The sequence below is a fragment of the Reyranella massiliensis 521 genome (assembly GCF_000312425.1).
In the GTDB taxonomy this organism is placed as follows: domain Bacteria; phylum Pseudomonadota; class Alphaproteobacteria; order Reyranellales; family Reyranellaceae; genus Reyranella; species Reyranella massiliensis.
Genome location: NZ_HE997181.1, coordinates 2,146,260 through 2,203,178, shown reverse-complemented (window position 1 = coordinate 2,203,178; position 56,919 = coordinate 2,146,260). Strand labels below are relative to the sequence as shown.

Below are 56,919 nucleotides of genomic sequence, written 5' to 3'. Positions count from 1 at the left end.
TGGGCCGTACTGGCCGTTGCTGCAATTCTCATGTTCAGTACGACGGCGCACGCCCAGCGGGGTGCGGCCGGCGGGACGATTCAGGCCATTCAGATCGATGGCAATGTTCGTTCGGAAGCGGCGACGATTCGCTCCTACTTGCAATTGAAGCCCGGCGAGCCTTACGACGCTGCTGCGGCCGACCGCTCGCTGAAGGCGCTGTTCGCGACCGGGCTTTTCTCCGACGTCGTGATCCAGATGCAGGGCTCGACCCTCGTCGTGAAGGTCACCGAGAACCCGATCATCAATCGTGTCGCGTTCGAGGGAAACAGCAAAATCGAGGACGACAAACTGCGCGACGAAGTGCAGTCCAAACCTCGACAGGTGTTCACGCGCGCGCGCGTACAGTCCGACGTCGAGCGCATTCTGACCATCTACCGCCGCAGCGGCCGCTACAATGCATCGGTCGAGCCGAAGGTCATCAACCTGGAGCAGGGTCGTGTCGACCTCGTCTTCGAAATCAACGAGGGCGACGTTACGGGCGTCAAGCGGATCAGCTTCGTCGGCAACGAGGCGTTCGGCGACGGCACGCTGCGCGGCAAGATCCGGACGAGCGAAAGCGCCTGGTGGCGTTTCCTGTCGTCGGACGATCGTTTCGACCCGGACCGTCTGAATCTCGACCGAGAGCTTCTGCGCAAGTTCTATCTCTCGGAAGGCTACGCCGATTTCCGCGTCGTTTCCGCGGTCGCCGAGCTTGCGCCCAATCGTGAAGGCTTCTTCATCACCTTCACGATCAACGAGGGCGAGCGCTATCGCTTCGGGAAGGTCGACGTCACCAGCCGTTTCCAGGGCCTCGACGTCGATGTGATCAAGGGCTTCCTGACCATGAGCGAAGGCGAATGGTACGACGCCGACGAGGTCGAGAAGTCCGTTTCCAACATTTCGGAGGCGGTCGGCACGCTGGGCTACGCGTTCGTCGACGTTCGTCCGAACATTCGGCGCAACAGGGACAACCTGACCGTGGACGTCACATTCGACGTTCAGGAAGGGCCGCGAGTCTACGTCGAGCGCATCAACATCTCGGGCAATACGCGAACCCTCGACAAGGTGATCCGGCGCGAATTCCGCCTGGCCGAAGGCGATGCCTTCAGTACCGCGAAGGTCCGCCGCAGCCAGCAGCGCCTGCGCAACCTCGGCTTCTTCGAGAAGGTCGACGTTTCCGCGGCGCCCGGCTCCGCGCCAGACAAGACCAACCTGGAAGTCCAGGTCGTCGAGCAGAGCACAGGTGAAATCTCCTTCGGTGCGGGTTACTCGTCGACTGCAGGTATCGTCGGCGATATTTCGGTCAAGGAACGCAACCTGCTGGGCAAGGGGCAGGAACTGCGCCTCGGCCTGTCGCTGGGTACCTTGAGCACGGTCATCGACCTTGGCTTCACAGAGCCTTACTTCATGGACCGGCAGGTTTCGGCGGGCTTCGATCTCTTCAGAACATCGAACGACCGTCAGAACGTCGCGAGCTATAGCGACCGCAGCCTGGGCTTCGCGCTCCGCGCCGGCTGGGCCTACAGCGAAAACCTCCGGCAGCTCGTGCGATACACGCTGCGTCAGACCGACATCTACAACGTGCAGTTCTGGGCTTCGCCGATCATCCAGGCGCAGGCCGGCACCCAGGTCGTGTCGGAACTCTCCGAGACGATCCTCTGGGATACCCGCGACACGCGCCTGAACACGACCAAGGGCTTCCTGGTCCGCAACACGGTGGCCGTTGCCGGTGCGATCGGCACCGAGCAGTATGTCCGCACGACGGCCGATGCGGTCTATTACTACTCGCTCTTCGAGGACGTCGTAGCGTCGATCGGCGGCTCGGTCGGCCTGGTCCTGCCGTACGGTGGCTCCTACGTCCGTCTGAACAACCTGTTCTTTATCGGCGGCGATACGCTGCGCGGCTTCGCGGTCGGCGGCATCGGTCCGCGCGACGCGGGCACCACCGATTCGCTCGGCGGCCAGTACTACTACACCGGCACGGCAGAGCTTTCCTATCCGCTGCCCTTCGTGCCGAAGGAAGTTGCGCTTCTCGGCAAGGCGTTCATCGATATCGGTTCGTTGTGGGGTGTCCAGACGTCGACGACCAACACGACGTCGGTTCTGGACAGCCAGCTGATGCGCGTCGCGGCTGGCATCGGCATCCAATGGGTGTCGCCGTTCGGCCCGATCCGAATTGACTATGCCTGGCCGGTCCAATACGAGCCGTGGGACAAGCAACAGAACATACGCTTCAGCTTCGGCACGCGCTTCTGATGGGAGATGTCGCGGTCATGAACGTACAAGCTGACAAGGCCAGCGTCGCCACGGCGACTTCGGTGGACATCAGGCGGATCCTGCAGATGATCCCGCACCGCTACCCGATGCTCATGGTCGACAAGGTCGTCGACATGCAGCTCGACCAGAGCGCTGTCGGCATCAAGAACGTCACCATCAACGAGCCGTTCTTCCAGGGGCACTTTCCTTCCGATCCGGTGATGCCGGGCGTGCTGGTCGTCGAGGCCCTGGCACAGACTGCCTGTGTCCTGGTCGTTGCGACCTTCGGCGCCTCCTCGGAAGGCAAGCTGGTTTACTTCATGTCGATCGACGGCGTGCGTTTCCGTCGCCCGGTCGTGCCAGGAGACCGCCTCGAGCTGCACGTCCAGAAGGTGCAAAGCCGAGCCAACGTCTGGAAATTCTCGGGTCGGGCTATGGTCGAGGGCAAAGTCGCGGCCGAGGCCACATTCGCCGCCATGATCAGGGATAGATAGGATCAGGGCCAAAGAGGAGAGGGACATGCCTGACGCAGCCGCCAACTATCGCATGCTCCACACGATGATCCGCGTCATGGATCTCGACAAGTCGCTGGCCTTCTACACCGGACCGATGGGCATGAAGCTGCTGCGCAAGCGCGACGTGCCGGACGGCAAGTACAGCCTGGCGTTTGTCGGCTACGGCGACGAACCCGAACATGCGGTCGTCGAGCTGACCCACAATTGGGGACAGGAGAAGCCCTACGAACTCGGCACGGGTTTCGGCCATCTCGCCGTGGGCGTGCCGGACGTTGCGGGCGTCTGCGATCAGGTCACCAAGGCCGGCGGCAAGGTCACGCGCGCGCCCGGGCCCGTGAAGTTCGGCACGACGGTCATCGCTTTCGTCGAAGACCCCGACGGCTACAAGATCGAGCTGATCGAGCGCAAGTAAGCGCGCCTTGGCGGCTTCGGCCGCTATCGGTTCTGCGTGCCGTCGCCATAGCCGCCGCCGATGCGTTGACCGGGCGCCAACAGGCCTTGGCCGGGGACGTAGTTGATCTCCAGCCGCGTTCCATCGGGATCCTCGAACAGGACCGAGTAGTAACCCGGGGCGAAGGCGTCTTCGCGCGGCGGATGGACGATCGTCGCGCCGATTGATTTCAGGAAGGCATGCACCTCGTCGATGTCGCCACGCTCCCGCGCACGCCAGCAATGGTGATGGAGGCCCACGGCGCCTTGCCGGAAGCGTTGGCCGGCAACCTCGGGGGTAGGGGCATGGATGCCGAAGCCGGTGCGACCGCCTACGCCGTAGAACGTATTGTGGGTGTCGGCCACGATGGTCATGCCCAGAAACGGCAGGAGCTTGCCGTAGAACTCCCGGGCCGCTGCGAAGTTGCCCGCTGTGATGAAGGTATGGGCGACGCCGTTGATTTGCATGGTGGCTCCCCTGCAGATGCAGGCGGAGTAGGCACCAGCAATGTCAGTGGTTCAAGATGATCGGCCTCGTGATCGCATAAGGCCGGCTCACGAGTGGCGCTCAGAAGAAGCGCCACTCCGCCAGCACGAAGGTCAGGAGAAGGCCGGCAAGGCCCAGCACGACGGCTCGCGTCAACCATCCCGGTTGCCGGAAATTGTCGTTGGCTGGCCGGCCGAGCCGCACGATTCGCGGCATCGGCTTTTGGTGCTCTGAGGCCGTCCAGGTCGTTGCCCGGCGCGGCCCGAATGACGATCTCGCCATGTTCTTCTCGCTTTCCCCCCGGACAGCGAATGTTGTTATCCGCGCATATGGAGCGGCTTGTACGGCCGCTCGGTCTGGCCGTTGTACAACTGACGCGGACGGCCGATCTTCTGGTCGGGGTCTTCGATCATCTCGTTCCACTGCGAGATCCAGCCGACCGTACGAGCCACTGCGAAGAGAACGGTGAACATCGACGTCGGGATGCCGATCGCGCGGAAAATGATGCCTGAATAGAAATCGACGTTCGGATAGAGCTTCTTGGAGACGAAGTAGTCGTCCTTCAGCGCGATCTGCTCCATTTCCATGGCCAGTTCGAGCAGCGGGTCGTGCTGGATGCCCAGCGAGGTCAGGACCTCGTGGCAGGTCTGACGCATGACCTTGGCGCGCGGATCGTAGTTCTTGTAGACGCGGTGGCCGAAGCCCATCAGGCGGGTGTGATCGTTCTTGTCCTTAACGCGGGACAGGAAACCCGGGATGTTCTGCTTGCCGCCGATCTCGTTCAGCATGTTGATCACGGCTTCATTGGCGCCGCCGTGGCTCGGGCCCCAGAGCGAGGCAATGCCGGCGGCGATGCAGGCGAACGGGTTGGCACCCGAAGAGCCGGCGAGGCGCACCGTCGACGTCGACGCATTCTGTTCGTGATCGGCATGGAGCATCAGGATGCGGTCCATCGCCTTTTCGATCACCGGGTTGACTTCGTACTCCTCGGCCGGAACCGAGAACATCATGCGCAGGAAGTTCGCGGCGTAGGAGAGGTCGTTGCGCGGATAGACGAACGGCTGGCCCACCGAATACTTATAAGCCATCGCGGCGATGGTCGGCATCTTGGCGACCAGGCGATAGGAAGCGACCATCCGCTGGTGCGGATCGTTGATGTCGAGCGAGTCGTGGTAGAAGGCCGAAAGCGCACCGACGACTCCGCAGCAGATCGCCATCGGATGAGCGTCGCGACGGAACCCACGATAGAACTGGCTGAGCTGCTCGTGAATCATCGTGTGATTCGTGATGTCTTTGACGAACTTGTCCTTCTGCGCCTTGTTCGGCAGATCGCCTTTCATCAGCAGATAGGCGACGTCCATGAAGTCGCTCTGTTCGGCGAGGTCGGCGATATTGTAGCCGCGATGGAGAAGGATGCCCTCGTCGCCGTCGATGAAGGTGATCTTCGATCCGCACGAACCTGTCGACGTGAAACCCGGATCATAGGTGAACATTCCGGATTCGCCGTAGAATTTACGGATATCGACCAGGCGCGGTCCGAGGGTGCCGTGGATGATCGGCATTTCATAGGATTTGCCGGTTTCGTTGTCGGTCAGCGTCGCGGTCGATTTGGCCATTTGGTGAACTCTTTTCAGCTCGATTCAGGCAAGGCGCGAGCACCCCGCAGGTGCTGCTCGCCGGTTCGGCGGCACCCTAACAAGCCCCTCCGGAAGGCGCAATTGTGCAGCCCGGCCGCTATTTCGCGGTATGCAGGAAACTTAAAAGTCGACCGTCGATGGCCGCCAGCGAGAGCCCGATGAGGGCCATGCCGACGAAATGGCGAGGCAGCAAATGTTCGCCGAGAACCGAGGCACCGAGAAGGATCGCCGTCGCGGGAATCAGAAAGGTGACGAGCAGAAGATTGGTCGCACCGGCAGCTGCAAGGATGCGAAAATACAGGACATATGCGAGTGCCGTCGACAGCAGCGCCAGTCCGACCAACGATGCCCATACGCTGGCCGATGGAAATGCCGGCAACGTCCAGGGCTGATCGACGATCTGCATGATTGGAAGAATCAACATGGTGCTGGCCGTCACCTGGCCGGCGGCGGCATCGAGGGGTGCGACGCCCATCGCCTTGAAGCGACGGCCATAGACTCCAGCGAAGGCATAGGAGAGTGCGCCGCCGAGACAGGCAAGCTGGCCCAGAACGCCGTGACTCCCGGCCAGTGCATCCGGACCCACGAGCACGGCAACGCCGCCGATGCCGATTGTCAGAGCGCCGAGTTTGATCGCATCGATCCGTTCGTCCCGCGTCAGGAAATGAGCCACGACCATCGTGAAGAGCGGCGTCGTGGCATTCAGGATCGAGGCGAGGCCCGAAGCGATCTGCGTCTGCCCCCAGAAGATCAGTGCGAACGGCACGAGATTGTTCAGCAAACCCATGGCGAAGAAGCTTCGCCACGGCACGTTGCGCAGGAACAGGCTGCCGACGGTGAGGGCCAACACGAAATTGAGCGCGATGGCGGCAAGTGCCACACGAGCGAACACGACCGACAAGGGTGCCAGTTCGCCGAGGGCTACCTTGGCGAAGAAGAACGAACCACCCCACAGGACGGAAAGCGACAGAAGCCAGATCCAGACGCGTGCAGTCATGGCCGGAGACTGCCCGCCTTCGAGAGCGCCTTGCTATCCGGCAGCTGCCAGCAATCGCGCGCGCGTTTCGGCGGGACCCAGGATCGCTACTACCTCGAAGATGCCGGGTGACACGGTCGAGCCCGAAAGGGCCACGCGCAGCGGCTGCGCGACCTGGCCGAGTTTCACGCCCATGCTTTCGGCGAAGCGACGTACTGCGTCCTCGACCTGCTTCTCGCCCCAGTTGGCCGCGTCGGCTTCCAAAGCGGCAGCGAGCTTGCCGAGCAACGATTTGGCCTCCGGCGTCAGCACCCCACGGGCCTTGTCGTCGGCAATCGGTGGCGCGCCGGTGCGGGCATAGAAGACGAGATTGTCGGCAAGCTCGATCAGGGTGCGCGACCGCTGCTTCACGCCGTTCATGCCGCGCGTGATACGCTCCAAGCCGATCGCATCGACCTTCGCGCCCAGCGTCTCCTCGACGCGCGGCAGCACCATCGGCAGCAGCTCGTCGTCCGGCGTCTCGCGCAGATAGTGCGCGTTGAGATTGATGAGCTTCGCCATGTCGAAGCGCGAAGGCGAGCGGCCGACAGCGTCGAGGTCGAACCACTCGATGGCCTGCTGGGTCGAGATGATTTCGTCGTCGCCATGGCCCCAACCCAGGCGCAGCAGGTAATTGCGCAGCGCGGCGGGCAGGAGCCCCATGTCGCGATAGGCGTCGACGCCCAGCGCGCCGTGGCGCTTGCTGAGCTTGGCGCCGTCGGGACCATGGATCAGGGGGATATGCGCATAGGCCGGCTCCGGCCAACCCATCGCCCGGATGATCTGCAGCTGGCGGAAGGCATTGTTGAGATGATCGTCGCCGCGAATGACATGCGTCACGCCCATGTCGTGATCGTCGACCACGACGGCCAGCATGTAGGTCGGCGTGCCGTCGGCGCGCAGCAGGATCATGTCGTCGAGCTGGGCGTTTTCGACCGTGACCTCGCCCTGCACCAGGTCCTTGATGACGGTCTGGCCGGTCTGCGGCGCCTTCAGGCGAATGACCGGCGCGACGCCGGCAGGAGCGTCCTTGGGATCGCGGTCGCGCCAGCGACCGTCGTAGCGCATGGGCTTGCCGGCGGCCTTCTGCGCGGCCCGCATCTCGTCCAGCTCCTGGGGCGAGCAATAGCAATGGTAGGCGTTGCCGGCGGCGAGCATCTGGTGCGCCACCTCGGCATGACGGGCTGCGCGCGAGAACTGATAAGTGACCTCGCCGTCGTGCTGCAGGCCGAGCCAGCCAAGGCCATCGAGGATGGCGGCGATCGCCGGTTGGGTCGACCGCGCGCGATCTGTATCCTCGATGCGCAGCAGGTACTTGCCGCCATGATGCTTGGCGAACAGCCAGTTGAAGAGCGCGGTGCGGGCGCCGCCGATATGGAGGAAGCCGGTCGGCGAAGGGGCGAAGCGGGTTACGACAGTCATTTGTCCAGGGTCTTTGGGGTCGGTAAGCGCGGGTTTTGCCGCATTTAAGCCGCGAAAGCGCGCCGTAGGTAGGCGAGCGTCCCTGCACTGTCAAACGCAGGGCTGGCCGCCAGGCCAAGGGGGAAAGGGAGACGGCGTGGCGGGGGCACGCACTTGGATCCTGCAGCAACTCGATGCCGAGCGCGGCCGCTGGATGCTCTGGCTGCCCGTCGCCATGGGCCTGGGCATAGCCGTCTATTTCGAGTTGCCGAGCGAGCCGGCCTTGTGGCTGGGCCCTGCTCTGTGCGGCGCATCGCTCGTGGCTGCCTTTCTCGCGCCAGCGGGTAGTCTCGCCCGTGCGCTGGCGGTTGGGGCTGCTGCCGCATCGGCAGGTTTCGGCTTGATTGCCTGGCGCACGGCAAGCGTCGCCGCACCGACGCTCAGCCGGCCACTTTTCAGCATCAATATCGAAGGCAGGGTGGCCGACATCCAGCGACTGCCCGACGGCGTGCGCGTCGTTCTCGAGGCCGTCCGACTGAAGGGCAACAATGTGCCGCCGCCGGAAATGATGCCGCTGAAGGTGCGGGTGTCGCTGAGTAGAGGCGCGCCGCCCTTGACCGTCGGTGACCGGCTGCTCGTGCTGGCCAACCTGTCGCCGCCAGCGGGGCCTGCCGCGCCGGGCGCTTTCGATTTCCAGCGGGTTGCCTGGTATCAGCAGCTCGGTGCCGTGGGCTATGCGCTGGCGCCGGCCGCCATCATCGAGAAGGGACAGCCGGACGGCTTCGTCCGCATGCTCGACGCGCTGCGCGCCGATGTGACGGATCGCATCCTGAAGGCGCTGCCCAATCCCGAAGGTGGCGTGGTGGCGGCCATGCTGACCGGCGAGCAGACAGCGGTGAACAAGGACGTCGCGCAGGCCATGCGCGACTCGGGCCTCGCGCACATCCTCTCGATCTCCGGGCTGCATATCGTCTTCGTCGTCGGCCTGGTGATGGGCATCGTCCGTTATGGGATTGCCCTGATCCCGCCGCTGGCCCTGCGTATCGATGCCAAGAAGATCGCCGCCGTACTCGCCCTGGCGGCGGCGCTTTTCTACACGGCCCTTGCGGGCGCGCCGGTGCCCGCGCAACGGGCATGCGCCATGGCGGGGTTTGCCTTGCTCGCAATCCTGCTCGACCGCACGGCGCTGTCGCTGCGGCTCGTCGCCTGGTCGGCGATCATCGTGCTCGTGGCCACGCCGGAGTCGCTGACGGGGGCGTCCTTCCAGATGTCCTTTGCCGCCGTGGTGGCATTGATTGCGGCTTGGGAGAGCGCTGCGGGCTGGCGTCGGCGTCTGCACGAGCACGCCGATCTTTCCCAACGGCGGTGGCTATGGCGTCTCGGGGTTGCGCTGGCCGCCAGCTTGCTCACCACCTTGATAGCTTCGGTCGCGACCGGCGCTTTCGCCGCCTATCACTTCAATCGGCTGTCCCTGCTCGGTGTCGTTGCCAACTTGCTGGGGGTGCCTCTCACGGGCTTCTGGATCATGCCCTGGGGCCTCATGGCCATGTTGTTGATGCCGTTTGGACTCGAAAAGCTTGCGCTGGTGCCGATGGGCTGGGGTGTCGAAGGGTTGAATGCCATCGCCCACCACGTCGCCGCCTGGCCGGAGGCAGCGACTCTGGTCCCGTCGTTGCCCGGCGCGAGCCTGTGGCTGCTGACGGCCGGCGGCCTGTGGCTTTGCCTATGGCGGCGGCGCTGGCGCTTTGCTGGTTTGCCCATCGTCACCATCGGCCTGTTGCTGGGGCCGCCGCCAGCGCCAGATCTGCTGATGAGCGAGGATGGCCGCGTGCTTGGCCTCAGAGACGAGAGCGGCGTTGTGCATGTCGCGTCGGCGCGCACTGATCGGTTCGTGAGCGACACCTGGGCGCGGCGGCAGGGCCAGGAGGGCGCCAAGCGTTGGACCGTGAGCACCGAGGAGCAGGCGAGCGGGCTTGGCTGCAGCACCGGCCTCTGTCGCTGGCGCAAGGGGCCGTGGCGCATCGCGCTGGTAAGCGACGAGCGCCGCCTTGCCGAGGCCTGTGGAGCCGCCGATATCGTTCTGGCCACCGTCGATGCGCAAGCGCGTTGCCGTGGTCCGCGCATGGTGATCGACCGGCGGGATGCCTGGAAAGAGGGCGCGCAGGCCCTATGGCTCGACGATCTCGGTGTGCGGCGCGAGACCGCCAACGCGACGCGAGGCGACCGGCCATGGGTGCCCAACAGCCCCTGGCGACAGGCGGCGCGGGTCAGGGCACCGGGCGCTTGAGCGTCACCGGCAGGGCGGCGGAGTGCTTGCGCGCGGACTCAGTTGTAGCGGCGATAGAGCCCGGCAAGACGGCCCTGGATCTTCACGCGATCAGGCCCAAATATCCGCGTCTCGTAGGCCGGGTTCGCAGGTTCCAGGGCGATCGAGGCACCCTTCTTGCGCAGACGCTTGAGCGTCGCCTCGGTATCGTCGATCAGCGCCACGACGATCTCGCCGGTCTCGGCGGTATCGGCGCTGCGGATGATCGCGATGTCGCCGTTCTGGATGCCGGCCTCGACCATCGAGTCCCCCTGGACTTCGAGGCAGTAATGCGCGCCGGAGCCCAGCAGCGAGACGGGCACGTCGACGGTGGTGGAATTGTCGCGCAGCGCCTCGATCGGCGTACCGGCGGCGATCCGGCCATAGAGCGGCAAGCTGAGCGCCTGCGCTTCGTTGGCTGCCTGGATGGCGCCGGCGAGCGGTACGCGTTCGCCGCGCACGATTTGCGGCACGAAGCCCTCGCGCGCCTCCGCCAGGCCGGCCCGGCGGGCCTCCGCGAGCAGGGGGGTGACATTGGGGGCCGGCATGGCGGCCGTGTCCGGTAGCTTCAACACTTGCAGGGCGCGCGCACGGTGCGGCAATCGACGCAGGAAGCCGCGCTCCTCTAGTCCGGTGATGAGCCGGTGGATTCCCGACTTGGACTTGAGCCGCAGCGCCTCCTTCATCTCGTCGAACGAAGGCGATACGCCATCGTCGTTGAGGCGCTTGTTGATGAACAAGAGCAGTTCGTTCTGTTTGCGGGTTAACACCGTCTTCTCCCCAGACTGGCTACCAGATTTCGGAACAAACCCTGAAACCCGACACATGTTCTAGTTTGGTTCTTGTTCCGGGTCAAGTTATCCCGGGGAAGACGGGGATCAGTAGCCGCCGGGGAGGCTCGCGAGGTCAACAATCTGCACGGTTTCACCCTTCGTTCGGGCCGGGTCGTGCGCAGGCCTGACCAACAGTCCGCTGGCGTTGGCGAGGACGGAAAGCATCGAGCTGTCCTGTACCGGGTGGGGGGCGACAGTCAGGGCGCCGTCGGCAGCGCGAGAGAGCGTCGAGCGAACATAGTCCTCGCGCTGGTCGTTCTGTTTCAGATCGACCGCAAGGCGGGCTGGCTGCGTTGCGACCAGGTCGCCCGGCTGGGCCAGCATCCGCTCGATCGCGGGCTTCAGGAACAGAAGGGCGCAGATCATCGTGGAAACGGGATTGCCGGGCAGGCCGAGGACCCGGGCGCGGTCCTTGGCCGCGAACATCAGCGGCTTGCCGGGGCGCATGGCGATGCGCCAGAAATCCATCGAGAAGCCTTGGGCCTTGAGGGCGGCCTGCACGAGATCGTGGTCGCCGACCGAGGCGCCGCCCAGGGTGATCAGCAGATCGTGCTGTGCGCCGGCGGCAATGCGGCTTTCGATCAGCGCAGCGTCGTCGCGGGCAATGTCGAACAGGGTCGGCTCGCCGCCCCAGCCACGCACCAGAGCCGCGACCGCAATGCCCGAGGAGGAGATGATCTGATTTCGGCCGACCGGCTCGCCCGGCATCACCAGTTCGTCGCCGGTCGACAGGATCGCGACGCGCGGTTTGCGATGAACCGAGAGCCACGGCAGGTTCATCGCCGCCGCGAGGGCCACGTCGCGTGTGGAGAGTGTGCGGCCCGCCTTGAGCGCCTGATCGCCCACCTTGAAATCGAGGCCGGCCTTGCGGATGTGCCGACCTTGGCGCGGCGCATCGAGAATGGTGATCTGCGTGCCGTCGGCCTTTGTGTCTTCCTGGATCACGACCGCGTCCGCACCCTGCGGCAGCGGTCCGCCGGTGAAGATGCGTACCGTCTCGCCAGCCTTCAGGACGTGATCGTAGGAGCCACCCGCCGGCGCCTGACCGACGAGGGTGAGGGTGCCCGGCGTGGAAGGCACATCGGCAGCGCGGACCGCGTAGCCGTCCATCGCCGAGAGATCGGCCGGTGGCTGGGTGAGCCGCGCCGTCGCTGGTGCCGCCAGCACCCGGCCCGCTGCATCGGCGATTGAAACCATCTCGGCCGGCAGCGCCTCGAAGGCGGCGATCACGCGGGCATGGGCATCGCGAACGGAGAGCATCAGCCGGCGCTCCAGGTGCCGGACTTGCCGCCGGACTTGTGCAGGAGTTTAACTTCGGAAATCGTCATGCCGCGGTCGACCGATTTGCACATGTCGTAGACTGTCAGGGCGGCAACCGAGGCCGCCGTGAGTGCCTCCATCTCTACGCCGGTGCGCCCCTTGAGCTTGCAGGTCGCCTCGATGTCGACGGCCTTGCGCTTGGGATTGAGCGACAGCTTCACGTCGACCGACGACAGCGACAGCGGATGGCAGAGCGGGATCAGCTCCGGCGTGCGCTTGGCGGCCATGATGCCGGCGAGCTGCGCCACGGCAAGCACGTCGCCCTTCTTGGCCTTCTTCTCGCGGATCAGCTTCAGGGTTGCAGCCTGCATCGTGACGCTAGCACGGGCCACGGCGATGCGCTCGGTCACGTCCTTGTCGCCGACATCGACCATGCGCGCATTGCCGGTGTCGTCGAAGTGGGTGAGGGCAGCCTTGCGCCTCATGCGGCCTCTCGTACCAGGATCTCGCGCACGGCAGCCTCGACGTCGGGCTTGCGCATGAAGCTCTCGCCGATCAGGAAGGCCGACGCGCCGACCTTGGCCATGCGCGCAAGGTCGGCCGGCGAGCCGAGGCCGCTTTCGGCGACCAGCACGCGATCGCGCGGCACCCGTGGCGCGAGCTGTTCGGTCGTGGCGAGATCGACGGCGAGCGTCTTGAGGTTGCGGTTGTTGACGCCGATCAGGTCGCTGTCGATGCGCAGCGCCCGTTCGAGTTCGGCCGCGTCGTGCACTTCGACGAGAACGTCCATCTCCCAGCGATGGGCGAGCTTGGTGAGGTCGGACGCCATCTCGTCGTCGAGGCAGGCCATGATCAGCAGGATGCAATCGGCGCCCAGCGCGCGAGCCTCGGCGACCTGATAGAGGTCGATCATGAAATCCTTGCGCAGGACAGGCAAACCGCAGGCGTTGCGCGCCTGCACCAGGAATTCATCCTTACCCTGAAAGTAAGGCTCGTCGGTCAGCACGGAGAGACAGGTCGCGCCGCCGCGTTCATAGGCGCGTGCGAGCGTCGGGGGATCGAAGTCCTCGCGGATCAAGCCCTTGCTGGGCGAGGCCTTCTTGATCTCGGCGATCAGCCCGTAGCGGCCCGACTTTATGGTGCGCTTCAGGGCGGCGGCGAAGCCGCGCGGCTTGTCGGCCTTCAGCGCCATATCTTCCACTTCGGCCAGCGTGCGCTTGGCCTTGCGCGCATCGACGTGGCGGCGCTTGTCGGCGACGATCTTCGTCAGCGTGTCGCTCATGCGCAGATCCTCTTCAGCGTCTCCAGGGCGGCCTTGGCTTTGCCGCTGTCGATCGCGGCGACGGCAAGAGCGGCACCCTCCTTCAGGTCACGGGCCTTGCCTGCAACCATAATCGCCGCGGCGCTGTTCAGCACCACGATGTCGCGAAAGGCGTTCTTCTCTCCGGCCAGTACCTTGTGAATGGCTTCGGCATTGTACGCCGGATCGCCGCCCTTGAGGTCGGCAAGTGAGGCACGCTTCACGCCGATATCCTCGGGGGCAATCTCGATCTCGCTCACCTTGCCGTTCTCTAGCGACGCCGCCCAACTCGTGGTGGTCGTGGTGAGCTCATCCATTCCGTCCTGGCCATGGACGATCAGCGCACGCTCAAGGCCGAGCTGGTTCAATGCCTCGGCGACGGGCCGCAGCCAGCGGCGATCGAAAACGCCGACGAGCTGGCGTTTGACGGCGGCGGGGTTCGACAGTGGGCCCAGCAAATTGAAGATCGTGCGCGACGGCGCCAGCTCGACCCGCGGACCGGCGACGTTACGCATGGCACTATGATGGCGTGGGGCCATGAGGAAGCACACCTTTGCCTCGACCAGCGCGCGCTCCAGTGTTTCGATGGGCAGATCGAGATTGATGCCGAGAGCATCCAACACGTCGGCGGCGCCGGACTTGGAAGTGAACGCACGGTTGCCGTGCTTGGCGACGGGCACGCCGGCGCCGGCCACGACCAGGGCGGAGCAGGAGGAGACATTGTAGGTGCCATGGTGGTCGCCGCCTGTACCCACGATATCGATCGCGCCCTCAGGCGCCCGTACACGCAGCATCTTGGCGCGCAGCACACGGGCACCGCCGGCCAGCTCCTCGGCCGTCTCGCCGCGCACCTTGAGCCCCATCAGGAAGGCCCCCATTTGCGCTGGCGTGGCGTCGCCACTGGTCATGATGTCGAAGGCCCGCTCCGCCTCGTCGATGCCGAGCGGCTCGCCATTGCCTACCTTGGCCAGAAGGCCCCGAAAATCGTCGATATCGCCGCTCACCGGAAAAACACCGTGTTGATTTGCCTCTTGCCGGTCCAGCCGGCGGGCGCGAAGCTATATCACATGGCTCAAGAACTCATCCTCAAGGTCACCGGCATGGATTGCGACGGCTGCGTAAAGGCCGTCACCCGTGCCGCGACCGGCGCAGGCACCGCGCCTCTCTCCGTCGATCTCAAGAGCGGAGAGATGCGTCTCCCAACGGGAGCGGACGTGGCCGCCATCACCAAGGCGATCCAACGCGCGGGCTTCGGCGTCGCGCCCTAAGTTTTTTGACGTAATAGACTGATTTTAAAGGGTAATTCCTTCTGGCCGCCAACACTTGCGAAAATAATAAGCAAACTTATATTAAGGGCGCTTAGGAGATGTAATGGAATCGCCCGAACGCAATATCGGTTTCCTGCTGCACGACGTGGCGCGGCTCATGCGCAAGCGCTTCGAGCAGAATGCGCGTGACCTCGGGCTGACGCGGTCGCAATGCCAAGTGCTGGCGCATTTGGCGCGCAACGAGGGCATCCAGCAGAGCGGATTGGCCGACATCCTCGAAGTCGAGCCCATCACGCTCACGCGCCTGCTCGACCGGCTGGAGGAAATGGGCTTGGTCGAACGCCGGGCACACCCGACCGACCGTCGCATTCGACAGCTGCATCTCACTGATAAGGCGCCACCGCTTCTCGGCGAGATATTCGCCGTTGGCGCGGCGACGCGGGGCGAGGCTCTCGACGGCGTGAGCGAAGACGATCGCGATCGGCTGTTCGCCATCCTGTCCAGCATGAAGGGCAACCTTCTCGGCAGGCTGGCGACGAACGCCGGCGACAGGAGAGCTGGCAATGGCTGACAGAAATTCCTTCCGGCGCACTGACCTCGCCGACGAGGTTCCGGCCCCCGAACCGGCGTCCGTGCCGGCTCCCGCGCGCGTGTCGATTGCCGCCAGACTGAAACGGCGGCGGCCGCATAACCTGCGCCGTGTCCTGTTGATGCTGGGGCCGGTCGTTGTGCTGGCAACCGGTTTGTTCGTCTACACGACCGGCGGGCGCTATGTGTCGACCGACAATGCGTACGTTCATGCCGGCAAGCTGACGGTTGCCACGGACGTTTCCGGCATCGTGGCCAACGTCGCCGTCCACGAAAGCCAGAAGGTCGACAAGGGCGACGTCCTGTTTACCCTCGACCAGGAGCCATTCCGCATTGCCCTGGCCGGGGCGGAGGCCAATCTCGGCACGGTGCGCAACCAGATCGCCACCCAGCAGGCGACCTATCGCCAGAAGATGGCGCAGATCGATCAGGCCAAGACCGATGTTGTCTTCTACGAGACCACGGCGCAACGTCAGCAGGATTTGCTGAAGCGTGGCGTGTCGGCTCAGGCGACCTTCGATCAAGCCAAGCGCGATCTCGATGCGGCCCGCGAGCGTCTCAGCATGGCGCAACACGACGCTGAAGCAGCGCTTGCCCAGCTCGGTGGTAACGCCGAAGGGCGGATCGAGGATCATCCCAGTTTCCTCGCCGCCCAGGCGCAGGTCGACAAGGCGCGCCGCGATCTTGCACACACCACAGTTCTGGCATCCATTCCCGGCGTCGTGACCAATGTCGATGCGCTGCAGGTCGGCGAATATCTGCCGGCAGGGCAGGCGGCGTTCAGCCTCGTCTCGTCGGCCGATGTCTGGGTCGAGGCGAACCCCAAGGAGTCTGACCTCACCTACCTGAAGCCGGGTGCAGTCGCGACCATTACCATCGACGCCTATCCTGGCCGCGAATGGCACGGGACCGTCACGAGTCTCGCTCCGGCGACGGGGGCGGAGTTCTCCGTGCTGCCGCCGCAGAATGCGACCGGCAACTGGGTGAAGGTGGTGCAGCGCGTGCCGATCCGGCTCAAGGTCGAGATGCCGGCCGATGCGCCGCCGCTGCGCACCGGCATGAGCGCCTATGTCGAGATCGACACAGGTCATCAGCGTCAGATTGCCGACCTGTTCGGCGGTGCCCGGCAGGCCATCGGACAATAGCCATGTCATCGCCGGCCCCATCGACAGCGGGGGCACAGCCACGCCACGTCGTGCTGCTGACGCTCTGCGTCATGCTGGCCACGATCATGCAGGCGTTGGACACGACCATCGCCAACGTTGCGCTGCCCTACATGCAAGGCTCGCTGTCGGCGACCACCGACCAGATCAACTGGGTGCTGACGTCCTATATCGTTGCCGCCGCCATTGCGACGCCGGTCACGGGCTTCCTCGAACAACGGCTCGGCCGCAAGCGGCTGTTCCAGATTGCGGTCGCGGGATTCACCGGCGCGTCGGTCCTGTGCGGCATCGCCACCTCACTGCCCGAGATGGTGCTGTTTCGTCTGTTGCAGGGCCTGTTCGGCGCCTCACTGGTGCCGCTCTCGCAAGCCGTGCTGCTCGACTCCTATCCGAAGGAAAAGCATGGCTCGGCAATGGCCATGTGGGGCATCGGCGTGATGGTTGGACCGATCCTGGGGCCGACGCTGGGCGGCTGGCTGACCGAGGTCTACGATTGGCGCTGGGTCTTCTACATCAACGTGCCGATCGGCATCCTGACCTTCTTGGGCCTATCGGCCTACCTATCGGAAACCGAGACTCGCAAGGGCAGTTTCGACTGGTTCGGCTTTGCCATGCTCAGCATCGCCATCGGCTCATTCCAGATGATGCTGGATCGTGGCGAGCAGGTGGACTGGTTCTCGTCGACCGAGATCGTGATCGAGACCGTGCTGGCTGCGCTCGCCTTCTACCTGTTCCTGGTGCAGATGTTCACGGTGAAGCAGCCGTTCATCGATCCGGCGATCTTCAGGGATCGCAATCTTTCCGTGGGACTTTGCTTCATCTTCGTGGTCGGCATCATTCTGCTGGCCTCGCTGGCGCTGATCACGCCCTATCTGCATAACCTCATGGGCTATCCCGTAATCACCGCCGGCATGGTGCTGGCGCCGCGCGGCATCGGCACGATGCTCGCCATGATGCTGGTCGGTCGCATCATCAACAAAGTCGATCCGAGGATCCTGCTGGTCGTTGGCCTGTTGATCACGGCCGAAGTCCTATGGGAGATGACGCGCTTTACGCCCAATGTCTCGGAGTGGGCCCTGATCCGCACCGGCATGATGCAAGGCATGGGGCTGGGCTTCATGTTCGTGCCGCTTTCGACCATCACCTTCGCAACTCTGCCGGCGCATTTGCGCACACAAGGCACGGCTCTCTACAGCCTGATGCGCAATATCGGTTCGAGCATCGGCATCTCGCTGGTGATCTTCCTGCTGACTCGCAATACCCAGCTCGTCCATGCCGAGCTGGCAGGATATGTCACACCATTCAACGATGCGCTAAGCCAGGTCGGTCCGTCGCATTTCTGGAACCTGGCGACGACGGCGGGCAAGGCTGCACTCAACGCCGAAGTCACCAGGCAGGCCAGCGTCGTGGCCTATGCCAACGACTTCAAGCTGATGATGCTGGTGGCGCTGGTTGCCTTGCCGCTGGTGCTGTTGCTCAAGAAGGCGAAGGGGCCGGGCGGCGGACACGCGGCTGTGCTGGAGTAGGCTTCAGCCGGCTGATCGCTCCGATCAATAGACCGTTTCGGGCCGCTCGACGGGATTGTCCGCGAGCGGGATGGCGATCCGTTCGTTGTCGCTGCGTATCGCAATCAGGTCGACAGTCTCGGTCGTTTGCCGATTGAACTCCTGGTGCGGGACGAAGGGCGCGAAATAGGCGAAGTCGCCCGGCGTCAGATCGGCCACATACTCGAGCCGCTTGCCCCACCGGATCTCCAGACTGCCCTTCACGATGTAGATGGTGACTTCGTGGCGGCCGTGATGATGGGTGCCGGTCCTCGTACCGGGCAGGAGTGTCACCGTACCGATCCAGGTTCGCTCTCCACCCGTCCCGACATAGTCGACGACGGTCGTGCGTCCCGCGCCTGCCGTCTCCTGTTTGGCCGCTCTTTGCGCCTCAGCGCGAACGACCATAACGCCCGTCCGCCATTCCGCCGCATCCGTCTTTATGGCCTCGGTCGTGACGCCCATCGCGGATCTCCTCACTCGATCTTCACACCGGAATCCTGGACGATTTTGCGCCACTTGGTGTTCTCGATGGCGATGTAAGCCTCAAACTCCTGGCGCGATTCCTTGGCGGGCACGAAGGAGAGGCTCTTCATCTTCTCGAGAACCTCGGGATCCTTGAGGATGCGCATCACCTCGGCGCTGATCTTGTCGAGGATCGGCTCGGGCGTGCGCGCCGGCGCGGAGAGGCCGATCCAGCCGACAGCGACGACACCATTGAGGCCCTGTTCGGCAACGGTCGGCAGGTCGGGCAGGAAGGGCGAGCGCCGCTCGTCGGCGATGCCGATGGCCTTCACCTTGCCCGCGCGGACCGGGCCGACGGCGCCCGGAATGGCATCGGACAGGAGCTGGATGTCGCCGCTCTGCAACGCGAGCTGGGCCTCGGCATTGCCCTTGAACGGCACGTGCGTGAGCTTGATGCCGGCAGCGCTCTTCAGCATCTCGACGGCGAGATGGCTGGCCGAGCCGTTGCCCGAGGAGCCGTAGTTGAAGTCGGCCCCGGCCTTTGCCTTGGCAACAAGATCGGCGACGGAGCCGATGCCGCTCTTGAGACTGGTCATGAGGACCTGTGGCGTCAGTCCGATGTTGGCGATCGGCGCAAAGTCCTTCTGCGGATCGTAGGGCAGCTTCGGATAAAGCGCCGGACTGATGCCGTGGGTGGAGATCGTCACCATCAGCAGGGTGTAGCCGTCCGGCGTGGCCTTGGCCGCGACGTCGGCGCCGATCTGGCCGCCGGCGCCGGGGCGGTTCTCGGCGATCACCTGCTGGCCCAGCGACTTGGTGAGCTGGTCGGCCATCAGCCGCGCCACGATGTCGGTCGCCTGTCCTGCCGGGAAGGGAACGATGATCCGGATCGGTTTTGTCGGCCAAGCCTGAGCGAAGGCCGCCGGTGCGACGGCGGCCGAGGCGGAGGAAAGGAGGAAGAGCCGACGATTGAACATTCGTCGCTAGGCAGCCTTCTTCTTGTTCTGTTGCGAAGGGTGGTCGCCGGCAATCTTCAGGAAGTTTTCGAGGATCTTGTGGCCGTGCTCCGACGCGATGCTCTCGGGATGGAACTGCACGCCATGGATCGGCAGGGTCTTGTGGCGCAGGCCCATGATGATGTCGCCGGTCTCGGCGGTGACTTCGAGGTCCTTGGGAAAGTCCTTCCGGTCGACGATCAGCGAATGATAGCGCGTCGCTTGAAAGGGCGAGGGCACGTCCTCGAACACGCTCTGGTTCTTGTGCTGCACGCCCGACAGCTTGCCGTGCATCGGCGTCGGGGCGCGCACGACCTTGCCGCCGAACACCTGGCCGATCGCCTGATGGCCGAGACAGACGCCGAACAGCGGGACCTGTTCCCTGGCGGCGGCCTTGATGAGGTCCATGCAGATGCCGGCCTCGTTGGGGGTGCAGGGACCCGGCGACAGCACGATGCCGGCCGGCTTCAGGGCCAGCGCCTCGTCGACCGTGATCTGGTCGTTGCGATGCACGACGCAGTGCGCGCCGAGATCGCCCAGGAAGTGGACGAGGTTGTAGGTGAAGCTGTCGTAGTTATCGATCAGGAGAAGCATGGCGAGATATTAGCGGCTTTCCTCAGCTCTGCGCCAGTTCTGGGAAATCCTCTTCCCTGAATTCGCTGGGCCCGCGCTGGTTTTCCGAGGCCCGTTTCTCCTCGTCGCGGCGCAGCTCGACGCGCCGGATTTTGCCGGAGATGGTCTTGGGCAGGTCGGCGAACTCGATGCGGCGAATGCGCTTGAAGGGCGCCAGCCGGCCGCGCAGGTGGCGGAAGATCGACAGCGCGGTCTCGCGGTCGGGTTTGCCGCTCGCCGTCAGCATCACATAGGCCTTCGGCACGGCAAGCCGCACGGGATCGGGGGCCGGCACGACGGCCGCCTCGGCGACGGCCGGGTGCTCGATCAGAACGCTTTCAAGCTCGAACGGGCTGATGCGGTAATCCGAGGCTTTGAACACGTCATCGGCGCGACCAACATAGGTGAGATAGCCGTCGGCATCGCGCGACGCGACATCGCCCGTGCGGTAGACCTCGCCGTCGATGGAGGCGATCGAGCCGTCGTCCTGTTGGTAGCCGCGCATCAGGGCGGCCGGCCGCTGGTCGAGCGCAATGCAGATCTCGCCTTCCTCGGTGTCCTTGTCGTCAGCATCGAGCAGGCGGATGCGGTAACCGGGCAGGGGGCGGCCCATCGACCCCGGCTTCACGGGCTGGCCGGGCGGGTTGCCGACCTGCGTGGTGGTTTCGGTCTGGCCGTAAAAGTCGCGGATGGTGAGGCCCCAGGCCTTTTCGACCTGCTCGATTACTTCGGGATTCAGAGGCTCGCCGGCGGCCAGCACTTCGCGCAGCTTGGTCTTGCAGGCCTTCAGGTCTTCCTGGATCAGCATGCGCCAGACGGTCGGCGGCGCGCAAAGCGTGGTGACGTCGTTGGCGACGATGGTATCCAGCAGGTAGCGCGCATTGAAACGCGGCTGGTTGGCGATGAAGATCGTGGCGCCGGCAATCCACGGCGCGAAGAAGCAGCTCCAGGCGTGCTTGGCCCAACCCGGCGAGGAGATGTTGAGGTGAACGTCGCCGGGCTGCAGGCCGAGCACGTAGATCGTCGTGAGATGGCCCACGGGGTAGCTGCGATGGGAATGCAGCACCAGCTTGGGTTTCGCCGTGGTTCCGGATGTGAAGTAGAGCAGCATCGGATCGTCGGCCTGCGTAACGCCGTCGGGCACGAACGTGGCGGGCGAGTCGAGCAGCTTGGAATAGGCATGCCAGCCTTTGGGCGCGTCGCCGACGGCAATGCGCGTCAGGGCGGGGTCGAAACCGTCGAACTTGGCGGCTTCGCCGGCGGCCGCCACGATATGGCGCGCTCGGCCGCGCTCGAAGCGGTCCGCCAGATCGACCGGGGTGAGGAGAGTGGTCGCCGGAATGACGACGGCGCCAAGCTTCATGGCCGCCAGCATCGTCTCCCAGAGCGGCGCGACATTGCCCAGCATCAGCAGGATGCGATCGCCGCGCTTCACACCCAGTGCCCGCAGGCCGTTGGCCACGCGGTTCGAGCGTTCCGACAGCTCGGCGAAGGTGAGGGTGATGGCTCCGTCGCCGACGATTTTCAGGGCGGGGCGCTTCGCCGCCTCGCCTCGGGCAAGCTCGGCGTCGAACCAGTCCAGCGCCCAGTTGAACTGGTCGAGCTCGGGCCAGCGAAAATCGCGATAGGCTGCATCGTAGTCGCCACGCTTGGCCAACAAGAACTCTCGCGCCGCCTTGTACGCCTCTACGCCCATCGCTCGTGCCTCGCTCGTTTCAACCTTAGCTGCGCCGATCCTGAGCCGAATAAGGGGCTGCATCAAGAAAAGCGCGCTACTCCCTACCGGTTATCGGGCGTAGGCTGCAGCTAACGAGAATAGAATCGCCTTGGTCGTCGAACCCCTCATTGTCGCGCTGCTGCTTGCTGCAGCGCTGATGCACGCTACCTGGAACGCCATCCTGAAGTCCGATCAATCGGACCGGCTGGCGACGTTCGGCATCATCATGACGACCGGCACGGTGATGGGCCTCTGCGTCGTCCCGTTTGTGCCCATGATTGAGCCGGCGGCCTGGAAGTATCTTCTGGCGTCGGTGGCGATCCATATCGCCTACTACTTCTTCCTGCTCAAAGCCTATTCCTATGGCGACCTCAGCCACACCTATCCGATTGCGCGCGGTATGGGGCCGCTCCTGGTGGCCCTGGTGTCGGGGCGGTTCATCGGCGAGCATCTGCGCGTCCAGGATATTGCCGGCGTCCTGCTGTTGAGCTTCGGCCTGATTGCGCTCGCCATGCCCTTGAAGAACGTCGTGCCGAAGCCCGGCAGCCGGCATGGCCTCGCGACCTTGTTCGCCATGCTGACGGGCGTGACCATCGCAGCCTACATCATTGCCGATGGCCTGGGCGTGCGCGCCGCCGGGCCGACCTTCGAGCACAGGATCTCCTATATCGCCTGGCTTGCCGTGATCGAAGGACCGTGGTTGCTGGTTCTGGCGGCGGTGCTGCGTCCGGGGTCTGTGTGGACGCACGTCAAGCGAACCTGGTATCGCGGCATGATCGGCGGCGTGGTCGCCAATGTCGGCTATGGGATTGCGATCTATGCGCTTGTGCTGGGGCCGATGGCGCATGTCGCGGCCCTCCGCGAGACCTCCGTCCTCTTCGGGGCGCTGATCGGCACGTTGCTGTTGGGTGAACCGTTCGGCCGACGGCGGGTCGCCGCGGCGGCGGTGATCGTGATTGGCCTGGTGTTGATGAACGGCCCGCAGCTCATTTGAGGGGACGAAGCTCGACCTCGAGGTGGGACAGCCGCTCCAGCAGCTTTTGACGCGCATAGATCGGCCACCAACCGTAGAGAAAGATATCGAGCGGCCCCCACATCGCGACCCAGCCCACGATCAACAGACCTTCGGCGAAGATGTGAGCGATGGGCGAAGGCGACCCCAGGAGGAAGTGGCGCGCCACGAGGCAGATCACCAGGAAGACAATTCCGACCACGAGGCTCGTGCGGGCGCGCCACCACATGGTGCGGAGTTGCCGTCTTTCGCTGTGGCTGCGCAGCTCGAAATGATGCCGGATCGATGTCGCGACATGCTCGGATTCTGATCGTGCCAACTCGTCTTCGGGCAGAAGAATGACCAACCGCATCGGCCGACTGCCGAGATCCTCGGCCGACCCCACGATGTACTCGTCAGCCGCGGCATCGAGGTCCTTCTCCTGAAAGGGCGAGGGGTCGAGCGAATTGTAGAGACGTGAAAGCCGGTCGAGACGCAATTCCACAGCCGTGGCGTCGGCCTTGTGTGCAATATGATTCGCTGTCATGGCTCGGCCACGATTGTTGGCGACAGGACGAAGGCATGTCCACCCGTAACCTCGACAAGTTGATATCGCCGCGCTCCGTCGTGGCCATCGGCGCCAGTTCGCGACCGCACTCGGTCGGCGAAGCCGTCACGCGTAACTTGCTGGCAGGTGGCTTCCAGGGCGACATCTATTTGGTCAACGTCAAGGGCGGCACGATCGAAGGCCGGACCGTGTTTCGCAAGGTCTCCGAGTTGCCGGTGGCGCCGGATCTTGCCGTGATCACCACACCGGCGGAGACCATTCCTGGTTTGATCGTGGCGTTGGGCGAACTCGGCACGCGTGCGGCCGTCGTGATCAGCGCCGGACCTGGAAGCGGCTCGGATGCACACGCCGTCAATGCGCGGTGGCGCAAGCGCCTGTTGCGGGCCGCCAAGCCCTATCTGATGCGCATCGTCGGGCCCAACTGCATCGGCTTTGCCGCACCGCGAATCGGATTGAATGCGAGCTTCGGACCATCCGGATTGAAGGCGGGCCGCATCGCCGCGGTAGCCCAGTCGGGCGCGGTGCTGGCCGGCCTCGCCGACTGGGGCGTGGCGCAAGGCATCGGCTTCTCTCATCTGATCTCCATGGGCGACATGGCCGATGTCGATTTCGGCGACGTGCTCGACATGCTGGCGCGCGAATACGACACGCGCGCGGTGCTAATGTACGTCGAAGGCATCACGCAGGCCCGCAAGTTCATGTCCGCGGCCCGAGGCCTGGCGCGCGTGAAGCCGGTGATCGTCCTGAAAGGGGGACGCCACGCCTCGGCTGCCGCCGCGACAGCCTCCCACACCGGCTCGATGGCAGGTTCGGCGGCGGTCTACGACGCGGCCTTCGCCCGTGCCGGTCTGGTAAGCGTATTGGGCTTGGGCGAACTCTTCGACGCAGCCGAGACGCTGGCGCACGGCCTTGCGCCACGCAACGGACGGTTGGCGATCCTGACCAACGGTGGCGGGGCGGGCATCGTGGCCACCGATCTGCTGGCGGACGAGGGGGGTGAGATGGCCTCCATTCTGCCGCGCACGATCGCGCAACTCGACAAGAAGATGCCGCGTGGCTGGTCGCGCGCCAACCCGGTCGACATCGTGGGCGATGCCGATGGCGCGCGCTATGCGGCCGCCCTCGACGCGCTGGCCGACGATCGCGGCGTCGGTGCGGTGCTGGCGATGAACGTGCCGACCGCGCTCGCGTCATCGGTCGAGGTGGCGCGCGCGGTGGCTGCGGCGGAGGGCGCCAAGGTCGTCCCGGTGATCGGCTGCTGGATCGGCGGCCCGGAGGCGCAGGCCGGCCGCCGTGTCCTGCACGAGGCCGGCATCCCGGCCTACGACACGCCATTGCGCGCGGTACGCGGCTTCATGCACATCATCGAGTATCGCCGTGGCCAACGCGCCCTGCAGCGCACGCCGCCGTCGGTCTCCGAGGCGCGCGCCGATACGCAGCTCGTGCGTTCGATCGTGGCTGGCGCGCTGGCCGAAAAGCGCGAGATCCTGACCGAACCCGAGGCCAAGCGCGTGCTGGCGGCTTACGGTATCCCCGTGGTGCCGACCGAGATCGTGCTCGATGCGGCGGAAGCCGCCGCCGCCGCATTGCGCATCGGCTTTCCGGTGGCCGTGAAGATCCTGTCGCGCGACATCACGCACAAGAGCGATGTCGGCGGCGTGGCGCTCGACCTCGCTTCCGAGCAGGCTGTCCTCGACGCCGTGCGCGAAATGATCGGGAAGGTGTTGGTAAAGGCCAACAAGGCCCGCATCGACGGGTTCGTCGTGCAGCCGATGATCAAGCGACCACATGCGGTGGAACTGATCCTGGGCGCTGCCGAGGACCCGGTATTCGGGCCGATCCTGCTGGTCGGCCACGGCGGCGTTGCCGCAGAGGTGATCGACGACAAGGCATTGGCGTTGCCGCCGCTCGATCCCGTCCTCGCCGAGGATGCGCTGAGCAGAACCCGTGTCGACCGGCTGTTGCGGGGGTATCGCAGTCGCGCGCCGGCCGACCGTGCCGCCGTCGGTGAGGCGATGATCCGGTTGTCGCAGCTCATCGCGGACGTGGACGAGATTGCCGAACTCGACATCAATCCGCTGCTGGCCGACGCGGATGGCGTGCTGGCGCTCGATGCCCGCATCGTCGTTCGCAAGCCGCAGGCCGGGCAGGAGCGGGCGGCACGGTTTGCCATCCGGCCCTATCCGGTCGAGCTCGAAACCGAGATCGAACACCGTGGCCAGAAGCTGCGCATCCGGCCGATCCGCCCCGACGACGAACCGTTGATCCGGGCCTTCACCACGCGACTGACCCCGGAAGACGTGCGCCTTCGGTTCTTCGGCCCGATACGTGAGCTGTCGCACGAGATGGCGGCACGGCTGACGCAGATAGACTACGACCGCGCCATGGCGTTCCTGTTGCTCGACGGCAAGGAACTGCTGGGAGTCGGCAGGCTGGCCGCCGATCCGGGCTTCGAGCAGGCGGAGTTCGCCTTGATCGTGGCCTCGGATCGCCAGGGCCAAGGCTATGGTGCGCTGCTGCTCAATCATGTGCTGCACTACGGCAAGTCACGCGGCGTCAAGCGCGTGATCGGCCATGTGCTGCGCGAAAACACCAAGATGCTGGAGCTTGCTCAGCATCTTGGCTTCCGACGCGAGAGTGGCCGCGCTGGCGAGCCCGACATTCGTGTCGTGAAGTCGCTGGCCAGTTTGTAATTTTTGTTTTGCTGCCCGCCCTGCGCCAAGGCAAAAGAACAATGACCCGCCAAGACCTTAGGGCAAATCTCTGACATGGCGTCTAGGAAGAACAGAAGCGGGAAGTCGAACAGAAGGAGTCCGAAGCCGCCGCCAGGACTGGGGGATCGTCTACGAGGGCATTTCAGCGGGCTCTTCTCATGGGCCGAGGCTCATCGCTGGCATTCGATCGTCGTGGCTGTCGTATTGATGTTCGTCGGAAGCCTGTTCGGAGGCTACTGGCTGGCGCAGCGACTCGATCTGACGGATCGAGACGGCGTGGCACGCGACACGCTCGAAGACATGAAGCGCGGCGCTTCCTCGGCGACGGGCGGGTCTCAACCGAAATACGCCCGCCTCGAAGATCTGCCTGACTTCCCGAAGTACACCGAGGCAGAACCCGGTAAGCCACGCGCCACGCTCGGCGAGAAGCCGCGGCAGGCACCGCCCAGGCCGCAGCAAATCGCGGCATCGGCATCGATCGAGCAAACCTGGCGGCGCAATGCAGTACCGTTTCGCGACCTCGACAGCCGTCCCCTGATCGCGATCGTGATCGACGATGTGGGGCTCGACCGGCCGCGTTCGCGGCGGGCATGGGAACTGCCAGGCCCCATGACCATGTCGTTCCTGCCGTACGCCAAGGAATTGCGCGAGCAGGCGAAGTCGGCGCGGGCGAAGGGGCACGAGCTGATGTTGCATCTTCCGATGGAGCCCAACGGCCGCAACGATCCGGGCCCGAACGCGCTTCTGGTCTCGCTAAACGATGCCGAATTGCGTCAGCGCACGAATGGTGCGCTCGACAGCTTCGAGGGCTTTGTCGGCGTCAACAACCACATGGGCAGCCGTTTCACCGCGTTCCGTCCTGGGATGGAAACAGTCATGCGCCAGTTCAAGGCACGCGGCCTGATGTTCCTCGACTCGCGCACGACGGCCCAATCGGTCGGCGATCAAACGGCGCACGACCAGGGCGTGCCGTCGATCGTGCGCCACGTCTTCCTCGACGACGACGAGACTTTGGACGCGGTGCGGCGCAAGCTTGCCGAAGCCGAAGCGGTGGCGCGACGACAGGGTTTCGCCGTGGCGATCGGCCATCCGCACGACGTCACACTGCAAGCGCTGGCGGAATGGCTGCCGACCGTCCAGAGCAAGGGTCTGGCGCTTGCACCCTCATCGGCCGTGTTGCGCAAGCGGAACGGTTGGGATTGAGTTCCTCCAACGAAGTTGGAGGAAACCGTGCGTTACAAAAAGCAGGCGATGATCGTGGCTCCGCAACCGGAACCGACGGAGGCGGGTGCCGACGTGCTGCGCGAAGGCGGCAACGCCGTCGATGCGGGCATTGCCTGCGCGCTGGTCCAGGGCGTTGTCGATCCACTGATGTGCGGCATTGCCGGCTTCGGCAGTTGCGGCATCTACATGCCGGGCAAAAAGTTCCACGGCTATATCGATGCCCACGCCCCGGCACCGCTCGGCGCCCGGCCAGACATGTGGGCCAACCTGATCGAGAGCGAGGCGCGTGACGGTTACGGCTTCATCCTGAAGGGCCGCGTCAACGACATTGGGTACAAGTCGGTCTGCGCACCGGCCAATCTCAAGATGTACTACGAGGCGCACAAGGAACACGGAAAGCTGCCCTGGTCGCGCATCGTCGAGCCGGCGATTGCCTGGGCCGAGAGCGGCTGGACAGTGCGGCCGCACGTTCACTATTGGTGGTCCGACGACGGCGCATTCGGCCGGGCACCCAACCACGAACGCATAACCTTCACGAAGGCAGCGCGCGACCTCTACTGTCGTGCCGACGGCACACCCAAGCGGGTGGGGGACCGCGTGGTCAATCGCGACTACGGGCAGACCCTGCGCACCATCGCGAAAGGCGGCGCCGACGTCTTCTACACGGGCGAGATCGCAGCTGCGATTGCCGAAGACATGAAGAAGAACGAGGCACTGCTGGCCGCCGAAGACCTCAAGACCTGGACGCCGGTCCGCAATCAGCCGCTGTGGGGCGACTATCGCGGTTACAAAGTCTCGACGAACCAGCCGCCAGGCGGCGGCGTGATGCTGCTCGAGATGCTGAACATCCTCGAGAACTTCGACCTCGGGTCCATGGAGCACGGCTCGGCGCAGTATTTGCGCGTGGTCAGCGAGGCGATGAAGCGGGCGACCATCGACAAGGACGCCCATGTCGGCGATCCCAGGTTCGTGAAGGTGCCGGTCGAGAAGCTGATCTCGAAAGCCTACGCCAAGGAAATGGCCGGGGAAATCCAGGCCGGCGCTATGGCCAAGGTGCCGCGTTTCAACTCCGGGGCCGTTTCCAAGGACACGACGCATATCTCTGTTCTCGACAAGGACGGAAACTGCTTCTCGATGACCCACTCGCTCGGGATGCCCTCGGGCGTCATCACGCCGGGCCTGGGCTTCATGTACAACGGCTGCATGGGTGTGTTCGATCCGCGGCCCGGCCGGGCCGGTTCGATTGCGCCCGGCAAGGCCCGCTTCAGCTCGGTCGTGCCGTCGATCATCTTCAAGGACGGCAAGCCGCACCTGATCATCGGCGCACCCGGCGCCACGCAGATTGCCATGGGCGTGCTGCACGTCGTGCTGAACGCGCTCGATTTCGACATGACGATGGTCGAGGCGGTGAGCGCGCCGCGCTTCTCGGCGACCTCGGAGACGATCGACATCTCCAACCGCATCCAGGGCAGGGTGGAGCGCGAACTGCAGGGCATGGGTTATCCGGTGGTCCGCAGCCCCTACGGCTTCGGCTTTGCCGCCGTCCACGCCATTCGCATCCACGAGGACGGCCTCGATGGTGGCGCCGACCCTGGCCACGACGGCGTGGTTATCGCTGTCTAGATTGATCTGGCCGGCGGCAAAATCCGCCAAGCGACCGCCCTGCATTGCATGTCGAGTGCAGCCTCGTACAGTCTCGAGGAAAGATAGCGGAGGGAAGCAATGACGGTCCTTGGGCGGCGGCGCGTACTGGCCGCCGGCGTGGCGCTCGCGGCTGCGCCTTCGGTTTCCAATGCCCAAGCGGTCTATCCTGACCGGCCGATCCGGCTGGTCATTGGCTTCCCGCCTGGAGGGCCGACCGATATTGCCGGCCGGCTGCTGGCGCAGCGGCTGACGGAAATCCTCGGTCAGCAGGTCGTCGTGGACAACAAGCCGGGCGTGGCAGGCAATATCGCCTCGCAGATCGTGGCCGATGCCAAGCCGGACGGCTACACGCTGCTGGTCGGCACCTCGATCATGGGAATCGTGCCGGCGCTCTACGAGAAGCTACCCTACGATCCTCACAAGAGCCTCGAAGCCGTTGGTCATTTCACCACTGTCCCGATGATCGTTGTCGCACCGGCGGCCGGTGCGGGTTCCATCGAAGAGCTCGTGGCGTTGCTGCGCAAGGAACCGGGCAAGCATTCCTATCCTTCGCCGGGCAACGGCAGCCTGATCCATATGGGCAGCCTGCTGTTCGCCCAGCGCGCCGGCGCAGATGTCCTGCACGTGCCGTACAAGGGATCGGCCCCGGCCATGCAGGATACTCTCGCTGGGCGTCATGCTTTCCAGATCGATACCTTGGGCAGCAGCAAGAGCTTTGCCGATGCAGGGCGCCTCAAGATCCTGGCCGTCTGCACGCCCAAGCGTGTCGCCTCGATGCCCGATGTGCCGACCGTGCAGGAGAAGACGGGGATCGCTGTCGAAGTCGTCACCTGGAACTTGATCTTTGCCCCGGCTGGAACGCCCAAGCCGGTCGTCGACCGTCTCAATGCTGCGATAAACCAGGCGATCAAGCATCCGGATTTAATGGACAAGGCCAGGGGCATGGGGATCGAGCTGGTGGAGTCGACACCTGCCAGCTCCAAGAAATTCTACGAAGACCAAATGGCCATGTGGGCGCCGATCGTGAAGGCATCGGGCGCCAAGGTGGAATAAGGGGGGACACCATGACGATCACTCGACGGACAGCACTTGCAGGACTTGGCGCGACGGTGCTGGCCACGCCGGCTGTTGCGCAGGCCAATTATCCCGACAAGCCGATCCGAATGATCATCGCCTTCGCGGCCGGTGGCCCGACAGACGTCGTCGGACGCCTTTTAGCGCCGCGACTATCGGAGATCCTGGGACAGCAGGTCGTCGTCGAGAACAAGCCGGGCGCCACGGGCAACATCGGCACGGCAATGGTCGCCGATGCCAAACCTGACGGGTACACGATCCTGTTCAGCGCCTCGACCATGGCCATGGCGCCGGCGCTCTACGGCAAGCAGCTCGGCTACGATCCGGTGAACGGGCTCGCCGCCATCGCCTATGTCGCGAGTGTGCCGCTGATCCTGCTGACGCCGATCGATGGCGCAAAGAGCACGCCCGAACTGGTGAGCATGCTGCGCAAGGATCCCGGCAAATACTCCTACGCGTCCTCGGGTAACGGCGGGATGATTCATCTTGCGAGCTATCTGTTCGCCAAGCGTGCCGGCGGTGACGCCTTGCATGTCCCGTACCGCGGCTCGGCGCCGGGGATGGTCGACATGATCGCGGGCCGACACGGCTTCCAGATCGACACGCTGCAGTCGAGCAAGGGCTTCATCGACGGCGGCAAGGTCCGCGTGATCGGCGTGGCGGCCGCCAAGCGCCTGCCGCAGCTTCCCGACGTGCCGACGATCAAGGAGGCGGCGGGCTTCGATTATTCGATCAACACCTGGTACGCGGCCTACGCTCCGGCCAAGACGCCGCGGCCGATCATCGACAAGCTCAACGCCGCCTTCAACCAGGCGCTGAAGCAGCCCGACATGATGAAGAAGGCGGATGAGCTGGCCATCGAAGTGATCATCTCGACGCCGGAGCAGGCCAAGCAGTTCTACGACAGCCAGATGGCCTTCTGGGACCCGATCATCAAGGAGTCAGGCGCGAAGCCGGAGTAGGGCTACATCATCCCCGGCGCGCCGAGATCGGTACCGTCGATCATACGGCTGTAGCGAAAGGGATACGGATCGACGATCGGCGGATCGCCGGCGACGATGTCGGCCGCCAGGCGGCCAGCGCCGGGGCCGATGCCGAAGCCATGGCCCGTGTAGCCGGTCGAGAGGTAGAGGCCGGGCATCGGGTCGACCGCCGAGATCACCGGAATACCGTCGGGTGTCGAGTCGATCAGGCCGCCCCAGGATCGCGCAACCTGCAGGCCTTTTAGAACGGGGTAGTGCTCGGCAAGCTTCGTCAGCCCCTGGTTCACCAGCTTGGGATCGGCTGCCGGATCGAGGGTGCGCTGGCGCTCGAACGGCGAGACCTTGTCGAAGGACCAACGGGCGAAGGCCTCCGGCCCGTCGAAGAACGAGCGACCGATACCGAAGGTCAGCCCTTTGTGGCGCTTCCTGAGCGTGGGCAGGAACTGCCGGGCATAAAGCAGGCCCTGAGGTGAAAGGTCGACGGTGCCGCGGCCGCCGAGGCCCACAGTGTAGCCGCCATCGAGCCGCCGGCGGATCGTGACGTCGGGCATCGAGAGGCCACCATCTGTGACCTCAGGCGCGGCCATGGTTGCAAAGGAAGTGGAGCGGACGCCGGCTTGGGGGAGGCGCAGGCCGTGGCGTCGCAGGAAGAGGGAACTCCACGCACCGCCGGCGCATAACACGGCGGTCGCGCGGATGATGCCGCGCTCGGTAATGACGCCTGCAACTTTTCCTGCCGCGATATCGAGACCTCGGACCGCACAGTTCTGGTGGATGGTGGCGCCGAGCTTGCGCGCGGCTTCGGCGAGGGCAGGGCCGGCGAGGGACGGTTCGGCGCGGCCGTCGCCCGGCGAGTGCACGCCACCGATCCAGTCGCCGGTGCTGCCGGGCGTCATCGCCTTGGCTTCGGCAGGGCTCAGCACGTGGCTGTGCATCTGGTAGTCGCGTGCCCGCAGCGTCCACTCCTCCCATTGTGCGAAATCGTCGGGGCGAGTGGTGACGTAGAGCAAGCCGGTGGGGCGAAAGCCGGTCTCTGCGCCCAGCTCTCGGTTCAAATCCCTCCATATCTCCAGGCTCTTCATCGCCAACGGCAGTTCGCGCAGATCGCGATGCTGCTGGCGGCACCAGCCCCAATTCCGGCTGCTCTGCTCGCCACCGACATTGCCCTTATCTAGCAGGGCAACCGAGTGGCCCTTCTTTGCGAGCCAGTAAGCGGCACTGCAGCCGGCGATACCGGCGCCAATCACGACGACATCGACCGACGCCGGGAGCTTTTCATCGCTGACGACGGGCTGGACAGGCGGCGACATGCACATTTCCTGAAAGCGAAACGCGGGAGAGCACACTGTAGCCTACGCTTTACGGGCTGGAACCCGGCGCGGTACCCTCCGGCCCCTAAAAGGAGCCCCCAATGGACCTGACATTCGGCAAGGAAGAACTGGCCTTCCAACAGGAAGTGCGCGACTGGCTGAAGGAGAATTTGACGCCCGAAATCATGGGCGAGACCAAGGTCGGCCGTAACGCCTACATGCCGAAGGAACGGCTGATCGACTGGCAGAAGCGCCTGGCCAAGAAAGGCTGGCTCTGCACCGGCTGGCCTAAGGAGTTCGGGGGGCCGGGCTTCACGACGACCCAGAAGTATATTTTCGAGATGGAGATGGCCAAGGCTGGTGCGCCGGGCACCTCGCCGTTCGGCCCCAAGATGTGCGCGCCGGTGATCATGAAATACGGCTCGGCCGAGCAGAAGGCGCGCCACCTGCCGCCGATGCTGAACTCCGACCTGATCTGGTGTCAGGGCTATTCGGAGCCGGGCTCGGGCTCAGACCTGGCCAGCTTGCGGACCAAGGCGGTGCGCGAGGGCGACTTCTACATCGTTAACGGCCAGAAGACCTGGACGACGCTCGCGCAGACCGCAGACTGGATCTTCTGCCTGGTGCGCACCTCCAACGAAGGCAAGCCGCAGGAGGGCATCTCTTTTCTGCTGATCGACATGAAGACGCCGGGCATCTCGGTCGAGCCGATCATCACGGCCGACGGCAACCGTGCCGGCACGCAGGAAGTGAACTCGGTGTTCTTCACCGACGTGAAGGTGCCGGTCGAGAACCGCGTCGGCGAAGAGAACAAGGGCTGGACCTATGCCAAGTACCTGCTCGAATTCGAGCGCGGCGGCAATCCCTACAGCCCGCGCCTGCGGTCCGGCTTCGAGCGGCTGAGGCGGCTGGCCCAGTCGATGCCGGAAGGCGAGGACTCGATCCTGGCCGACGCGGCGTGGCGCGAGAAGCTCGCCCGCATGGACATCGAGATTTCCGGCCTGGAGATGTTCGAGCAGGAATTCTACTCCAAGCTCGCCTCGGGCCAGAACCCGGGGCCGCTCTCGTCGATGATCAAACTGCGTGGCACGGAAGTCATGCAGCAGGTCCAGGAGTACGCGGTCGAAGCGGCGGGCTATTACAGCCAGCCATTTCCGGAGCAGCGCGCCTGGAACGCCAATGTCGAGCCGATCGGCCCCGAAGGCGTCGACGTGCTGGCGCCGCGTTACTTCAACGGCCGCAAGATGACCATCTATGGCGGCTCGTCGGAAGTGCAGCGCGGGATCATGTCGAAGGTCATGCTCGGCCTGTAGCCCGTCGTCCCGAGCGCAAGCGAAGGACTTCAGGAGAGTTTCAGGGAAATCAAGGGAGCGAATGCGAGATCCTTCGCGTCGCCCCAGAAGACAGAAAGACTGAGAAATGCGTCTAGCGTTCAGCGATCAGGAATTGGCATTCCAGCAGGAGGTCCGGGACTGGATCACCGCCAACATGCCCCCCGAGGTGGCCGAGGAAAGCCGCCGCAGCCGTACCAGCCACGTCTCGAAGGAGCGGCTGGTCCAGTGGCAGAAGAAGCTCGCGAGCAGGGGCTGGCTTTGCCCGAACTGGCCCAAGGAGTTTGGCGGGCCTGGCTGGAGTTCGACGCAGAAATTTATTTTCGAGATGGAGATGGCTCGGGCCGACTCGCCTTATCTCTCCTCGTTCAGCATCAAGATGGTGGCCCCGGTCCTCATGAAGTTCGGCAGCGAAGCGCAGAAGAAGCGCTTCCTGCCCAAGATCGCCGCTGCCGAGGAGCTGTGGTGCCAGGGCTATTCCGAGCCCGGCTCGGGCTCCGATCTGGCCTCGCTTCGCACCAAGGCCGAGCGACAGGGCGATCACTACATCGTCAACGGTCAGAAGATCTGGACGACGAACGCCCACTATGCGGACTGGATCTTCTGCCTCGTCCGCACCTCCAATGAGGGCAAGCGCCAGGAAGGGATTTCCTTCCTGCTGATCGACATGAAGTCGCCGGGCATCACGCTCGATCCGATCTATCTCGTCGATGGCACGCGCACGCCGATGCGGCACGAGGTGAACCAGGTCTTCTTCACGGACGTGAAGGTGCCGGTCGAGAATCTGGTCGGCGAAGAGAACAAGGGCTGGACCTACGCCAAGTATTTGCTCGAGTTCGAGCGTGGTGGCCAGGCCTTTGGGCCTCGCCTGCGCAAGGCATTCCGTCATCTCCAGACTTTGTCCAAGACGCAGCTCAACGAGGGTGAGCCGCTGTCGGCCAATCCCAACTGGCGAGAGAAGATGGCGGCGCTTGAGATGGAGATCGATGCCATCGAGATGAACGAGCTGATGTTCTATTCGAGCCTCAAGACCGGCGACGCGCCGGGCAACATGGGCTCGGTGGTGAAGATGCGTGGCACCGAGGTCGGCCAGAAGGTGACGGAGCTCGCGGTGGAGGCGGTCGGCTGGTACGGCACGCCCTTCACGGAACTCCGGAACTACGACAGCAACGTCGTGCCGGTTGGCGGCGAGTATGTCGACGACGTCTCGCCGCGCTACTTCAACACGCGCAAGACGACCATCTACGGCGGTTCGTCCGAAGTGCAGCGCAACGTGCTGGCCAAGGCGATGCTCGGCCTCTGACCATGGATTACCGCCGCCTCGGCCGTGCCGGCCTGAAAGTTTCCGAGATCTGTCTCGGTACCATGACTTTCGGCAACGGCGCGGACGAGGCGGAGGCCAAACGCATGGTCGACGCCGCGTTCGATGCCGGCGTCAATTTCTTCGACACCGCCAATGCCTATGTCGCCGGTGTATCGGAGGCGATGCTAGGCAAGGCCCTGAAGGGCCGACGATCCGACGCTGTCGTCGCCTCCAAGGTCTTCAACCCGATGGGCAGCAGGCCGAACGATTCCGGCATGTCACGCCTGCACATCATGCAGGCGGTCGAGGACAGTTTGCGCCGTCTGCAGACCGACTATCTCGACCTCTACTACATTCACCACGTCGACCATCAGACGCCGCTCGACGAGATGCTGCAGGCCTTCGACGATCTCGTGCGCCAGGGCAAGGTGCTCTACACCGGCTGCTCAAACTACGAGGCCTGGAGGCTGATGAAGTCGCTGGCGATCAGCGGCGCGAGGGGCTGGACGCGTTTCGTGGCCTATCAGCCGCAATACAGCCTGGTCGTCCGCGACATCGATGAAGAGATTGTACCGGCTTGCGAGTCCGAAGGGCTAGGGGTGGTCGCCTGGTCGCCGCTGGCAAGCGGGTACCTCGCGGGCAATTACACGCCCGGCAGCCTCAAGGTTCAGGGGACACGCTCGGCCGAAGGCTGGGGATTCCAAAGCCGCTTCTTTGCGCCCAACCACGGCGAAATCCTGCAGGCACTGCTCGATGTTGCCAAGGAAATCGGCAAGTCGCCGGCCCAGGTGGCGCTGCGCTGGGTCATGGAACAACCGTTCATGACCAGCGCCATCGTCGGTGCCCGCAATGCCCGGCAGCTTGGCGAGACACTGGCTGCGGGCGGCTGGCGTCTACCGGCCGAAGCCCTGGCGAAGCTCGATAGCATGTCGAAGCAGCCGCACCGCTATCCTCGAGCCTTCGAAGATCCGATGGTCGAACGTCGCAACGCCGCCATCAAGATGCCAGTCGGCGCCAGGAACTAAGCCCTTCACCAGCCGCTGCGCTCCAGCCGCCCGTCGCGAACGCTGCAGCGGCCGAGCTTCTTCGCCGGGCTCTCGTCGAGCTGGACGATGCTCGGCACGTAAAGCGGCCGGTTGTTGGCGATGCCTGTTGTCGAGACCAGTCGCGTCTGCTTGCCGCCTTCTGCTTGCGAATAGACCAAAGCAACGCCGTTTAGCAACGCATAGTCGTCGGTCCAATCGAGACGCAGGACAGTCACGGGGCGGCCGTCGGCATCGCGCGCCTGCCAGCGCTGTACGGTTGGCAGAGGCCCTGCCTTGCCCACGCCGCGATGAATACGGCCTTCGAGATCGACGCCGATCTGCTGCAGCTGATTCAGCGGCAGGCTGGTGCGGACGTTCTCCTGATTGAGGCCGATCCAAAGCTCGGCATGCGGGAGATTGATCCAGGAGGTCTTGGCCGCAGCGGGCTGCGCGGCGGCGAGGGGATCGAAGACCTGGATCAGCAGGGATTTCAGCCCGATGGCCATCGCCTTGATCTCCGCCGCCTGGTCGGCGGGTGCCGGCTTGCCGTAGACGATGAAGCCGTTGGCGCCAGCGGTGCTCATTGTCGGCACGCAGTTGCCGATAGCCGTGCCGGTCGGGATCTTTGGATTATCGCCCAGCACTGGACCGACGATGTCGTAGGCGCCCACCACGCCGGGAGTAAGTTTCGGCGCGAAGGGTACCGAGTCCTTGGGCCATTCGGCGCAGCCGATGCCGGGGTCGGGGTGGGTCGCCCGATCTTCCGAGATCGAACGGACGACCATCGTCGCATAATCGTAGTCGGTACTCGTTCCGCTCGTTTCCGAGGATGTGTGATAGCTGCACGAGCGCTCGGTGAGCGGTCGCCACGGCGAGAGCGAGTAGATGGTGGTCCCCGACCAGCGCCAGGAAGAGCCGCCCGTCTGCCAATGGGCCAATCGGTTGGGGCTTATCGTGACTTCATCCTCGCCCACGCCTGATGAACCATAGCCGTCGTTGCATAGTTTCAGGATCTGTTTGGGTGGTGAGGTGCCCTCAAGCAGCCAGTATTCAATACCGCCATTCTTGTCGCCATTGCTGCTGCGACAACCATCGTCCTCGTCTTTGGGCTTGTCGGCGAGGCCCAGACTGACTTCCGCGACGGTGAGCGACGCGCCGGCGGGTGACTTTCCGGCATCGTAGGTCTTGTCGATCTTGCAGGTGGTGCGCGTCTGGCAGATCGCGGCGGTTTGAACGGCATCCGGTGCCGCCTCTACAGCGACCGGCAAAGTTATGAGGAGCGAGGAAAGTAAAAGGATACGCATGACGATTATCACCCCGCGAGCACCGGCTCGCCGACGATCTGCGTGCGGTGCATCAGTCGCCGCAGGCTCTCGTCGAAAGCATCGCGCCGATGCATGACGCAGCGATTGTCCCAAAGGACGAGATCGCCGGCACGCCACTTCTGGTACCAGGCAAAGCGCTCCTGCGTGGCATGCACCCAGACGGCGTCGAGCAACGCCTCGCTCTCCTCGACCGACAGGCCGTGGACATAGGCGCCGGGACGGCGGCCAAGGAACAGCGCCTTGCGCTTCGTAACCGGATGCAGACGGACGAGAGGATGCACGGCGCCCGGCGTCCGGCGCACGTCGAGCGTGCTCTGGAAGCCGCGGCGCAGCTCGCCAGCCGAGTTGCGGCTGGAATCATGGATGCAGGTCTTGCCGTCGACTGCGCGCTTCAGCTCGGCCGGCAGGGTCTCGTAGGACTCGTACATGTTGAGAAAGCCGGTGTTGCCACCGTCGGGCGGCACTTCTAGCGCGTAAAGCAGCGAAGCGCGCGGCGGCAGCGGATTGTAGGACATGTCCGTATGCCAGACGAGTTCGTAGCTGCCGAGACTGCCGACCGCCTTGCCGTCTTTCTTGACACTCGAGATCACGGCGACCCAGTCGCGCGCATCGGCGACGACATCGGAGTCGGCGCGATCCAGGCTCGCCGCGGCAACCGGCACGCGGTCGAGTTCGCCGAAGCGGGCGCTGAAGGCCATCAAGATGTGGTCGTCGAGCTTCTGGCCGGAGAAGCGCAGGACGAGGTGTTTAGCCCAGGCCTCGGCGATGCGCTCGAAGGTGGTATCGCTCATAGGGCGCGACAGATCGATGCCGTGGACATCGGCAGCAAGCGCAGCACCTGTGGGCTGGATCCAGAGTTCGCTCATGGGCCACCTGTCGGATTGAAGTAGTGCGGTACGAAACGGCTGTTGTTGTGCGTAATACGGCGCTCGTCCTCGCGCATGCCAATTCCCGCGGCCTTGCCGTCGATTACCCAGGAACCAACCAATGCGTAGTTGCCGTCGAACACCGGCAACGGCTCGTAAGCCTGCCAGACAAAGCCTTCGGTGCCGTAGTTGCCGCCGGCAGTATCGAAGACGCCCGGTCCGACGACCGTAACGTTGTGGCCCTCGCGGCCGAAGATTGGCTTCTTCACGAAAGCTCGGCCGAGATCGGGATGCTCGCTGTCGAACGCCGGCAGAAGGTTGCGATGGTTGGGAAACCCCTCCCAGAGGAGCGGTAGGATCATCTTGTTGCTGAGGATCATCTTCCACGCCGGTTCGAGGAACGCCGTCGTATCGGTGAGCACGTGCGCACCGAACTCCTCGCGCACCATCCACTCCCAGGGATAGAGTTTGCTCAGCACCTGGATCGGCATTTCGTCGGGATCAGTGAAGCGTCGACCGTTCCAGCCGATCTGGGCCACGCTGATCGGCTTGCCGGCAAGACCGGCTTGCAGGGCCGTGTCGCGCAGATACTCAGAGGTCGCGAGATCTTCGGGATGGTCCTCGAAACGAGCAAAATGGACCAGGGCCTCCGGCGGCAGGCGCGCCAGGATCCCGCGCCACGCCTCGATGAGCTTCTCGTGGATCGAGTTGAACTGATCGGCGCCGGGCTTGGCGTCCTTCAGCCAGTACCATTGCACCACCGCGGCCTCGTAGAGCGCAGTCGGCGTATCGGCATTGTATTCGAGCAGCTTCGGCGGGTTCCGGCCGTCGTAGGCGAGATCGAAGCGGCCGGCGATTGTCGGATCGGACCGACGCCACACGCGCTCGATATAGTCGCCCCACGCCGGTGGGATGCGCATGCGTTCCCACAGTCTATTCGCGACCACATGTTCGACCGCCTTGAGGCAGAGTCCGTGTAGTTCCTCGGTCGAGGCTTCGAGTTCGTCGATCTGGTCTGCGGTGAAGGCATAGCATGCCTGCTCGGTCCAGTAGGCCTTGCTGTCGAGGACGTAGAAGTCGAAGCCGAGCTGCTCGAGCTTCTGCTGCCAGCCTGGCCGCGGTGCAATGATTTCACGCCGCATGTCTAACTCGAACTGGACGAGCCGCTACTCGATCCGGTGCTCCCGAAACCGCCGCGCTGGCTTTGGCTGGGGGCCGGCGTCGCCTTGGGGGCGTCGGGCGTGGTAGCGCCCGGCGAAGTCGCAGTGCCACCGGGACGTGTCGTGGTCGCCGTGCTGCCCGGCGTCTGCGGTCCGGAGATGGCTGGCCCGCGGAAGAACGGGTTCGGCAGGAACCAGAGGTAGGGCAGTGCACCGAGGCCGGCGCCGACGCCCGGCGCACAGGAATAGAGGAGTGCCGCGCCGGCGACACCCATCAGCACGAGCTTTACGCCTCGTGACATTCGGGAGTTGGGGGGCGGGGTATTGGGCGACGGCATGGGTGACCTCAGCTCGTGAGGCAGGCGGCGTTGATCAGGCCGAAGCAGGCGGCAAAGCCGCCGGCTGTGATGCCTGCCGAAGCCTGGTTAGCCTCGATCGCCGTCTTGAGCTGGGGGAGCATCAGGCGCATGCCGATATGCACGATCACCTGCACGACGAGCGCGACCAGTGCCCACAGCACGACATCGGTCAAACTGATGGACTGGGCGATGGTGTTGGCCAGCGGCAGGCAGAAACCCAGCAAGGCGCCGACCAGTGCCGTTGCGGCGGCCGAGTTGCCTGCCCGAATCAGTGTGAATTCCCGCCAGGGGGTGATCAGCGTGTAAATGAGCAGGAACAGCCCGATCAGGCCAAAGCCCACGACGACGTAGCGCACGAAGTTGGGGAAGGCCGCGACCAGCCACTCGAATTCAGGCATATCCGACTCTTCGATGGTCAGCCGTGCATGGTCAAGCCGCCCGACACGCTGATCGTCTGCCCGGTGATGAAAGCGGCATCGTCGCTGGCCAGGAAGCACACCGCGCCAGGAATATCCTCGGGCTGGCCGACGCGTTTCATGGGGATGGCGCCGACCAGAGCGGCGCGCACCTTTTGGCCACGCTCGTCGTCGCCGGCGACGGCTGCCAGCAGGGGCGTGTCCGTTGGGCCGGGGCATACGGCGTTGAGCGTAATGCCCTTGCGCGCCACTTCGCGCGCCACGGTCTTGGTGAAGGCGATGATGCCGCCCTTGCAGGCTGAATAGACTGCCTCCTGCGAGGAGCCGACACGGCCGGCATCCGAGGCGATGTTGACGATGCGGCCGCTGCCGCGCGCCACCATGCCCTTCAACACGAAGTGGCTCACGTTGAGGGGCCCGCGCAGATTGATGGCGATGAGCTGATCCCATAGATCGGGCGTCGTATCGACGAAGTTGGCGAACCGATCCCATCCGGCGTTGTTCACGAGGATGTCGGTGGGGCCCACCTCGCGCTCGAACTGCAGGATGGCGCTGCCCACGGCATCGTAGTCGGAGATGTCGACGCCGGAGGCAAAGCCCCCGATCTCGGCGGCGACCTTGTTCGCTCCGTCGAGATTACGGTCGAACACGCCGACCTTCGCCCCGTAGGAAGCGAAGCGACGGCAGATGGCGCTGCCGATCGCGCCGCCGCCACCTGTGACGATGACGCTCTTTCCGCTCAGTCCGCGCATGGGCTGCTCCTCAGAGGGGCGAGTAGGGATCGAACTTGGGCTTGCGCTTCTCGAGATGCGAGGCGAGCCCTTCCTTCACCTCGGGGCCCAGGAAACCCAGCATCTCGAGTCCGAGCGAGGTATCGAAGGTCGGGCCCATCATGCGCAGCCAGTTGTTTAGCGCGTACTTGGTGAAGCGGATGGAAGTCTGTGCGCCCTCGGCAAGCTTGGTCGCGACTTCGAGGCCCTTGGCTTCGAGCTGATCGTCTTCGACGCAAAGCGAGACGAGCCCGATACGCTCGGCTTCTTCACCGTCGACCGCCTCGCACAGCAGCAGATAGTATTTCGCCTTGGCCATGCCGCAGAGCAGTGGCCAGACGATACAGGCATGGTCGCCGGCGGCGACGCCCAGCCGTGTGTGCCCGTCGATGATCTTGGCCTTCTTCGACGCGATCGACACGTCGGCGAGGATACCGGCGACAAGACCTGCGCCGACAGCGGGGCCGCGCATCGTGCTGACGATAGGCTTGGAGCAGTTGATGACGTTGTAGACGATGTCGCGCGCCTCCTTCCATGTGCGGAGCAGCGCGTTGTAATCGGTGATGTTCTTTTCGATGATGTCGAAGTCGCCGCCGGCCGAGAACACCTTGCCGCCCGCGCCCTGGATGATGACGCAGTTGACCGTGTCGTCGCCGTCGATGTCGCGCCACACATCGACCAGCTCGCGGTGCATGACCGCGTCCGTGGCGTTGTATTTATCCGGCCGGTTCATCGTGACGCGCAGCACCTTGGGATGCGGGCGGTCGAACAGCAGGCGCTGGTATCTCTTCTGCCAATCGGACATGGGGGTCTCCTCCGTTACGGAGGAGCCTAGCCCGTCTCGACGGCTCGTCTCAACGACGCGTGTTGCCCGCGCTCCACTGACCGGCACTGGCGAAGCGCACGGCTTCTTCCGCGGCGCGAACCAGAGCTTTGGCCTTGAGCACGCTCTCCTGATACTCGGCCTCGAGATCGGAATCGGCCACCACACCGACGCCGGCCTGTACGTACAGGGTGTTGTCCTTCACCAGGCCGGTGCGCAGCATGATGCAGGTATCCATCGAGCCGTTGGCCGCGAAATAGCCGGCACAGCCGGCATAGATGCCGCGGCGCACCGGCTCGACCTCGTCGATGATCTCCATGGCGCGGACCTTGGGCGCCCCCGAGAGTGTGCCGGCGGGGAAGCCTGCCTTCAGGGCGTCGATCGCGTCCAGCCCGTCTTCCAGCGTGCCTTCGACGTGGCTCGAGATGTGCTGGAGATGGCTGTATTTTTCGATGGTGAACTGCTCGACCACACGCACCGAACCGATCTTGGCGACACGGCCGACATCGTTGCGCGCCAGGTCGAGCAGCATCAGATGCTCGGCGTGCTCCTTGGGGTCGGCCAGCAGCTTGTCGGCCAGCTGTTTGTCTTCCTCCGGCGTCGCTCCGCGCCGGATGGTGCCGGCCAGCGGACGAATGGTGACGGTGTCGTCTCGCAACCGCACGAGAATCTCGGGGCTGGAACCCACGATCGTGAAGTCGCCATAGTCGAAGAAGATCAGGAACGGCGACGGATTGATGCGGCGGAGTGCCCGGTAGAGCGACAGAGGTGGCAGGGCGAACGGCACCGAGAAGCGTTGCGACGGGACGATCTGGAAGGCGTCACCGGCGCGGATGTACTCCTTGCAGGTCTCGACCATTTTCTTGAAATCGTCCTTCGACATATTCGCCTGCGGCTCGGGCAGGGCGTCGAGGTCCTCGGCGCTTTCGCGACGGAAGGGAAGCGTGCGCTCGAAATCGGCGACAGCGTCGCCCAGCCGTTCCTGCGCTGCCTCGTAGGCCGCCCGCGCGGAGACGCCCGCCTGAGGCCAGGCCGGCGTGACCAGGGTCACGTTGTCTTCGAGGCGGTCGAAGATGCAGATCATGGTCGGCCGAACCATGATCGCGTCGGGCAGGCCGATCGGATCCGGATTGGTATCGGGCAGCCGCTCCATGTCGCGGACCATGTCATAGCCCAGGAAGCCGAACAGGCCCGATGCCATGGGCGGCAGGCCGGGCGGCAGCTCCATCTGACACTCGCGGATCAGCACGCGAAGGGTTTCGAGCGGCCGGCCGTCGAGTTTTTCGAAGGCGTGGGCGTCGGTGCGGGCGTGGCGGTTGATTTCCGCCTGACCCTTGATGCAGCGCCACACGACATCGGGCTTCATGCCGATGATCGAGTAGCGTCCGCGCACCGATCCACCTTCGACCGATTCCAGCAGGAAGGAGTTGGCGCGGCCGTCTGCCAGCTTCAGGTAGGCCGAGACGGGTGTTTCGAGATCGGCGACGAGCTTGGTCGAAACGACCTGCGGCTTGCCAGCTGCGTAGACGGCCTCAAAGGCGCCGAAGTCGGGCGAAATCGACATGGGAAGAGGCCTATTGCTGCTGCTGGAAGAGCGTTGCGAAGGTGGCCTGATCGACCGTCACGCCGTACTTGGCACGCAGCGCCGTCACGAGCTGCAGGATGAGATCGTTGGCGATCATTGTGTCGAGCTGCTTGCCGTAGCGCTCCAGAGCTTCCTTCTCCTTGGCGAGGTCAGGGGCATCGATCTGCTTCAGGCGAACCAGCACGCTGCCCTCGGCGGCCCGCACCGACTGCGTCTTGTCCAGGGCCAGCTTGAAGAGTTCCTGTACGGCGGCCTGGTTGAGGTAGTTGCCGGTATCGTTCTCGAAGCGCGTCACCGGCTTGGCGATGCGGGACTCCAGCCCCAGCTCCTTGGCGAGCGTGGGGAAGTCGGTTCCGGCGTTGGCCTTCTCGACGGCGGCCTTGACCTTCTCGTCGGCGAGCTTGCGCCGCTCGTCGGCCTGCCAGGCGTCGACGACCTTGGCCTCGACCTCGTTCAGAGTGGGCGTGCGCGCCGGGGTGATCCGGTCGGTATGTACGACGAAGTATTCGCCGCGCGGCGTCTCGAGAAGCTCGCTCTCCGCGCTTTCGCGGGTGGCGAAAGCCGCCTGCACCAGCTCCGCCGCTGCCGGGCCGATGACGATCTGCTTGCCGGCAGCATCCTGGCCGCTCGAGCTGACACTCTCGTAGGTGCGGATCTTGAGGCCGAGATCCTCGGCGGCTGCCTTCATCGATTGGGTCTTGCTCAGCACGCGTTCGAAATCGGTGACGAGCTTGATGAGGAGATCGGGGGCCTGCTGGGCCTTCAGCTCCTTCTCGAGCTTGTCCTTCACTTCTTCGAACGGCACAGACTTGCCGGGTTCGATCTTGTTGATGCGGATGACGTGCCAGCCGAGCGGTGACTGCAGCGGCGCCGCAGCGATACCGTCGGGCAGACCGAAGATGCCGTCGGCCAAGGCGCCGGGCGGCAAATCCTTCTTCGTTACGGGGCCGAGCTTGATCACGCCGTCGGCATTGCCGGTGACTTCCTTGGCCGCGTCCTCAAGCGACTTGCCGGCCTTCACGGCGGCGATGATGGCTTTGGCCTTGTCTTCGCTGTCGGTCATCGCCTGATCGACGTCGCGCTTCTCCGGCGTGCCGAACTCGGCAGCGCGCGCTTCGTACTCCTGCTTCACGGCGTCGGCCGTAACGGCGACCTGGCTCTGGACGTCGTCGACGGTGAGCATGACGTAGGAGAAAGCGCGGAACTCGGGGATCTGGAATTTGCCCTTGTTGGCCTCGAAGTAGGTGTTGAGCTGCTCGGGCGTCGGCTTGGGCACGTCGACCACGATCGCGTCGGGAACATAGATCGTCTCGGCGACCCGCTTCTCGCTGTCGAGCCGGAAGATGTCGTCGCGCAGTGTATTGGGCGCGAGACCCTTGGGCTGGACGATGCCGAAAAGCTGGGCGGCCGCGATCTCGCGGCGCATGTCGTTCTCGAATTGCGGGATGCTGATCCGCGCCTGCTGCAGGCGGTTCCTGTAGAGCAGGGGATCGAACGAGCCGCCGGCACCCTGGAAGGCAGGGTTGCGGGCGATGGCGGCGGCGACCTGCGCCTCGCTGGCGGTCAGGCCGAATTCGCGGATGGCGTAGTCGAGCACCGTTCTCTGGATAACGTCCTCGAGGGCGCTGACATGCAGGCCCATGCCCATGGCTTCTTCCGTGGTGGGGCGACGCTTGTACTGGCGCTCGAACGCCTCGAGCTGCCGATTGTATTGCTCGCGGACCTCGGCGCCGGATACGGAGGCACCGCCTACCCAGCCGTAGACCGGCAGGTGATAGCCGCCGACATGCGCCACCTCGGCGCTGCGGCCACCGCTGCGGATCATGTCGCCGATCCCCCAGAAGGCAAAGGCGATGATCAGCATGCTCGAAAGCAGGAACAGAACGACGAAGCGGGCGAATTTGGTGAACTTGTTCACGGCTCGGCTGGGGGTGTGAAAGGGGGTCCGCGCGGGGCGCCATGCCTACCACTGGCCCCCCTGACAGGCAACCGAGCGGCCTTTACCGCAAACTCCGTCGCCGCTAGACACGCCGACGAACGAGTTCACGGGCGAATTAACGGGGAACATCATGGCGCGTACAAGGCGGCCGCTGATCGCGGGCAACTGGAAGATGAACGGTCTCACCAGCGATGCCTTGGCGCTTGCGAAGGATGTCGCGGCCGGCGTGAGCCAAGCCGGCTGGACGGACCGCGAACTACTCGTCTGCCCGCCGGCGACGCTGGTGATGGCCGTAGCCGGAGCAGTCAAGGGTAGCGGCCTGATGGTCGGCGGCCAAAATTGCCACGCCAAGGCGAGCGGTGCCCATACCGGCGACATCTCGGCCGAAATGTTGAAAGACGCCGGCGCCAGCCACGTGATCGTGGGTCACTCCGAGCGCCGCAGCGACTGCGGCGAGACCGATGCCATCGTGCGTGCCAAGGCCGAAGCGGCGTGGCGCGCCGGTCTGACGCCGATTGTCTGCATCGGCGAGACCCTGGCCGAGCGCGAGGGCGGCAAGACCCTCGCTGTCCTCGAAACCCAGCTGAAAGGTAGCGTACCTGCAGGTTCGGCCGCGGCGAAGCTCGTCGTTGCCTACGAGCCGGTCTGGGCCATTGGCACCGGCAAGACGCCTACCATTGCCGAAGTGGCCGCAGCCCACGCGCATATTCGCAAGGTGCTGGGCGGCCTGATGAGCGACGCCGAGGGCGTTCGCTTGCTCTACGGCGGCTCGGTCAAGGGCAGCAATGCTGCCGAGCTTCTGACGGCGGGTGACGTCGACGGAGCCCTGGTCGGCGGAGCCAGCCTGAATGCTGCGGAATTTTTGGCTATCGCCAAGGCCGTCTAAAGGGGCTAGAAGCGCCCGCTTGCGGAGATATCCTTCTAGCGCTGGACAAAAATGGACGCCGTAAGACACTTTCTTCACGAATGGCGGCTCGTGCTGCTCGTCATCCATGTCGGCGTGACGGCCGCGATGATCGTCGTGATCCTGCTTCAGCGCAGCGAAGGCGGTGGCCTTGGCATGGGCCGCACGGACGCGCTGTTTTCGGTACGCGGTCAGGCCAACGTGCTGTCGCGGGCGACCGCGATCCTCGCCAGCATATTCCTGTTTCTCAGTCTGCTGATGGCGTGGAGCCTGACCGATCCGACGCGCGGCTCGAAATCCATCATGGATCGTGCGCCGGTAGGCGTTCCGGCAGCGCCTGCTGCTCCGGGCGGTACCGCACCTGCAGCGCCGTCGCCAGGGGCTCCGGCCGCGCCGGGGCAACCCGCCGCTCCCACCCGCTAGGAACTTCGATGCAACGCATCCGTTTGCCTCGCCGAAGCACCTCCGGCGAGACGATATCCCCATGGCTGCACCCCACAACGTTTAGTATGCTGTAAGCCCATGACGCGCTTTATTTTCATAACGGGCGGCGTGGTGTCCTCGCTTGGTAAAGGGCTTTCATCGGCGGCGCTGGGCGCCCTGCTGCAAGCTCGTGGGTACCGGGTCCGGCTTCGCAAGCTCGACCCTTATCTCAACGTCGATCCGGGGACGATGAGTCCCTATCAGCACGGCGAGGTCTTCGTGACCGACGACGGGGCGGAAACCGACCTGGACCTCGGCCACTACGAACGCTTCACCGGCGTCGATGCGCGCCAGAGTGACAACATCACCACCGGCCGCATCTACGCGACCGTGATCGCCAAGGAGCGGCGCGGGGAATATCTCGGCGCGACCGTGCAGGTCATCCCGCACGTCACCGACGCCATCAAGGAATTCGTGCTCACCGACACCGACAAGGAGGATTTCGTCCTGGTCGAGGTGGGGGGCACGGTGGGCGATATCGAGAGCACGCCTTTCCTAGAGGCCATCCGCCAGATCGCCAACGAACTCGGCCGTGAGCGCACGATGTTCGTGCATCTCACGCTGCTGCCCTGGGTGCCGACGGCGGGCGAACTCAAGACCAAGCCCACCCAGCATTCCGTCAAGGAGCTGTTGAGCGTCGGTATCCAGCCCGACCTGTTGGTCTGCCGCAGCGGCGACAAGGAAATCCCGGCCAACGAGCGCCGCAAGATCGCACTGTTCTGCAATGTAAGGCCGGAACGGGTCATCGAGGCGCGCGACGTCGACACGATCTACAACGTGCCCATCGCCTATCATGAGCAGGGCTTCGATGCCGAGGTCTGCCGTTACTTCGGCCTCCCGGCGGATGCCGAACCGAATCTCGACCGCTGGCGCGGCGTGGTGCGGTCCGTCCGCGAACCCGAGGGCAAGGTAACGATAGCCGTGGTCGGGAAGTACACGGTGCTGCTCGACGCCTACAAGTCGCTCTCCGAGGCGCTGACCCATGGCGGCTTCGCCAACAACGTGAAGGTTGGCCTTGAGTGGATGGATTCGGAGATATTCGAGCGTGACGATGCGGTCGCCCGCCTCGAGCACGTCCACGGCATTCTGGTGCCCGGTGGCTTCGGCGAGCGCGGCACGGAAGGCAAGATCCACGCGGTGAAGTTCGCCCGCGAGCACGATGTCCCGTTCTTCGGAATCTGTTTCGGCATGCAGATGGCCGTGATCGAAGCAGCCCGCAATCTGCTCGGCATCGAGGACGCCTCATCGAGCGAGTTCGGCCCCTGCAAGAATCCCGTTGTCGGGCTGATGACGGAATGGACTAGGGGCAATCAGGTCGAGAAGCGCGAGGCCGATGGCGATCTCGGCGGGACCATGCGGCTCGGCGCCTATCCAGCTCACCTGCGGCCCGGCACCAGAGTACATGAAATTTACGGACAGGACGTGATCAGCGAGCGGCACCGCCATCGCTATGAGGTCAACGTCAACTACAAGGACCGGCTGGAGCAAGTGGGGCTGCGCTTCTCGGGCATGTCGCCCGACGGCATCCTGCCCGAGATCGTCGAGATCCCGGACCATCCCTGGTTCATCGGCGTCCAGTACCATCCAGAACTAAAGTCGAGGCCGTTCGCGCCGCATCCGCTGTTTACTTCGTTCATCGGCGCAGCCAAGACGCAGAGCCGCCTGTTCTAGTCGGCGAGCGAAAGCAGGGCGACAGTGGTCGCCGGGTCGTATTTCGGTCATGTTTCTCGGCAGAATCGAGCTGTCATGATCCGCACAATTGTTTTTGCCCTGATTGGCATCGTCTGCCTCGGCGCAAGCGCCGGGGCACAGTCGTATGGCAAGGCGGAGCGGCGCGATCCGCTCTTCCTGCGCTTTCCCGAGATGGCCGATCGCTATTGGGAACGCTCCGAAACCAGCAACGCCAGCACCAAGGTCGTTGCGATCCCGATGCCGAAGCAATGCGCCTTCCTCTATGCCGACGCCTACACGCGCGGTCAGATGAGCCCGCGCGAGGTACAGGAGACGGCGCTTTCCAGCTGCAACCGGCGGCTCGCCGAACTTGGGCCGCTCGGGGAGAACTACACGATCGACTGTCGTTGCCAGGTCGTGCTCAGCAACGAGAGCTATGCCGTGCCCCGGCAAATGCTGCCGGACGATGCCTACGGGCCGGTGTCGATCTTCTATCGCGATGATCGCGGGAACATGGCCCGCCTGAGCGGTGTCGCTCGTTACGGCGCTCTAATTGGACGTGACCGCTCGGTTACCTTCACCGTCGAGAATCCCAGGGGCGAGCAGGTCTGCAACGGCACCATGACCAACGAAGGGCCGGGGAACGGGCAATTCTCCCTGTCCTGCTTCGGCGGCAAGTTCGGCGGCCGGGGATCCTATGAAAGCAAGACCGGAGCCCCCAACGACCACATCATTGCCCGTGGGCAGACCGCGCGCGGGCAGCCTGTCGTGATGGTGATTGGCTTGCCGGCGCAGCTTGCGACCAACACCTATGGCGCCATCTGAAATGCGTACGCCAGCGCTGCTGTTGACCTTGGCACTCCTGGGCCCGGGAGCGGCCCTGGCGCAGAGCGCCGGCGAAGTAGAGCGCTGCTTCCAGAATCCGGCCGCCTGTGCCTCAGGCGGGGGCGGCGCGGCACCGGCGCCTGTCCACACGCCGGCTCCTCCCGTCGCGACGCGCCAAGCGCCTGCGCCCGACTATGCAACCGTGCTCAACGGTTCGGAGGCGGATCGAAAGAAGATCCAGGAATCGCTTCGTACCCTCGACAAGTATAACGGGCCGATCGACGGCAATCTGCAGTCGGAGGCGACCGTCAAGGCTATCGCGGATTGGCAGAAGGGCCGCGGAACGGCTGCCGTCGGCAAGCTGACGCCCCCCGAAGCTGCACAGTTGAATGCCGAGGCCGCGCGCGCGCCGATCCGGCGGATCGAACCGCCAGCTCAAGCTGCGGCGAGCACGCCGACGACACAGCCGTCCAATGCCGATCAACTCAAAGCGCTGCAGGCGAGGCTGGCAGAGCGCCGCAAGGCCGCCGAGCCCAAGGCGAATGCCGCCGCGCAGGCGCTGATCGCCGACCTCAAGGCCTATGTTGCAGCCGACGGAAAGGGCGTGGCGGGCGATCAGTTCGCGGCCTTCGCCAAATGGTATGCCGACAACAAGGCAGCGGGCCGGAGCTTCGGAGCGATCTCACCCGTGATCGACGACTACGGCGATGCCAAGGCCGGCGCCGCCACTACGGCCGAGATCAAGTTTGAAACCACGCAGGGCGCGAATACGTACAACCAGTGCCTGATGTTCGCCTGGATCGAAGGCAGCCCACGCAAGAATGCCCAGACCTTCTCCTGTGACGACATCGCCGCAGTCGAGAAGTGGAAGGTCGATCAGACCCTGAAGAGCGCCTGGCGTTAGCTGGCGTCTATCGTCTGGCCGGCGACCCCGGAGCTACTATTCGTTCACTACTGGAAACACGCCGAGCGGGCTGAAACTGCCCTGCGCCGCCGGTTTATCGGCCAACCATGCACCAAGGCGTCGGCCTTGGCTTTGCGCAGCGCCTGGGGCGTGCATCTACGCGCCTTTTTGACGTAGGCCCTCGCAGTACGCGCCATACCGTCACTTGCTCACAGCCCATCGCGCGGCTAGAGAAATCGCGCCCCAAACTGGAGTTTCTTCATGAGCGCCATAGCTGAAGTCCGCGGTCGCGAAATCCTCGACAGCCGTGGCAATCCGACGGTCGAAGTGGAAGTCGAACTCGACAGCGGCGCGATCGGCCGTGCGGCGGTGCCGTCCGGTGCCTCGACCGGCGCGCATGAAGCCGTCGAGCTTCGCGATGGCGACAAGAAGCGCTATGGCGGCAAGGGCGTGCTCAAGGCAGTCGCCGCCGTAAACGGCGAGATCATGGATCTGCTCTCCGGGCTCGATGCGCTGGAGCAGATCAAGATCGACCGGGCGCTGATCGAACTCGACGGCACGCCGAACAAAGGCCGCCTCGGCGCCAATGCGATCCTCGGTGCATCGCTGGCGGTCGCCAAGGCGGCGGCAATGGACAGCGGCCTGCCGCTCTACCGCTATGTCGGCGGCAGCCAGGCTTCGGTTCTGCCGGTTCCGCTGATGAACATCATCAACGGTGGTGCACACGCGGATAACCCGATCGACATCCAGGAATTCATGATCATGCCGGTGAAGGCCGAGCGCTTCGCCGACGCCCTGCGCATGGGCGCCGAAGTCTTCCACGCACTGCGTAGCCAGCTCAAGGACGCAGGCCACAACACCAACGTGGGCGACGAGGGCGGCTTCGCACCGAACCTCGCCACGGCCGACGAGGCGCTGAGCTTCGTCATGAAGGCGATCGAGAAGGCCGGTTACAAGCCCGGCGAGGATATCGTCCTGGCCCTCGACCCGGCGTCGACCGAGTTCTTCAAGAAGGGCAAGTACGAGATGGAAGGCGAGGGCAAGTCGTTCGATGCCGCCGGCATGGTCGACTACTACGCCGATCTCGTGAAGCGCTACCCGATCGTGTCGATCGAAGACGGCATGGCCGAAGACGACATGAAGGGCTGGAAGGCGATCACCGACAAGCTCGGCAAGAAGGTCCAGCTCGTGGGCGACGACCTCTTTGTCACCAACCCGAAGCGCCTGGCTCAGGGCATCAAGGACGGGCTCGCCAACGCGATCCTGGTCAAGGTGAACCAGATCGGCACCCTGACCGAGACCATGGAAGCCGTCTCGATGGCGCGGAATGCAAGCTACGGCGCGGTGATGTCCCATCGCTCGGGCGAGACCGAGGACGCCACGATCGCTGACCTCGCCGTTGCGACCAACTGCGGCCAGATCAAGACCGGCTCGCTGTCCCGCTCGGATCGCCTGGCCAAGTACAACCAGCTCCTGCGCATCGAAGAGCAGCTCGGCACGCAGGCGCGCTACGCCGGCACGTCGATCCTGCGGGGCCACTGAGGTCTCCCGGCGTTCGGCACCTCTAAGAGAAGTGCCGGACGCAACCTCGCAAGGTATTGGCTGAAACTGCCGAGCTCGATATCCTTTCGCGTGGCTCGGATCGACCCCAGGAACTCGACCCAGTACTGGTGGGACCGGCACCTTGCCGGCCTCTCCTTGCTGCACGCCGACTTCACCACGCACGAATACCCACCGCACACGCATGATGCCTTGGTCGTCGCCGTAACCGAGCAGGGCGGTTCGATCGTCAAGAGCCGCGGTGAAGTGACGGAGGCGCATGCCTCGACTCTATTCGTCTTCAACCCGGCCGAGCCTCATGCTGGCTGGATGGGCTGGAGCGAGCGTTGGCGATACCGTTCGCTCTATCTTACGCGTGCGGCGCTCGATCAGGTGGCACACGAGCTTGGTATCGAGGCTGTGCCGTACTTCACGCGCAACATGTTCGGCGATCCCGATTTGATCGATGGTTTCCTGGCCATGCACCGGGCCATCGAACAGGGGCGTGATGTCTTCCGCGAACGCGAGCTTCTGGTCGGCACGTTCGGCCGGCTGTTTCTGCGCCATGGCAGTGGCAGCGGCCGGATCGAACCGGGGCCACGGGACCAAGCGCTGCTCGACAGGGTTACGGAACGTATGCGCGCCGACTATGCGAGCGATCTTCGACTGGAAGAGTTGGCAGCCGAGGTCGGCCTGACGACGTTCCAGCTCATTGGGCTGTTTCGGCGTACGGTCGGCCTCACCCCGCATGCCTACCTGACCCAGGTCCGGCTCGGCATGGCCTGCCGGCGCCTGCGGCATTCCAAGGCCATTGCCGATGTGGCAACGGATGTCGGCTTCTACGACCAGAGTGCGCTCAGCCGGCACTTCAAGCGCTGCTACGGCATTACGCCCCTTCAGTTCGCCCGGGCGGCCGCCTGACGTCAATTTTCACCAATACCGTTGTACCGCTGTCGTGTAGTCCGCGGCGATGCACCTCTTTTGCCACGAACACCCCGATACCCTCGTCGTCGAGACCGCCGTTACCGATGCACGGCCAGGCAAGGTCGCGCTGGCGCAGTCGCCTTTCTACCCCGGCGGCGGCGGGCAGCTTGCCGACCGCGGTACTGTCCGCTGGAGTGGTGGTGAGGCCAAGGTAACTGGCTTCGAGCTCTCCGCCGGCAAGGTCTGGCTATTGCTCGACACGCAGGCTGAGATCTCGGGCGCCATTGAAGCGGCCGTCGACGCAGGCTTCCGCCGCATGATGCGCCAGCTTCACACCGGCACACATGTGTTGAACGCGCTGGTCTTCCAGCAGTTTGATGGCGCGCTGGTGACGGGCGTGCAGATGGCCGAAGACGGCACGGCGCGCATGGATTTCGACTTGCAGGGAGCTGACAACGAACGCCTGCGCGCACTCGAAGGCCCGATGAACGATCTCATTCGCCAGGACATCGCCGTATCGACCGCCTATGTGCCAATGCACGAAGCTCATGCCGAGCACGGCCTGATCCGCAGCCGTTCGGTGGCGCCGCCACCGACGCCGGATGGCAAGATCCGCATCGTCGAGATTGCCGGCCTCGACCGTCAGGCTTGTGGCGGCACGCATCTCGCCTCGACGGGGGAATCGCCAACGGTCCGCATTCTCAAGATCGACAACAAGGGTCGCCACAATCGCAGGATCCGCATCGCTCTGTCTGAGGCCAGCACCCCTTGAGGGAACGAAATTCCTTGACTTCCTGACACCATATATTGCCATATGGGGTCAGGAACGCCGCATATGTTGTTGAGACCGCGTCAGATTCTGGCTCCCGTTATCTTCGCCACGGTATTCGGCTATTTCGGATATCATTTGGTGAATGGCGATCGCGGTCTGCTGGCCATGGCCCATCTGCAGCGCGAAGTTCTCATTGCCGAACAGAATCTCGCGGAAGCGGAGACGACGAGGAAGATCTGGGAGCGTCGCGTGTCGGCACTGCGCAACCAGAGCCTCGATCCCGACATGCTCGACGAGCGCGCACGCGTGCTGCTCAACTTCGCGCGCAAGGACGACCTGATCGTCTTCACGCCGACGCGTTGATGACGCAGCGATCAGCGTTCGCTGCGCGGCCCTCCGAAAGAAACTGTCCAGGCGACTCCGCTGTTGGCAAACATTCGCTCAATTGCTGCGGCGCACTCAGCGCGTCTCTGTTTTTTCCTGCTAGATCAACTACATCGCCATAAGCGATGCTATAAACCGGATGGGCTCACGAGGGGGGTATTATGGCGAAGCCGGCCACGAAGCCGAAAGTCGAATCGCTTCCGGAGAAAGGGAAGCCGCCCTCCAAGTCATCGGGGCCGGGCGACAACAGCGCGACGGCCGACGAACTCAAGTCATACTACAGAGAGATGCTGCTGATCCGCCGCTTCGAAGAGCGGGCCGGTCAGCTTTACGGCATGGGTCTCATTGGTGGCTTCTGCCATCTCTATATCGGCCAGGAAGCCGTCGTCACCGGCATTCAGGCCAACGTCCACGAGGGCGATGCCGTCATCACCTCCTACCGCGACCATGGACACATGCTGGCCTGTGGCATGGATCCCAAGGGCGTCATGGCCGAGCTGACGGGGCGTAGCGGCGGCTATTCCAAGGGCAAGGGCGGCTCCATGCACATGTTCAGCCGCGAGAAGAACTTCTACGGCGGCCACGGCATCGTCGGCGCCCAGGTGCCGATCGGCACGGGCCTGGCCTTCGCCCACAAGTACAACGGCAACAAGAACGTCTCCCTGACCTATTTCGGCGATGGCAGCGCCAACCAGGGGCAGGTCTACGAGGCGATGAACATGGCCGCGCTCTGGAAGCTGCCGGTCGTCTACATCATCGAGAACAACCGCTACGGCATGGGCACTTCAGTCGAGCGCGCCTCGGCGATCACCGAGCTCTATCGCCATGGCGAGGCGTTCGGCATTCCGGGGGAGCAGGTCGACGGCATGGACGTCCTGGCGGTGCGGGCGGCGGGCGAGCGAGCCATGGAGTACGCGCGTAGCGGGAAGGGGCCTTACATCCTCGAGATGCAGACCTATCGCTATCGCGGCCATTCGATGAGCGACCCCGCCAAATACCGGACAAAGGAAGAGGTCGACAAGTATCGCAACGAGCGCGATCCGATCGAGCATGTCCGCAAGCGCCTGATCGACGGCAAGATGGCCGACGAAGCCGCGCTCAAGGCGGTCGATACGGAGATCCGAAAGATCGTGAACGACGCAGCCGAATTCGCCCAGCACAGCCCCGAGCCCGATCCGGCCGAGCTGTGGACCGACGTACTGGTTGGAGCCTGATCCCATGTCCATTCAGGTTCTGATGCCTGCCCTGTCGCCGACCATGACCGAGGGCAAGCTTGCGAAGTGGCACGTCAAAGTGGGCGATGCCGTGAAGTCCGGTCAGGTGATCTGCGAGATCGAGACCGACAAGGCGACAATGGAAGTCGAGGCGGTCGACGAAGGAACGGTTGCCAAGATCCTGGTCGAGGAGGGCGCCGAGGGCGTCGCGGTCAATACGCCGATCTGCCTGCTTGCAGCCGATGGCGAGAATGTTGCCGATGCAGCTCAGGCAGCACCGGCGGCAGCGCCTGCCACTGCTGCCAAGGCCGAAGCACCGGCGCCTGCATCAGCAACCGCAAGTGCGACGGCGCCGGCTGCTCCTGCTGTCGCCGCACCGGCCGCCGAGCCGGAGTGGAAGGGCAAGACCGCGCATGTGACTGTGCGCGAAGCGCTGCGCGACGCGATGGCCGAGGAGATGCGCAGCGACAAGTCCGTCTTCCTGATGGGCGAAGAGGTTGCGCAGTATCAGGGCGCCTACAAGGTGAGCCAGGGCTTGCTGGAGGAGTTCGGCGAAAAGCGCGTGATCGACACGCCGATCACCGAGCATGGTTTCGCGGGCCTCGGTGTCGGCGCTGCATTCGGTGGATTGAAGCCCATCGTCGAGTTCATGACCTTCAACTTCGCCATGCAGGCGATGGACCAGATCATCAACTCGGCAGCCAAGACGCATTACATGTCGGGTGGCCAGATGACCTGCCCGATCGTGTTCCGCGGCCCCAATGGTGCCGCTTCGCGCGTCGCCGCGCAGCATTCGCAATGCTATGCGAGCTGGTACGCCCATGTGCCGGGCCTGAAGGTCCTGGCGCCATGGAACGCGGCGGACGCCAAAGGGCTGCTTAAGGCCGCCATACGCGATCCCAATCCGGTGATCTTCCTGGAGAACGAGCTGCTCTACGGACAGTCGTTCGACGTGCCGGAGGATCCCGACTTCGTCCTGCCGATCGGCAAGGCCAAGATCGAACGCCCGGGCAATGACGTCACGATAACGGCCTTCTCGATCATGGTCGGCAAGGCGCTGCAGGCGGCCGACGAACTGGCCAAGCACGGCATCGAGGCCGAGGTGATCAACCTCCGCAGCCTGCGCCCGTTCGACACCGAGACCATCGTCAATTCGGTGAAGAAGACCAACCGCCTGGTGTCGGTCGAGGAAGGCTGGGCGTTTGCCGGCATCGGCTCGGAGCTGGCGGCGCTGATGATGGAGCATGCCTTCGACTGGCTCGACGCGCCGGTGAAGCGCGTGACCGGCCTCGACGTGCCGCTGCCTTATGCGGCTAACCTCGAGAGAATGGCGTTGCCCCAATCCGACAATATCGTCGAGGCCGCCCGCGCGGTCTGCAATCGCTGACGCCGGGGAGAGCAGGCATGTCCATCAACATCCTGATGCCAGCCCTGTCGCCGACCATGACCGAAGGCAAGCTCGCCAAGTGGCATGTGAAGGTGGGCGATGAGGTCAAGTCCGGTCAAGTGATCTGCGAGATCGAGACCGACAAGGCGACCATGGAAGTCGAGGCGGTCGACGAAGGCAAGGTCGGCCAGATCGTCATCGCCGAAGGCACTGAAGGCGTGAAGGTGAATGCCGTCATCGCCATCCTGCTGGAGGAAGGCGAAACGGAAGTCGCTAAGGGTGCGGCGCCCGCGGCGGCACCTGCTGCTGCGCCGGCTCCGGCAGCCCAGGCTCCGGCCACCAAACTCGCTGCTCCCGCCCCAGCAGCAGCTTCTGCTGCCGCGCCAGCATCGGCTGCAGCTCCTGCTGCATCTAGCGGTGGTGCCCGCATCTTCGCCTCGCCGCTGGCCAAGCGCATCGCCGCGGAGAAGGGCCTCAATCTCGCGGGCATCAAGGGCTCCGGCCCGAACGGCCGCATCGTCAAGGCCGACGTCGAGAACGCCAAGCCGGGGGCTGCTCCAGCGGTTGCACCCGCGCCTCGGCCAACTTCAGCGCCGACGCCATCCGCCGGTCAGCCGGTCTTCGTGGCGCCCGGCGACAGTCGCGTGCCGCACACGTCGGTGCGCAAAGTCATCGCGCGCCGCATGCTCGA

Annotated in this window: 54 protein-coding genes (1 of these 54 cut by a window edge); 29 read left to right on the top strand and 25 right to left on the bottom strand. The window is 64.5% G+C overall.

Annotated elements, in window-relative coordinates; all coding sequences use genetic code 11:
* The 3 genes in view from bamA to gloA are tightly spaced (at most 25 nt apart) and all read left to right on the top strand, a layout consistent with a single transcriptional unit that may run on beyond the window.
* Positions 1-2,277 carry the 3' portion of an outer membrane protein assembly factor BamA gene (gene bamA / locus BN60_RS10860; protein WP_020696071.1) on the top strand. 96 nt of this gene lie to the left of the window's left edge, so 2,277 of the gene's 2,373 nt are visible here — the last part of the coding sequence; its start codon lies off the left edge, out of view; it ends in the stop codon at positions 2,275-2,277.
* A 17-nt stretch (positions 2,278-2,294) separates the two neighbouring features.
* Positions 2,295-2,771, top strand: coding sequence for a 3-hydroxyacyl-ACP dehydratase FabZ (gene fabZ, locus BN60_RS10855; protein ID WP_020696070.1), 477 nt, complete (start codon positions 2,295-2,297; stop codon positions 2,769-2,771).
* Between the two features lie 25 nt (positions 2,772-2,796).
* On the top strand, positions 2,797-3,204 hold the full coding sequence (gloA, locus tag BN60_RS10850) for a lactoylglutathione lyase (protein ID WP_020696069.1): 408 nt from the start codon (positions 2,797-2,799) through the stop codon (positions 3,202-3,204).
* Positions 3,205-3,227: 23 nt separating this feature from the next.
* Here gloA and BN60_RS10845 read toward each other — a convergent pair whose 3' ends face one another.
* From BN60_RS10845 to gltX, 5 genes are all read right to left on the bottom strand, one after another.
* A complete protein-coding gene (locus tag BN60_RS10845) occupies positions 3,228-3,689 on the bottom strand; it encodes a VOC family protein (protein WP_020696068.1) in 462 nt (153 codons plus the stop codon).
* A 100-nt stretch (positions 3,690-3,789) separates the two neighbouring features.
* On the bottom strand, positions 3,790-3,990 hold the full coding sequence (locus BN60_RS30330; RefSeq protein ID WP_148283376.1) for a hypothetical protein: 201 nt from the start codon (positions 3,988-3,990) through the stop codon (positions 3,790-3,792).
* 35 nt (positions 3,991-4,025) lie between these two features.
* Entirely contained in the window at positions 4,026-5,324 is a 1,299-nt protein-coding gene (gene gltA, locus BN60_RS10840) for a citrate synthase (RefSeq protein ID WP_020696066.1), read from the bottom strand.
* Positions 5,325-5,442: 118 nt separating this feature from the next.
* The gene (locus tag BN60_RS10835; RefSeq protein WP_020696065.1) at positions 5,443-6,342 is read right to left on the bottom strand and encodes a DMT family transporter; all 900 of its coding nucleotides are present in this window, start codon (positions 6,340-6,342) and stop codon (positions 5,443-5,445) included.
* A gap of 33 nt (positions 6,343-6,375) precedes the next feature.
* The gene (gene gltX / locus BN60_RS10830; protein ID WP_020696064.1) at positions 6,376-7,782 is read right to left on the bottom strand and encodes a glutamate--tRNA ligase; all 1,407 of its coding nucleotides are present in this window, start codon (positions 7,780-7,782) and stop codon (positions 6,376-6,378) included.
* A 136-nt stretch (positions 7,783-7,918) separates the two neighbouring features.
* Here gltX and BN60_RS10825 point away from each other — a divergent pair, with 136 nt between their 5' ends.
* Entirely contained in the window at positions 7,919-10,048 is a 2,130-nt protein-coding gene (locus tag BN60_RS10825) for a ComEC/Rec2 family competence protein (protein ID WP_020696063.1), read from the top strand.
* A gap of 38 nt (positions 10,049-10,086) precedes the next feature.
* Here BN60_RS10825 and lexA read toward each other — a convergent pair whose 3' ends face one another.
* The 5 genes from lexA to trpD all read right to left on the bottom strand — a co-directional run bounded on the left by lexA (position 10,087) and on the right by trpD (position 14,451).
* Positions 10,087-10,836, bottom strand: a complete 750-nt coding sequence (gene lexA / locus BN60_RS10820) for a transcriptional repressor LexA (RefSeq protein WP_020696062.1) — start codon at positions 10,834-10,836, stop codon at positions 10,087-10,089.
* A gap of 108 nt (positions 10,837-10,944) precedes the next feature.
* Entirely contained in the window at positions 10,945-12,159 is a 1,215-nt protein-coding gene (locus tag BN60_RS10815; RefSeq protein ID WP_020696061.1) for a molybdopterin molybdotransferase MoeA, read from the bottom strand.
* Positions 12,159-12,644 (bottom strand): cyclic pyranopterin monophosphate synthase MoaC, encoded by a 486-nt coding sequence (moaC, locus tag BN60_RS10810; protein WP_020696060.1) that lies wholly within the window; start codon positions 12,642-12,644, stop codon positions 12,159-12,161. The genes BN60_RS10815 and moaC overlap by 1 nt, the downstream gene beginning before the upstream one ends.
* Positions 12,641-13,441, bottom strand: a complete 801-nt coding sequence (gene trpC, locus BN60_RS10805; protein ID WP_020696059.1) for an indole-3-glycerol phosphate synthase TrpC — start codon at positions 13,439-13,441, stop codon at positions 12,641-12,643. Before trpC ends, moaC begins: the two co-directional genes overlap by 4 nt.
* Complete coding sequence (gene trpD / locus BN60_RS10800; protein ID WP_043285354.1) at positions 13,438-14,451, bottom strand: anthranilate phosphoribosyltransferase; 1,014 nt, start codon at positions 14,449-14,451, stop codon at positions 13,438-13,440. The genes trpC and trpD overlap by 4 nt, the downstream gene beginning before the upstream one ends.
* Before the next feature lie 75 nt (positions 14,452-14,526).
* On the opposite strand from trpD, the gene BN60_RS10795 reads away from it, so the two are divergent.
* The 4 genes from BN60_RS10795 to BN60_RS10780 all read left to right on the top strand — a co-directional run bounded on the left by BN60_RS10795 (position 14,527) and on the right by BN60_RS10780 (position 18,004).
* Positions 14,527-14,727, top strand: a complete 201-nt coding sequence (locus BN60_RS10795) for a heavy-metal-associated domain-containing protein (protein WP_043285352.1) — start codon at positions 14,527-14,529, stop codon at positions 14,725-14,727.
* A gap of 103 nt (positions 14,728-14,830) precedes the next feature.
* A complete protein-coding gene (locus tag BN60_RS10790) occupies positions 14,831-15,298 on the top strand; it encodes a MarR family winged helix-turn-helix transcriptional regulator (protein ID WP_020696056.1) in 468 nt (155 codons plus the stop codon).
* Positions 15,291-16,460, top strand: coding sequence for an HlyD family secretion protein (locus BN60_RS10785; protein WP_020696055.1), 1,170 nt, complete (start codon positions 15,291-15,293; stop codon positions 16,458-16,460). Before BN60_RS10790 ends, BN60_RS10785 begins: the two co-directional genes overlap by 8 nt.
* A gap of 2 nt (positions 16,461-16,462) precedes the next feature.
* Positions 16,463-18,004 carry a DHA2 family efflux MFS transporter permease subunit gene (locus tag BN60_RS10780; RefSeq protein WP_043283828.1) on the top strand — a complete coding sequence of 514 codons (1,542 nt, stop codon included), beginning with the start codon at positions 16,463-16,465 and terminating at the stop codon, positions 18,002-18,004.
* 24 nt (positions 18,005-18,028) lie between these two features.
* On the opposite strand, the gene BN60_RS10775 is transcribed toward BN60_RS10780, so the two are convergent.
* From BN60_RS10775 to BN60_RS10760, 4 genes are read right to left on the bottom strand one after another with little or no spacing between them, the layout of a single operon-like run.
* Entirely contained in the window at positions 18,029-18,487 is a 459-nt protein-coding gene (locus BN60_RS10775) for a cupin domain-containing protein (protein ID WP_020696053.1), read from the bottom strand.
* A gap of 11 nt (positions 18,488-18,498) precedes the next feature.
* Positions 18,499-19,464 (bottom strand): Bug family tripartite tricarboxylate transporter substrate binding protein, encoded by a 966-nt coding sequence (locus BN60_RS10770; RefSeq protein ID WP_020696052.1) that lies wholly within the window; start codon positions 19,462-19,464, stop codon positions 18,499-18,501.
* Positions 19,465-19,470: 6 nt separating this feature from the next.
* Positions 19,471-20,076, bottom strand: coding sequence for an anthranilate synthase component II (locus tag BN60_RS10765; protein ID WP_020696051.1), 606 nt, complete (start codon positions 20,074-20,076; stop codon positions 19,471-19,473).
* A gap of 22 nt (positions 20,077-20,098) precedes the next feature.
* Positions 20,099-21,790: an AMP-binding protein gene (locus BN60_RS10760; RefSeq protein ID WP_020696050.1), complete on the bottom strand. Its 1,692-nt coding sequence runs from the start codon at positions 21,788-21,790 to the stop codon at positions 20,099-20,101.
* 130 nt (positions 21,791-21,920) lie between these two features.
* Between BN60_RS10760 and BN60_RS10755 the strand changes: the two genes are divergently transcribed.
* Complete coding sequence (locus BN60_RS10755) at positions 21,921-22,805, top strand: EamA family transporter (protein ID WP_020696049.1); 885 nt, start codon at positions 21,921-21,923, stop codon at positions 22,803-22,805.
* Here BN60_RS10755 and BN60_RS10750 read toward each other — a convergent pair.
* Positions 22,798-23,349, bottom strand: coding sequence for a hypothetical protein (locus tag BN60_RS10750; RefSeq protein ID WP_020696048.1), 552 nt, complete (start codon positions 23,347-23,349; stop codon positions 22,798-22,800). The two genes, BN60_RS10755 and BN60_RS10750, sit on opposite strands and share 8 nt — an antisense overlap.
* 35 nt (positions 23,350-23,384) lie before the next feature.
* On the opposite strand from BN60_RS10750, the gene BN60_RS10745 reads away from it, so the two are divergent.
* The 5 genes from BN60_RS10745 (at position 23,385) to BN60_RS10725 (ending at position 30,988) form a co-directional block, all read left to right on the top strand.
* The gene (locus BN60_RS10745; RefSeq protein WP_020696047.1) at positions 23,385-26,063 is read left to right on the top strand and encodes a bifunctional acetate--CoA ligase family protein/GNAT family N-acetyltransferase; all 2,679 of its coding nucleotides are present in this window, start codon (positions 23,385-23,387) and stop codon (positions 26,061-26,063) included.
* 228 nt (positions 26,064-26,291) lie between these two features.
* Positions 26,292-27,287, top strand: a complete 996-nt coding sequence (locus BN60_RS10740; RefSeq protein WP_020696046.1) for a divergent polysaccharide deacetylase family protein — start codon at positions 26,292-26,294, stop codon at positions 27,285-27,287.
* A 48-nt stretch (positions 27,288-27,335) separates the two neighbouring features.
* The gene (gene ggt, locus BN60_RS10735; protein ID WP_020696045.1) at positions 27,336-28,931 is read left to right on the top strand and encodes a gamma-glutamyltransferase; all 1,596 of its coding nucleotides are present in this window, start codon (positions 27,336-27,338) and stop codon (positions 28,929-28,931) included.
* A gap of 99 nt (positions 28,932-29,030) precedes the next feature.
* The gene (locus BN60_RS10730) at positions 29,031-30,005 is read left to right on the top strand and encodes a Bug family tripartite tricarboxylate transporter substrate binding protein (RefSeq protein WP_020696044.1); all 975 of its coding nucleotides are present in this window, start codon (positions 29,031-29,033) and stop codon (positions 30,003-30,005) included.
* A gap of 11 nt (positions 30,006-30,016) precedes the next feature.
* Positions 30,017-30,988 (top strand): Bug family tripartite tricarboxylate transporter substrate binding protein, encoded by a 972-nt coding sequence (locus BN60_RS10725; RefSeq protein WP_043283826.1) that lies wholly within the window; start codon positions 30,017-30,019, stop codon positions 30,986-30,988.
* Between the two features lie 2 nt (positions 30,989-30,990).
* Here BN60_RS10725 and BN60_RS10720 read toward each other — a convergent pair whose 3' ends face one another.
* Complete coding sequence (locus BN60_RS10720; RefSeq protein WP_020696042.1) at positions 30,991-32,319, bottom strand: NAD(P)/FAD-dependent oxidoreductase; 1,329 nt, start codon at positions 32,317-32,319, stop codon at positions 30,991-30,993.
* A 101-nt stretch (positions 32,320-32,420) separates the two neighbouring features.
* On the opposite strand from BN60_RS10720, the gene BN60_RS10715 reads away from it, so the two are divergent.
* The 3 genes from BN60_RS10715 (at position 32,421) to BN60_RS10705 (ending at position 35,978) form a co-directional block, all read left to right on the top strand.
* Positions 32,421-33,632 (top strand): acyl-CoA dehydrogenase family protein, encoded by a 1,212-nt coding sequence (locus BN60_RS10715; protein WP_020696041.1) that lies wholly within the window; start codon positions 32,421-32,423, stop codon positions 33,630-33,632.
* A gap of 106 nt (positions 33,633-33,738) precedes the next feature.
* A complete protein-coding gene (locus tag BN60_RS10710; RefSeq protein WP_020696040.1) occupies positions 33,739-34,953 on the top strand; it encodes an acyl-CoA dehydrogenase family protein in 1,215 nt (404 codons plus the stop codon).
* Positions 34,954-34,955: 2 nt separating this feature from the next.
* Entirely contained in the window at positions 34,956-35,978 is a 1,023-nt protein-coding gene (locus BN60_RS10705; RefSeq protein ID WP_020696039.1) for an aldo/keto reductase, read from the top strand.
* 5 nt (positions 35,979-35,983) lie between these two features.
* Here the strand turns inward: BN60_RS10705 and BN60_RS10700 are convergent, their stop codons facing one another.
* Genes BN60_RS10700 through BN60_RS10660 form a run of 9 tightly spaced genes read right to left on the bottom strand, consistent with a single transcriptional unit; the run spans position 35,984 to position 45,200 of the window.
* Complete coding sequence (locus BN60_RS10700) at positions 35,984-37,282, bottom strand: hypothetical protein (RefSeq protein ID WP_043283825.1); 1,299 nt, start codon at positions 37,280-37,282, stop codon at positions 35,984-35,986.
* Between the two features lie 8 nt (positions 37,283-37,290).
* Entirely contained in the window at positions 37,291-38,169 is an 879-nt protein-coding gene (locus BN60_RS10695) for a TauD/TfdA dioxygenase family protein (RefSeq protein WP_020696037.1), read from the bottom strand.
* On the bottom strand, positions 38,166-39,311 hold the full coding sequence (locus BN60_RS10690; protein WP_020696036.1) for a glutathionylspermidine synthase family protein: 1,146 nt from the start codon (positions 39,309-39,311) through the stop codon (positions 38,166-38,168). The genes BN60_RS10695 and BN60_RS10690 overlap by 4 nt, the downstream gene beginning before the upstream one ends.
* 2 nt (positions 39,312-39,313) lie before the next feature.
* Positions 39,314-39,631: a hypothetical protein gene (locus BN60_RS10685; protein ID WP_177324799.1), complete on the bottom strand. Its 318-nt coding sequence runs from the start codon at positions 39,629-39,631 to the stop codon at positions 39,314-39,316.
* A gap of 44 nt (positions 39,632-39,675) precedes the next feature.
* On the bottom strand, positions 39,676-40,086 hold the full coding sequence (locus BN60_RS10680) for a DUF350 domain-containing protein (RefSeq protein ID WP_020696034.1): 411 nt from the start codon (positions 40,084-40,086) through the stop codon (positions 39,676-39,678).
* Between the two features lie 17 nt (positions 40,087-40,103).
* Positions 40,104-40,856 carry an SDR family oxidoreductase gene (locus BN60_RS10675; RefSeq protein ID WP_020696033.1) on the bottom strand — a complete coding sequence of 251 codons (753 nt, stop codon included), beginning with the start codon at positions 40,854-40,856 and terminating at the stop codon, positions 40,104-40,106.
* A 10-nt stretch (positions 40,857-40,866) separates the two neighbouring features.
* A complete protein-coding gene (locus BN60_RS10670; RefSeq protein ID WP_020696032.1) occupies positions 40,867-41,679 on the bottom strand; it encodes an enoyl-CoA hydratase/isomerase family protein in 813 nt (270 codons plus the stop codon).
* A 49-nt stretch (positions 41,680-41,728) separates the two neighbouring features.
* Positions 41,729-43,261, bottom strand: a complete 1,533-nt coding sequence (gene trpE, locus BN60_RS10665; RefSeq protein ID WP_020696031.1) for an anthranilate synthase component I — start codon at positions 43,259-43,261, stop codon at positions 41,729-41,731.
* A 10-nt stretch (positions 43,262-43,271) separates the two neighbouring features.
* Entirely contained in the window at positions 43,272-45,200 is a 1,929-nt protein-coding gene (locus BN60_RS10660) for a peptidylprolyl isomerase (RefSeq protein ID WP_020696030.1), read from the bottom strand.
* Between the two features lie 151 nt (positions 45,201-45,351).
* Here BN60_RS10660 and tpiA point away from each other — a divergent pair, with 151 nt between their 5' ends.
* From tpiA to BN60_RS10600, 12 genes are all read left to right on the top strand, one after another.
* Positions 45,352-46,107: a triose-phosphate isomerase gene (tpiA, locus tag BN60_RS10655; RefSeq protein ID WP_020696029.1), complete on the top strand. Its 756-nt coding sequence runs from the start codon at positions 45,352-45,354 to the stop codon at positions 46,105-46,107.
* A 51-nt stretch (positions 46,108-46,158) separates the two neighbouring features.
* Entirely contained in the window at positions 46,159-46,548 is a 390-nt protein-coding gene (gene secG / locus BN60_RS10650; RefSeq protein ID WP_020696028.1) for a preprotein translocase subunit SecG, read from the top strand.
* A 99-nt stretch (positions 46,549-46,647) separates the two neighbouring features.
* Positions 46,648-48,279, top strand: coding sequence for a CTP synthase (locus BN60_RS10645; protein WP_020696027.1), 1,632 nt, complete (start codon positions 46,648-46,650; stop codon positions 48,277-48,279).
* Between the two features lie 75 nt (positions 48,280-48,354).
* Positions 48,355-49,104 carry a hypothetical protein gene (locus tag BN60_RS10640; protein WP_020696026.1) on the top strand — a complete coding sequence of 250 codons (750 nt, stop codon included), beginning with the start codon at positions 48,355-48,357 and terminating at the stop codon, positions 49,102-49,104.
* Position 49,105: 1 nt separating this feature from the next.
* The gene (locus tag BN60_RS10635) at positions 49,106-50,008 is read left to right on the top strand and encodes a peptidoglycan-binding domain-containing protein (RefSeq protein ID WP_020696025.1); all 903 of its coding nucleotides are present in this window, start codon (positions 49,106-49,108) and stop codon (positions 50,006-50,008) included.
* Between the two features lie 261 nt (positions 50,009-50,269).
* Positions 50,270-51,550 carry a phosphopyruvate hydratase gene (gene eno, locus BN60_RS10630; protein ID WP_020696024.1) on the top strand — a complete coding sequence of 427 codons (1,281 nt, stop codon included), beginning with the start codon at positions 50,270-50,272 and terminating at the stop codon, positions 51,548-51,550.
* 90 nt (positions 51,551-51,640) lie between these two features.
* Positions 51,641-52,468: a helix-turn-helix transcriptional regulator gene (locus BN60_RS10625; protein WP_043283824.1), complete on the top strand. Its 828-nt coding sequence runs from the start codon at positions 51,641-51,643 to the stop codon at positions 52,466-52,468.
* Between the two features lie 49 nt (positions 52,469-52,517).
* Positions 52,518-53,243 carry an alanyl-tRNA editing protein gene (locus BN60_RS10620; RefSeq protein WP_020696022.1) on the top strand — a complete coding sequence of 242 codons (726 nt, stop codon included), beginning with the start codon at positions 52,518-52,520 and terminating at the stop codon, positions 53,241-53,243.
* 63 nt (positions 53,244-53,306) lie between these two features.
* Complete coding sequence (locus tag BN60_RS10615; RefSeq protein WP_020696021.1) at positions 53,307-53,606, top strand: FtsB family cell division protein; 300 nt, start codon at positions 53,307-53,309, stop codon at positions 53,604-53,606.
* A 182-nt stretch (positions 53,607-53,788) separates the two neighbouring features.
* Entirely contained in the window at positions 53,789-54,841 is a 1,053-nt protein-coding gene (gene pdhA / locus BN60_RS10610) for a pyruvate dehydrogenase (acetyl-transferring) E1 component subunit alpha (RefSeq protein ID WP_020696020.1), read from the top strand.
* A 4-nt stretch (positions 54,842-54,845) separates the two neighbouring features.
* Entirely contained in the window at positions 54,846-56,228 is a 1,383-nt protein-coding gene (locus BN60_RS10605) for a pyruvate dehydrogenase complex E1 component subunit beta (RefSeq protein WP_020696019.1), read from the top strand.
* A 17-nt stretch (positions 56,229-56,245) separates the two neighbouring features.
* A partial coding sequence (locus tag BN60_RS10600; protein ID WP_020696018.1) for a biotin/lipoyl-containing protein occupies positions 56,246-56,919 on the top strand: 674 nt, incomplete at its 3' end.

Coding starts and splice junctions, on each gene's coding strand:
- BN60_RS10770 (WP_020696052.1), bottom strand. CDS start 19,464: ATGTTCAATCGTCGGCTCTTCCTCCTTTCCTCCGCCTCGGCCGCCGTC.
- BN60_RS10695 (WP_020696037.1), bottom strand. CDS start 38,169: ATGAGCGAACTCTGGATCCAGCCCACAGGTGCTGCGCTTGCTGCCGAT.
- BN60_RS10815 (WP_020696061.1), bottom strand. CDS start 12,159: ATGCTCTCCGTTCGCGATGCCCATGCCCGCGTGATCGCCGCCTTCGAG.
- BN60_RS10635 (WP_020696025.1), top strand. CDS start 49,106: ATGCGTACGCCAGCGCTGCTGTTGACCTTGGCACTCCTGGGCCCGGGA.
- BN60_RS10605 (WP_020696019.1), top strand. CDS start 54,846: ATGTCCATTCAGGTTCTGATGCCTGCCCTGTCGCCGACCATGACCGAG.
- BN60_RS10745 (WP_020696047.1), top strand. CDS start 23,385: ATGTCCACCCGTAACCTCGACAAGTTGATATCGCCGCGCTCCGTCGTG.
- BN60_RS10725 (WP_043283826.1), top strand. CDS start 30,017: ATGACGATCACTCGACGGACAGCACTTGCAGGACTTGGCGCGACGGTG.
- BN60_RS10785 (WP_020696055.1), top strand. CDS start 15,291: ATGGCTGACAGAAATTCCTTCCGGCGCACTGACCTCGCCGACGAGGTT.
- BN60_RS10620 (WP_020696022.1), top strand. CDS start 52,518: ATGCACCTCTTTTGCCACGAACACCCCGATACCCTCGTCGTCGAGACC.
- moaC (WP_020696060.1), bottom strand. CDS start 12,644: ATGAGGCGCAAGGCTGCCCTCACCCACTTCGACGACACCGGCAATGCG.
- BN60_RS10845 (WP_020696068.1), bottom strand. CDS start 3,689: ATGCAAATCAACGGCGTCGCCCATACCTTCATCACAGCGGGCAACTTC.
- BN60_RS10675 (WP_020696033.1), bottom strand. CDS start 40,856: ATGCGCGGACTGAGCGGAAAGAGCGTCATCGTCACAGGTGGCGGCGGC.
- BN60_RS10720 (WP_020696042.1), bottom strand. CDS start 32,319: ATGTCGCCGCCTGTCCAGCCCGTCGTCAGCGATGAAAAGCTCCCGGCG.
- BN60_RS10705 (WP_020696039.1), top strand. CDS start 34,956: ATGGATTACCGCCGCCTCGGCCGTGCCGGCCTGAAAGTTTCCGAGATC.
- BN60_RS10780 (WP_043283828.1), top strand. CDS start 16,463: ATGTCATCGCCGGCCCCATCGACAGCGGGGGCACAGCCACGCCACGTC.
- BN60_RS10680 (WP_020696034.1), bottom strand. CDS start 40,086: ATGCCTGAATTCGAGTGGCTGGTCGCGGCCTTCCCCAACTTCGTGCGC.
- BN60_RS10765 (WP_020696051.1), bottom strand. CDS start 20,076: ATGCTTCTCCTGATCGATAACTACGACAGCTTCACCTACAACCTCGTC.
- pdhA (WP_020696020.1), top strand. CDS start 53,789: ATGGCGAAGCCGGCCACGAAGCCGAAAGTCGAATCGCTTCCGGAGAAA.
- tpiA (WP_020696029.1), top strand. CDS start 45,352: ATGGCGCGTACAAGGCGGCCGCTGATCGCGGGCAACTGGAAGATGAAC.
- BN60_RS30330 (WP_148283376.1), bottom strand. CDS start 3,990: ATGGCGAGATCGTCATTCGGGCCGCGCCGGGCAACGACCTGGACGGCC.
- BN60_RS10835 (WP_020696065.1), bottom strand. CDS start 6,342: ATGACTGCACGCGTCTGGATCTGGCTTCTGTCGCTTTCCGTCCTGTGG.
- gloA (WP_020696069.1), top strand. CDS start 2,797: ATGCCTGACGCAGCCGCCAACTATCGCATGCTCCACACGATGATCCGC.
- BN60_RS10700 (WP_043283825.1), bottom strand. CDS start 37,282: ATGCGTATCCTTTTACTTTCCTCGCTCCTCATAACTTTGCCGGTCGCT.
- BN60_RS10760 (WP_020696050.1), bottom strand. CDS start 21,790: ATGGGCGTAGAGGCGTACAAGGCGGCGCGAGAGTTCTTGTTGGCCAAG.
- BN60_RS10640 (WP_020696026.1), top strand. CDS start 48,355: ATGATCCGCACAATTGTTTTTGCCCTGATTGGCATCGTCTGCCTCGGC.
- BN60_RS10645 (WP_020696027.1), top strand. CDS start 46,648: ATGACGCGCTTTATTTTCATAACGGGCGGCGTGGTGTCCTCGCTTGGT.
- gltX (WP_020696064.1), bottom strand. CDS start 7,782: ATGACTGTCGTAACCCGCTTCGCCCCTTCGCCGACCGGCTTCCTCCAT.
- trpC (WP_020696059.1), bottom strand. CDS start 13,441: ATGAGCGACACGCTGACGAAGATCGTCGCCGACAAGCGCCGCCACGTC.
- BN60_RS10615 (WP_020696021.1), top strand. CDS start 53,307: ATGTTGTTGAGACCGCGTCAGATTCTGGCTCCCGTTATCTTCGCCACG.
- gltA (WP_020696066.1), bottom strand. CDS start 5,324: ATGGCCAAATCGACCGCGACGCTGACCGACAACGAAACCGGCAAATCC.
- BN60_RS10730 (WP_020696044.1), top strand. CDS start 29,031: ATGACGGTCCTTGGGCGGCGGCGCGTACTGGCCGCCGGCGTGGCGCTC.
- secG (WP_020696028.1), top strand. CDS start 46,159: ATGGACGCCGTAAGACACTTTCTTCACGAATGGCGGCTCGTGCTGCTC.
- BN60_RS10690 (WP_020696036.1), bottom strand. CDS start 39,311: ATGCGGCGTGAAATCATTGCACCGCGGCCAGGCTGGCAGCAGAAGCTC.
- BN60_RS10685 (WP_177324799.1), bottom strand. CDS start 39,631: ATGTCACGAGGCGTAAAGCTCGTGCTGATGGGTGTCGCCGGCGCGGCA.
- BN60_RS10670 (WP_020696032.1), bottom strand. CDS start 41,679: ATGTCCGATTGGCAGAAGAGATACCAGCGCCTGCTGTTCGACCGCCCG.
- BN60_RS10710 (WP_020696040.1), top strand. CDS start 33,739: ATGCGTCTAGCGTTCAGCGATCAGGAATTGGCATTCCAGCAGGAGGTC.
- fabZ (WP_020696070.1), top strand. CDS start 2,295: ATGAACGTACAAGCTGACAAGGCCAGCGTCGCCACGGCGACTTCGGTG.
- trpE (WP_020696031.1), bottom strand. CDS start 43,261: ATGTCGATTTCGCCCGACTTCGGCGCCTTTGAGGCCGTCTACGCAGCT.
- BN60_RS10775 (WP_020696053.1), bottom strand. CDS start 18,487: ATGGGCGTCACGACCGAGGCCATAAAGACGGATGCGGCGGAATGGCGG.
- eno (WP_020696024.1), top strand. CDS start 50,270: ATGAGCGCCATAGCTGAAGTCCGCGGTCGCGAAATCCTCGACAGCCGT.
- BN60_RS10795 (WP_043285352.1), top strand. CDS start 14,527: ATGGCTCAAGAACTCATCCTCAAGGTCACCGGCATGGATTGCGACGGC.
- BN60_RS10790 (WP_020696056.1), top strand. CDS start 14,831: ATGGAATCGCCCGAACGCAATATCGGTTTCCTGCTGCACGACGTGGCG.
- BN60_RS10740 (WP_020696046.1), top strand. CDS start 26,292: ATGTTCGTCGGAAGCCTGTTCGGAGGCTACTGGCTGGCGCAGCGACTC.
- BN60_RS10750 (WP_020696048.1), bottom strand. CDS start 23,349: ATGACAGCGAATCATATTGCACACAAGGCCGACGCCACGGCTGTGGAA.
- BN60_RS10715 (WP_020696041.1), top strand. CDS start 32,421: ATGGACCTGACATTCGGCAAGGAAGAACTGGCCTTCCAACAGGAAGTG.
- ggt (WP_020696045.1), top strand. CDS start 27,336: ATGATCGTGGCTCCGCAACCGGAACCGACGGAGGCGGGTGCCGACGTG.